The following is a 54,537-nucleotide window of genomic DNA, read 5'->3' as shown; positions in this document are numbered from 1 at the left end:
CGATATCGCGCGGTTCGCCGACAGCGTCACGCGCGATCACCCCGCACTCAACGTCGTGCTCCACAATGCCGGGATCATGAAGGCGGAGGACATTGCCGCGGATCGCTATGACCTGCACGATGCCGAGGCGATGGTCGCGACCAACCTGCTCGGCCCGATCCGCCTGACCGCCGCGCTGCTGCCGCATCTGCGCCAGCAGTCGGGTGCGGCGATCCTGACGGTGTCGTCGGGCCTGGCGTTCGTGCCACTGGTCGCGACGCCGACCTATTCGGCGACCAAGGCGGCGATCCACAGCTGGTCGCAATCGCTGCGTTCGCAGCTTGCCGCCACGGGGATCGACGTGATCGAGATCGCCCCGCCCGCGGTCGCGACCGACCTGATGCCGGGTCATGCCGAGAACCCCAATTCGATGCCGCTCGACGCGTATATCGCAGAGACGATGGCGCTGCTGGAAGCGAACCCACAGGGGCCAGAGAATACCGTCGATCGCGTCAAGTTCCTGCGCAATGCCGAGCGCGAGGGACGGTATGATGCGGTGTATGGCGTACTCAACGGGGGATGACGGTAGCGTTCGTGGGGCGGCGCAATTGTCTTTCCTGCCCCACGAGTTCTTCACCGATATACAGCATGACCCTCAGTTATTATGGAGCATTCCCAATTATAATGGTGGCGTAACTCTTTCTTTGAGATAGCGTGACGGGATCATATCATTCGGAGCAATGATGCCAGCTCTCCATACGTCCGCGCTTGCTCAATATGTTGAAGATGCCGTCAATGCCCCGGGGGGATATCAGGATCCCGCCATCGTAGCGAAGTATGAACCGATCGATCTGGTCTTCGATACATCGGTCGACCAGAGCCTATCGCCTTATTCTGACGCGTATTTCGCGCAGCAGATGGCGCTGTACAGCGAAATTGCCGGTCGTGATCTGGACCAGGAACAGGGCGAACTCCATTCGGGTGATCACACGGCGTTGCGGCATGCCCCGAACCCTACCGGGATTCAGGATGCTGCCGTGCTGGCGGAATATGTTCGTTGCGTTGCTTCAATGCAGGCGCTTGCGTGTCTCGATGGGCGACCGACCGTGCTCGACATGGGGGCGGGCCACGGGCTCGGGTCCGAAGTCATCGCCTATACCGGCTGCGTGGTGCACGCGGTCGATATCGATCCCGGCCTCGGTGCGCTCAGTCGACACCGCAGTGCCGAACGCAACCTCGACGTTACTCGCCTCGATCTCAATTTTGACGATCTCGGGACACTGGCAGACGCGCATTATGACGCGGCCTTCTTCTTCCAGGCGCTGCACCACAGCCTTCGCCCGTGGAAGCTGATTGCCGACCTCGCTACCAAACTGAAGCCCGATGGCGTCATCGCGTTCGTCGGCGAGCCGATCCAGAATATGTGGTGGCGGAACTGGGGCATACGCCTCGATCCGGTTTCCCTGTTTGTTGCGCGCCGGGATGGCTGGTTCGAATCCGGCTGGTCGCACGACTTCATTCGGGACTGTTTCGCCAGAAGCGGCTTCCATCTGACGTTCCTTGCGGGCGGTTACGGCGGAGACGAGATCGGGATCGCAACCCGGAATGAAGGGAAGCGCCAGGCGGTTCTTGCGCAGGCGCGGAAACTGGGGTTCGGCGAGGTTCAGAAAGCCGGGACGGTGGGGTCCGACCAGCAGTATCGCAGCGGCTTGGGCGAAGCTGCGGCGCTCTGCGGCCGACCGGCGTTTCGTCAGGTGCGCAAGGGCAACGATGCCCTCGTTTATGGCCCTTACGCCGCCGCATGCGCCGGAACATATGAAGTGTCGCTGCTCGTACAGGATGACGGACCGGGCTGGCGCTTTGGCACGTCCGGGTATCTCACGGTGGACATCATCCATGGCGCGGGCTCGGAGCAACTGTTCCGGACGCGAGAACGGGCCACGGGCGGCAACAAGGTGCGCCTGCTTCGCTATCAGGTCGAACTGACTCGAGATGTCGAAAGACTAGAGATCCGGGCGTTTTCGTCCGGGGCGTCCGACTGGACCGTCAGTGTCCCGGCGATTCAGCGCCTCGCGGACTAGCGACTTCGCTCGACGAACGGCGTTCGCACCATTGCCCTTGGAGCCGGCGGTGTTCCGAACGACATGACGCGCGCCGGAATCTTCGCTACCCAGCGGCGATGCCATCCGCTTCTCCCGCCCCTGCCCCGACTGCCGCCGCGCCCACCCCGATGATGGCGCAGTATCTCGCGCTCAAGGCGGAGGCCGCGGATTGCCTGTTGTTCTACCGGATGGGCGATTTCTTCGAACTGTTTTTCGATGATGCGAAGATCGCCGCCGCCTGCCTCGACATCGCGCTGACCGCACGCGGCGAGCATCACGGTGTGCCGATCCCGATGTGCGGCGTGCCGGTCCATGCCGCGGACGGCTATCTCGCACGGCTGATCAAGGCGGGGCACCGCGTCGCGATCGCCGAGCAGACCGAGAGCCCCGCCGAGGCCAAGAAGCGCAGCGGCAAGACGCTCGTCTCGCGCGCGATCGTGCGGGTCGTGACCGCGGGCACGCTGACCGAGGAAGCGTTGCTCGATGCGCGCAGCGCCAATTGGTGCGTCGCGATCGGCGAGGCGGGCGGCGCGGTGGCGATCGCTGCCGCGGACATTTCGACCGGGCGGTTCGAACTGATCGCTTGCGATGCAGCGGGTCTGACCGCTGAACTGGCGCGGCTCGCGCCTGCGGAGACGATCGCGTGCGATGCCAGCGACTTCGCTGAGCTCGCGACGATGCTGCGCCCGCGCGCGGAATTCGACAGTGCGCGTGGCGAGGCGCGGTTGAAGGCGCTGTACGCAGTCGCGACGCTCGACGGGTTCGGGCAGTTCGACCGGGCGGCGCTGTCCGCGGCGGGCGGGCTGGTCGCCTATCTCGACCATACCGCCAAAGGCGCGATGCCGTTCCTGCGCCCGCCTCGGCTCGGGCAGAGCACGCAGCATATGGCGATCGACGCGGCGACGCGCGAAAGCCTGGAACTCACCCAGACCACGACCGGTGCGCGCAAGGGCAGTTTGCTGGACTCGGTCGATCGCACCGTCACCGCGGCAGGGGCACGACTGCTCGGCGCGGATCTCGGTGCGCCACTGATGGAGCGCGCGCCGATCGAGGCGCGGCTCGACCTCGTCGCGTTGTTGTCCGACGACAGCGGGTTGCGCGAAAGTCTGCGCGGAACGCTGCGCAGCATGGCCGATATCGGGCGGGCGCTCGGGCGGCTCGCGGCTGGGCGCGGCTCCCCGCGCGATCTCGGACAATTGCGCGACGGGCTCGACGGCGCGTGGCGACTGGGGGAACGGCTCGGCGGGATCGCTTCGCCGCCTACGCTGCTCGCCGATCTCGCCCCACGCCTGCGCGGGCATGGCGCGCTGATCGACCTGCTGACCCGCGCGCTGGTCCCGTCGCCGCCGATCGATGCATCGGACGGCGGCTATATCGCGGCGGGCTATGACGCGGCGCTCGACGACCTGCGCGATGCGGGCGCGGGCGGACGGCGTGCGATCGCCGCGCTCGAGGCGGACTTCCGCAGCCGCACCGGGGTGGTGCAGCTCAAGATCCGGCACAACGGCGTACTGGGCTATCATATCGAAGTGCCGGCGCGCTCGGCGGATGCGCTGATGAAGGCGGACAGCGGCTTCACCCACCGCCAGACGATGGCGGGCGCGGTGCGCTTCAACGCGCCCGAACTCCACGAGGTCGCGCAGAAGGTGACGCAGGCGGGTGCGCATGCGCTCGCGGCGGAAGCGGCGCATCTCGAGGATTTGATCGCCGCTGCGCTCGACCGGCGCGAGGCGGTCGCCGCCACCGCTGATGCGCTCGCGCGGCTAGATGTCGCAGGCAGCCATGCCGAACGTGGCTGCGAAGGCGGCTGGACGCGCCCGGAGCTGGTCGATCACGCCTGTTTCGACATCACCGGCGGGCGGCACCCGGTGGTCGAGGATGCGCTGGCGAAACGCGGCGAACGCTTCGTCGCCAATGACTGCCGGTTGTCCGAGGATTCGCGGCTGTGGCTCGTCACCGGGCCGAATATGGGCGGCAAATCGACCTTCCTGCGCCAGAACGCGGCGATGGCGGTGCTCGCGCAGGCGGGGAGCTTCGTCCCCGCGACCGCGGCGACGCTCGGCCTCGTCGACCGGTTGTTCAGCCGGGTCGGCGCGTCGGACAATCTGGCGCGCGGACGCTCGACCTTCATGGTCGAGATGGTCGAGACCGCCGCGATCCTTGCGCAAGCGACGCCGCGCAGCTTCGTGATCCTCGATGAAGTCGGGCGCGGGACCTCCACCTATGACGGGCTTGCGATCGCCTGGGCGGTGGTCGAGGCGATCCACGACGACAATCGCTGCCGCTGCCTGTTCGCGACGCATTATCACGAGCTGACGCGGCTGGCGGAACGCTGCGACGCGTTGACGCTCCACCATGTCCGCGCGCGCGAGTGGAAGGGCGAGCTCGTGCTGTTGCACGAAGTGTCCGAGGGGCCGGCGGATCGCAGCTACGGGCTGGCGGTCGCACGACTGGCGGGGTTGCCGCCGGTGACGATCGCGCGCGCCAAGGCGGTGCTGGCGAAGCTCGAGGCGGGGCGCGCCAAGACCGGCGGGCTGGCGGCGGGGCTGGATGACTTGCCGCTGTTCGCCGCCGCGATCGAGGCGGAAGAGGAGGAATGCGACGCGATCCGTGCCGAGGTCGAGGCGCTGGACGTCGATGCACTGACCCCGCGCGAGGCTTTGGAGACGCTGTACCGGTTGAAGGCGTTGGCGCGGGGGTAACGTCCTGCCGTGGGCGCTTCCCCGGCGGAGGCCGGGGCAAAGGTGCGAGCGTTTTGCCAACGGGGCGCAGCGATCGATCGACCAGCCTTGCGCTCCTGGGCCCCGGCCTTCGCCGGGGAAGAATAGTTTAGAAAAGGTCGCGGCCTTCCCAAGCCGATCGTAAGCGGCTGGCGCACACATAGCTTTCTTCCCCGGCGGAGGCCGGGGCCCAGTTGCGGGCGTCTTGGCAACGAAGCGCAGCGATCGATCAACCGGCCTTGCGCTCCTGGGCCCCGGCCTTCGCCGGGGAAGGATAGTTTAAAAAAGGTCGCGGGCTTTCCAAGCCGATCGTAAGCGGCTGGCGCACTCATAGCTTTCTTCCCCGGCGGAGGCCGGGGCCCAGTTGCGGGCGTTTTGATAACGGAGCGCAGCGATCGATCAACCGGCCTTGCGCTCCTGGGCCCCGGCCTTCGCCGGGGAAGGATAGTTCAGAAACGCCGCCGCCTTTTCCTGCCGTTCGTAAGCGGCTGGCGCACACTCAGCCTTTCTTACCCGGCGTAGGCCGGGGCCCAGGTGCGGGCGTTTTGCCAACGAGGCGCAGCGATCGATCGACCAGCCTTGCGCTCCTGGGCCCCGGCCTTCGCCGGGGAAGCATGGTTTAGACGATCACTCCCGCCGCACTACCGTATAGGTCATCTCCCGCCGCGGCTCGAACCCCAGCGCGCGATAGAGCGTCACCGCGGGATTGTCGGGGAAGGTGTGGAGGATCACCCCCTCCCCGCGCGACAAGAATCGCGCCATTACTGTTTCCATCAACGCCCGCGCGAACCCGTGTCCGCGAAAGTCGGGATGCGTGCAGACCGCGCTGATTTCGCTGAACCCCGGCAGTTTGAGCCGCTCGCCTGCCATCGCGACCAGCCGTCCGCCGCGCCGCACGCCGACATATCCGCCCTGCAGATGCGTCGCGGCGAAGAACGGCCCCGGTGCGGTGAGCGTCGCGAGCGCCAGCATCTCGGGCGCATCCGAATCCCCCAGCGTGACGATGTCGAGCGCCCGCGCGGTACGATGCAACCGCGTCGCGACCATCTGGAGCAAAGCGCGCTCCTGCTCCACGACCGTCTCCGGCAGCATCGCGGCGCGACCGACCGAGAACCGTCCGAGCGTCGTGCCGACGGGGACCAGCGCAGCGAGCGCCGCCAGTGCCTCGAACGAATCATCCGCGGCATCGCCGAGCGCGTTGACGTCGGCGCGAAAGCGCAGCGCGCGCGGATCGCCGATCGCAAGCGCCGCATGGCGTCCGATCAGGCTGTGCCAGATCGGGCGGTCGAGCATCATCGTGTCGGTTTCGATCATCGCGGTGTCCTTGCCCCGAAGCGTTACGCGACGCTTCCCATCGGTTGCGACCAAAGCGGAACACCCCGCCGGCACGTCCCCCGCGTCAACACGCGTGACGCGCCCGCGCGCGCACCCTATCTACCGGAAATGCCCTCCCGTTTCGAATCCCTTCCGCAGCGCCGTGCGATCATCGACCGGCGGACCCTCGCCGATGCCATTGCCGCGCTGGAAGGGGACGCCAATACCCTCCGCGGCGGGGCGTTCGGCTTGCTCAAGCAAGCACTCGATGCCGGGCGCGCCGAAATCGGGCGACGGCTGATCGAACATCCGTCGCGCGGGCTGGAAGCGGCGGCGGCGCAGGCGTTCCTGGTCGATCAGCTGCTGCGATTGCTCTACGACTTCATGGTCCAGCGGATCTATCCCAATCCCAACCCGACCACTGCGGAACGCATCACGATCATCGCGGTCGGCGGCTATGGGCGCGGCGAGATGGCGCCCTATTCGGACATCGACGTCGGCTTTCTGACGCCCGGCAAACAGCCGCCCTGGGCGGAGCAGGTGATCGAGGGCATGCTCTACACGCTGTGGGACATGGGCCTGAAGATTGGCCACAGCAGCCGCTCGCTCGACGAGATGGTGCGGCAGGCAAAGAACGACGTGACGATCCGCACCGCTTTGCTCGAGGCGCGCTATGTCTGGGGCGACCAGGCGCTGTATGAGGAAGCCGCGCAACGCTTCAAGGTCGAGGTGCAGGCGGATACCGCGCGCCAGTTCATCGCGGACAAGCTCGCCGAGCGCGACGTGCGGCACAAGAAGATGGGCGACACGCGCTATGTCGTCGAGCCCAACGTCAAGGAAGCCAAGGGCGGCCTGCGCGACCTGCACACGCTCTTCTGGATCGGGAAGTACGCGTATAACGTCACCGAGCCGGGCGAACTGGTCGAGGCGGGGCTGCTCAGCCGCGACGAATATCGCCAGTTCCACCGCGCCGAGAACTTTCTGTGGGCAGTGCGCTGCCACCTCCACGCGATCGCGAACCGTGCCGAGGACCGGCTGACCTTCGACCTGCAACGCGAGATCGCCGAGCGGATGCGCTTCGCCGACCGGCCCGGCAAATCCAAGGTCGAGCGGTTCATGCATTTCTACTTCCTCCAGGCGCGCACTGCGGGCGATCTGACGGGGGTGTTCCTCGCGCATCTCGACGAGAAATTCGCGGCGCGCGGGCGGCGCTTCGGGTTCCCGGTGCTGCGCCGGTCGCCGCGCAAGCTCAACGGGTTTACGCTGGTGCGCGGGCGGCTTGCGCTACCGGCCGATGACTTCCTTGCGGAGAAGCCCGTGCGGCTGATCGAGCTGTTCGCGCTGGCCGACAAACATGGGCTGGAAATCCACCCCCTTGCGATGCGCGCGGCGTCGCGGGATGCGAAACTGGCGGACGAGATCCGGCAGGACCCGACCGCCAACGCGCTGTTTCTCGACGTGCTGACGTCCCCGCGCGATCCCGAGGCGGTGCTGCGGTGGATGAACGAGACGGGTGTTTTCGGGCGCTTCGTTCCCGACTTCGGCCGCGTCGTCGCGCAGATGCAGTTCGACATGTACCATCACTATACCGTCGACGAGCATACGATCCGCGCAATCGGGTTGCTGGCGCGGATCGAGCGCGGTGAACTCGACGCGGACCATCCGCTGTGCGCGGGCGTGTTCCCGCAGATCGTGTCGCGCCGGGTGCTGTATGTCGCGGTTCTGCTCCACGATATCGCCAAGGGGCGCGGCGGGGATCATTCGGTGCTGGGGGCGGAAGTCGCCGAGCGGCTCGCGCCGCGCTTCGGGCTCAACCCCGCGGAGACCGAGACGGTCGCGTGGCTGGTGCGCTGGCATCTGCTGATGTCGGCGACCGCGTTCAAGCGCGACCTGTCCGACTTCAAGACGATCCTCGATTTCACCGACGTGGTGCAAAGCCCCGAGCGGCTCCGGCTGCTGCTGGTGCTGACCGTGGTCGACATTCGCGCGGTCGGGCCGGGGGTGTGGAACGGGTGGAAGCGGCAGTTGCTCGCCGACCTGTACGATGCCGGCGAGGAAGTGCTGCGGCTCGGGCACAAGCAGAAGGGGCGGACCGAACGGATCAAGGCCAAGCAGGCTGCGCTGTGCGGCACGTTGCAATGGGACGATGCGACGTTCGACGCACTCGTCGCCAAGCTACCCGAACCTTACTGGGTCGCGGAGCCCGAGGATGTCATCGCAGACAATGCCGCGCTGATCGTCGAGGCGGGCGACGCGCCCTTGTCGATTGCGGCGCGAGTCTATCCCGAACGCGGCGCGACGCTGGTGACGGTCTATGCCGCGGATCACCCCGGGCTGTTCTACCGGATTGCGGGGGCGATCAACTTCGCGGGTGGCAACATCATCGATGCGCGAATCCACACGACGCGCGACGGCATGGCGCTCGACAATTTCCTGGTGCAGGATCCGGTCGGACGGCCGTTCGACGAAGCGGCGCAGCTTGCCCGGCTCAAGATCACGATCGAGGATGCGTTGGCGAATCGCGTCAAACTGGTCGACCGGCTGATGGCCAAGCCGCTGCCGCGGACTCGCGCGGAAGCTTTCCCGATCGCGCCCAACGTGTTGATCGACAACAAGGCGTCGAACCGGTTCACGGTGATCGAAGTCAATGCGCGCGACCGGCCGGCGTTATTGCATCAGCTGGCGCACGCCTTGTTCCAGTCGAAGGTGACGATCCACTCTGCGCATGTCGCCACCTATGGCGAGCGCGCGGTGGATACGTTCTATCTGACCGACCTGACCGGCGAGAAGATCGGCGCGAGCGGGCGGCTGCGCACGATCGAACGCCGCCTGCTGGGCGCGGCGGCGGGGGAACGGATGGTCGAGGCGGCCTGATTGTAACGCTGCGCTTCCCCGGCGAAGGCCGGGGCCCAGTTGCGCAGGGTTTGGTAATGCGCGCTGCGCTCCCCACACCTGCCTGTCCTGCTGGGCCCCGGCCTTCGCCGGGGAAGCAAGTCTGCTGACTTCGGCGCGAGGATGATCGGTGGCTCGTTTAGGCGGCTTACCGCACATCTTCGCTTCCCCCGGCGAAGGCCAAGGCCCGGTCGCGCAGGTTTTGGTAATGCGCGCCGCGCCACCAACACCCGCCTGTCCCGCTGGGCCCCGCCCTTCGCCGAGGAAGCAGGTCGGTCGTTACTTCGGCGCGAGGACCATCAGCATCTGACGGCCTTCCATGCGCGGATAGGCCTCGACCTTGGCGGTCTCGGTCACGTCAGCCTGGACGCGCTGGAGCAGCGCCATGCCGAGCTGGCCGTGGCTGAGCTCGCGGCCGCGGAAGCGGAGCGTGATCTTGACCTTGTCACCTTCGTCGATGAACTCGAGCACCTTCTTCATCTTGGTGTCGTAATCGTGGTCATCGATGTTCGGACGCATCTTGATCTCCTTGATCTCCTGCGTCTTCTGCGACTTGCGTGCGAGGTTCGCCTTTTTCTGCGCCTCGTACTTGAACTTGCCGACATCGAGGAACTTGGCGACGGGCGGATCGGCGTTGGGCGACACCTCGACCAGGTCGAGACCGACCTCGCGCGCCTGCTCCATCGCCTCGCGCGTGTACATCACGCCAAGGTTCTCGCCGTCCTGGTCGATCACGCGGACCTTGGCGGACTGGATGAATTCATTGAAGCGAGGGCCATTCATCGGCGGCGCCTGGCGGTTCATCGGGGGTCGGATAGGTGTAGCTCCTCTGGTCGTTGACAGGTGTATATAGGGGTTTTTCGAGCAAAACGAAAGATGCGCTCGTGCAGGATGTGACGATCCGGGAAGGCGCGTCTCTTGTTGGAAGACTCCCCTCCCCTTCAGGGGAGGGCTGGGGGTGGGGAAGTGTCTCACCGAGCGTGGCGCTTGTGACTGCCCCACCCCAACCCCTCCCCTAAAGGGGAGGGGCTAAGAAGAAGCGCCCCCCCTTATCGAGCAGGCGTTACAGGTCCGGGGCCTTGGCGGCTTCGGTCAGCATCGCGATCGCGTCGTCCAGCGTCAGGAACTGCTGCCGGTCGCTGCCCAATTGCCGCAGCGCGACCTTGCCTTCCTCGGCCTCGCGCTTGCCGACGACGAGCAGGTTCGGGACCTTCGCCAGCGAATGCTCGCGCACCTTGTAGTTGATCTTCTCGTTGCGCAGATCGGTCTCTACGCGGATCCCCGCCGCCTTGAGCTTCTCGGCAACCTCGCGCGCATAATCGTCCGCATCCGACACGATCGTCGCGACCACCGCCTGCACCGGCGACAACCACAGCGGGAAGCGCCCGGCGTGGTGCTCGATCAGGATGCCGATGAAGCGCTCGAACGTCCCCAGGATCGCGCGGTGGAGCATGATCGGGCGATGGCGTTCGCCGTCGGCGCCGACATACGAAGCGTCGAGTCGCTCGGGCAGCACGCGGTCCGACTGGATCGTGCCGACCTGCCACGTCCGGCCGATCGCGTCGGTCAGGTGGAATTCGAGCTTGGGCGCATAGAAGGCCCCCTCGCCCGGCAGTTCCTCGAACTTCGCCTTGATCGAGTCGCTGAGCTTGGACCCGAGCACTGCCTTGCGCAGCTCGTCCTCGGACTGGTCCCACATTTCCTCGGTGCCGAACCGCTTCTCAGGGCGCAGCGCGAGCTTGACCGCATAGTCCTCGAACCCGAGGTCGCGGTACACGCTGTCGAGCAGCTCGCAGAACTGCTGCACCTCGGTAACGAGCTGATCCTCGCGCACGAAGATATGCGCGTCGTCCTGCGTGAACTGGCGGACGCGCATGATGCCATGGAGCGCGCCGTGCGGCTCGTTGCGGTGGCAGCAGCCGAATTCGGCCATGCGGATCGGCAGGTCGCGATACGATTTGATCCCCTGGCGGAAGATCAGCACGTGCGCCGGGCAGTTCATCGGCTTCAGCGCCATCATGTCGGCATTGTTGCTGACGATCGCGGCGTCATCGTCGGTGTTGGGGATCTCGTCGGGCACCACGAACATGTTCTCGCGATACTTGCCCCAATGGCCCGACTGTTCCCACTGGCGCGCGTCCATCAGCTGCGGGGTCTTGACCTCGGCATAGCCCGCCGCGTCGAGCCGGCGGCGCATATACGCCTCGAGCTGCCGCCACAGGATGAAGCCCTTGGGGTGCCAGAACACCGAACCCTGCGCCTCGGACTGCAAGTGGAACAGGTCCATTTCCTGCCCGATCTTGCGATGGTCGCGCTTGCCCGCTTCCTCGAGCATCGTCAGATGCGCGTCGAGCTGCTTCTTGTTGAGCCAGCCGGTGCCGTAGATGCGGCTGAGCATCGCGTTCTTCTGGTCGCCGCGCCAGTAAGCGCCCGACACGCGCGTCAGCTTGAACGCGTTGGGATCGAGCTTGCCGGTCGAGACCATGTGCGGTCCGCGGCACATGTCGAGCCACTTGCCCTGACGATAGATCGTCAGTTCCTCGCCATCGGGCAGCTCGGCGGCCCATTCGGCCTTGAACGTCTCGCCCTGCTGCTGCCACGTCTCGATCAGCTGCTCGCGGCTCCACACTTCGCGGACGAACGGCTCGTTGCGGCCGATGATGGCGCGCATCTCGGCCTCGATCGCGGGGAGATCGTCGTCGGTGAACGGGCGGTCCTTCGGCGCGAAATCGTAATAGAAACCGTCGTCGGTCGCCGGGCCGAAGGTGATCTGCGTGCCGGGGAACAGGTGCTGGACCGCTTCCGCCATGACGTGCGCGAGATCGTGGCGCGCCAACTCCAGCGCATCCGCCTCGTCGCGCGCGGTCACGAGCGCGAGCGCGCTGTCGCCGTCGAACGGGCGCATGATGTCGCGCAGCTCGCCATCGACCCGCGCGGCGATCGCCGCCTTGGCGAGCCCCGGACCGATCGCCGCGGCGATGTCCGCAGGCGTAGTCCCCGGGGCTACCTCGCGGACGGAACCGTCGGGTAGCGAGATGCGGAACAGCGCGGACATGAGGACAAGGTCTTTCCGTGATGGATGGGAGCCGCGGCTTAAGCCGGGTGCGCCGATATAGGCAAGCGCGCGCGATCCGTCACCCTGTCGCGCACCCTGCGCCCGTGTCGAACGAAAAAGGGGCGGACCAACGGCCCGCCCCATGATGTTCAGCAAGTCTGACGGATCAGCAATGCCCGGCAACCGCAGCGGTCCGATGCGTCCGATCGACCCGGAAACGATCCGCCTGCGCAGCAAGCTGGACCACTTCGTTGGTCAGGTTGCGCGCTGCCGCCGACGTCTGTTCGACCATCGCGGCATTCTGCTGCGTGGACTGATCCATTGCATGGACCGCGGTGCTGACCTCGGTGATCGCACTCGCCTGCGCGGCATTGTCGGTGGCGATCTGCTCGGCGAGCTGTGCGGCCTGTTCGCCCGAACTCAGGATCACGCCGAACGCGTCGTCGACTTCCTGCACCGCATCGACCGCGGCGCCGATATCGATCCGCGTTGCGCTCAACTGGTCGCGCGCGCGTTTCGATTCCTCCTCGGCGCGCATTGCGAGCGCGCTGACAAGATCCGCGACGACCGCGAACCCGCGTCCCGCATCGCCTGCGCGTCCGGCCTCGACCGCAGCGTTCATCGCCAGCACGCGCGTCTGAAACGCGATCTTGTCGAGCCCCTCGATCACGTCGTCGATGCCCTTCGCGCTGGCCATCACGCGAGTCATCGCCTGCACCGCAACGTCAGTACGGCTGCGGCCTTCCAGCACCGCGGTCTTGGCCTTCTCGCTCGTCTCGACCGACTGCGTCGCGGCGCGCGCGGTCGCCTTCAATCGGGAATCGACCTGCTGGATCGCCGCGGCGGTCTGTTCCAGGCTTGCCGCGTTGCTTTCGGTGCGCCGCGCAAGGTCGTCGGACGCCTGCGCGATCTCGCTCGATCCGGTGTGAATGTTGCCGGTGCTCGCCATCACCGAGCCGAGCAGCGCGCGCAGGTTGCTCAGTGCCTCGTTGAAGCTCGCCTTCAGCGGTGCGTAGATCGCCGGATATTCCTCGACGATGTCGGCGGTCAGGTCGCAATTCGACAGGCGACCGAAATTGTCCGCCATGCGCCGGATGATCTGGGAATTGACCTCTGTCTGTTCGGCCAGCGCATGTTGTTCCTGCGCGGCAGCGCGGAACGTATACATCGCCTTGGTCATCCGCCCGACGCAGTCCTTATAGTCGGTGAACTCGATCGGACTGTCGAGATCGCCCGCGGCGAGCCCCTCCATCCGCACGACCGTGGTGACATACGGGACCGAGATCGCTTCGCGGAACAGATACGCTGCCGCCACCCCCACGCCCGTGCTGACGATGCCGACCCAGCGAAACAGGGTCGGGCTGAGGACGAGGCTGGCGATGTTGGTCGCGAGCAGCAAGCCGACGAATGTACCGAATGCGACCAGCAGCTTCAAACGGATGGGAGCGTCGGCCTTGAACCAGTTCATTTCCACGATCCCTGTATGGCAGGGACGACGCCCGCGGTCGTCCTCGGGCCATTCTAGGATGCCGCGGACATCTCCGGGCGCGCAGTGGCGTATTTGCGTCAGGCGACCCCGAACGGCACCACACGGTTGCCGCGGTAATGGCCGATCTCGGCGCGCCCCAGATACGGCACGCGCATCTCTCCACACCAGCGCTGGATCATCGTCTCGATCGTCTCGCCCCATTCAGGTTCGTTTGCCTGGACCGCGGTGACCTGCCCCAGCCGCACCCCGGCAATCCCCTTGAGCTGGGTGGCGTGCGCCATGGTGAACAGCATCCGGTCGATCCGGTAGAGCGGCTCGGACACTTCCTCGACGATCAGCACATGATCGGTCAGGTCGGGGAGCCATGGCGACCCGATCAGCGCGGTCAGGATCGCGAGGTTGAACGCCGCCGCCGGTCGCCCGTCGAGCCCGGGTTCGAGCACGGTGCGGTCCTTTTTCGTCAGCCACAGCAGCGCGCGGCTGAAGCCGACACCGCCGTCGCCGCTGCCCGCGGTCGACACCATCGGCCCATGCACTGGCCGCCCGATCCGGGCTGCGTAGAGCGCGCCGAGCACGAACCCCATATCGGAGAAGCCCATATAGGTCTTGCGCCGCGCCGCCTCGCCCAGCGCCGGAATCGCCGCCTGCAGGATCCGGTTCGACCCATAGCCGCCGCGCGCGAACCACAGCGCGTCGATCGTCGGATCGTTCGCCATGTCGACGAAGGCGGCGGTGCGCTCGGCATCGGTGCCCGCGAAATGCCCGTTGGACAGGAAACATTGCGGATGGACGACCAGATCCACCTCGGGCGCGATGATCGCCGCCAGCCCCTGCGCGCGTGCCGCCAGTGCTTCGTCGATCCCGCGCGCGGGGGCCACCACTCCGATCTTCATACCATTTCCTGTGGCGATTTATGCTGCCCCGCGATAGCGCCGCATCATGACCAACGGCAAACCCTACTTCCCGCCACGCTATTTCTTCGTCGGCATCGGTGGCAGCGGCATGATGCCGCTTGCGATGATCCTCGCCGGGCGCGGCGCGACCGTGGCGGGATCGGACCGGACGCTCGATGCCGGGCGGCTGCCCGCCAAGTTCGACGACCTCGCCGCCAAGGGCGTGACCCTGTTCGCGCAGGATGGCTCGGGCGTGACGTCGTCGGAGCAGATCGTCGTCGCCTCGGCGGCAGTCGAAGCAAGCGTTGCGGATATCGTCGCCGCCGAACGCGTTGGTGCGGCGCGGCTGAGCCGGCCCGAACTGCTCGCCTCACTGTTTAACGCGAGCGCGCTGCCGATCGGCGTTGCGGGGACGAGCGGCAAGTCGACCGTCACGGGCATGATCGGCTGGATCCTCCACGCCTGCGACCGCGACCCGACGGTGATGAACGGCGCGGTGATGAAGAATTTCGTCGCCGACGACACGCCCTTCGCCAGCGCGCTGGTCGGCGATGGCGAGGCGTTCGTCAGCGAGGTCGACGAAAGCGACGGCTCGATCGCCTTGTACCAGCCGCGGATCGCGGTGCTCAACAACGTCAGCCTCGACCACAAGTCGCTCGCGGAATTGCGCGCGTTGTTCGGCGCGTTCGCGGGGAAGGCGGAGACGACGATCCTCAACGTTGGCGATGCCGAGTCGGCGGCTTTGGCGCGAACGCTCGATCCCGCGCGGCTGGTGACCTTCGCGATCGACCAGAGCGCGGACCTGCGCGCAACCAACCTCGTCCCCGCACCCTCCGCGATCACCTTCGACCTAGTGGCGAAGGGCGAGACGCAGCGCGTCCGCCTGTCTGTGCCGGGCGCGCACAACGTTTCCAACGCGCTCGCGGCGCTCGGCGCGGCGCGCGCGGCGGGGGTGCCGCTCAAGGCGGCGATCAAGGCGATTGCGGGGTTCACCGGGCTCAAGCGCCGGTTCGAGCTGGTCGGCGAAGCGGGCGGCGTGACGGTGATCGACGATTTCGGGCATAATCCCGACAAGATCGCGGCGACGCTGGCGACGCTTCACGCCTTCCCGGGCCGGTTGCTCGTGCTGTTCCAGCCGCATGGCTATGGCCCGCTCAAGGTAATGCGGGACGAATTGATCGCGATATTCCGCGAGCAATTGCACGACGACGACCGGCTGGTGCTGCCCGATCCGGTCTATCAGGGCGGCACCGTCTCGCGCGAGGTGACCAGCGCGGACATCGTGGCCGGGATCGGCGCGCGCGCGCTGCATATCCCCGATCGCGCCGAGGCGGCGACATGGCTGGTCGAGCAGGCGTGCCCCGGCGACCGGATTGTGATAATGGGGGCCCGCGACGATACGCTAAGCCAGCTCGCTGCCGACGTGCTGACCCGGATCGCGCAGCGCGGTTGACGCCGCTTTGAAGGAGACGCCCATGTTTCGACGCCTGTTCCTCGATCATCCCGCCACCGTCGGCGAAAGCTATACCGAGCATTTCGGCGTCGCGTCGCGGTTCGGGGTGACGATGATCGTCGGCGGTCTGGGCGCGGTGGTGCATGCGTTCGTGCCGGCGTGGTGCAAGACCAGCGGGAGCAGCACGGTTGCCAAGCTCCACCGCCAGATGGTGGTGAAACGCGGCGAGGTCGCACAAGTGCGCAGCGTCGATTACGTGATCTGACGGCCCCTACCCGACAACACTTCGTTCCCCCGCGCAGGCGGGGGCCCAGAGTTGCCGAGCGCAGCCCCCCGTAACCCTGGACTCCCGCCTGCGCGGGAGAACAGCGGTTAGCGCAAACACACCTTCCCCCATCCGTGAGTACCCCAATGACCACCACCAAAGCCGAACGCCCCCGGCTCGCGTTCCACCGTACCAAGGGGACCGGCCCGACGGTCGTGTTCCTGCCCGGCTACGCGTCCGACATGACCGGCAGCAAGGCGCTCGCGCTCGAAGCATGGGCGGTCGCGCAGGGCCGCGGGTTCGTGCGGTTCGATTATGGCGGGTGCGGCAAGAGCGAGGGCGCATTCGCGGACCAGACGCTCGCCGACTGGCGCGACGACGTGCTGACCGTGCTGGACCAGCTTGTCACCGGCCCGGCGATCCTCGTCGGGTCGTCGCTTGGCGGCTGGCTGATGCTGCTGGTCGCGCGCGACCATCCAACGAAGGTCGCGGCGCTCGTCGGCGTCGCGCCCGCGCCCGATTTCACCGACTGGGGCTTCACCACCGAGGAAAAACTGGCGTTGCTCTCCGAAGGGCGGATGGAACGCCCCTCGCCTTATGGCCCCGAACCGACGCTCTACACCCGCGCCTTCTGGCAATCGGGCGAGGCCAACCGGCTGATGTCGGGCGGAATCGCGGTCGATTGCCCGGTGCGCTTCGTGCAGGGGATGAAGGACGCCGACGTCCCCTACAACCGCACCGTCCGGCTCGCCGAGCTGGTTCGTTCAGCCGATGTGCAGGTGCATCTGATCAAGGACGGCGATCACCGCCTGTCGCGCGATTCCGATATCGCGCTGCTGATCCAGGCGATCGAGGATGTGACGCCCGCCTTATGATTCTGCTGCTCCTCGCCCAAGCCGTTACGCCCGCGCCGATGGGACCTGCGCCAGTCGGGCCCGCCTCGACCGAGCGCACGCGCTACGAGCATTGCGTCGCGCGGGCGAATAGCGACCCGGCGGGTGCGGAAGCCGAAGCAGGTGCATGGCGCGTCGCCGGGGGCGGATTCCTCGCGAGCCAGTGTCTTGGCATGGCGTATAGCCGCGAGCAGCGCTGGTCCGCCGCGTCGGTCGCGTTCGAGACCGCCGCGACGGCTGCGGAAAAGGCCAAGGACGCGCGCAGTTCGGGCTATTGGGCACAGGCGGGCAACGCCTTTCTCGCTGCGGGTGACGCGAGCAAGGCGCGCGCGGCGCTCGATGCGGCGATCGCGAGCGGGACGCTGACCGGCATGGATTTGGGCGAAGCGCATCTCGACCGTGCGCGTGCGCTGGTCAGCGCGGACGACATGGAGGGCGCGCGCGACGACCTGGACCGTGCGCTCGGGGAAGTTCCCGCGGATCCGCTCGCCTGGCTGCTGTCGGCGACGCTTGCGCGGCGCACCGGCGACATGCCCCGCGCGCAGAAGGACATCGCCGAGGCGCTTCGCTTGGGCGGCGACGACAGCGACGTGCAGCTGGAAGCGGGTAACATCGCGGCCAAGGCGGGGGATGCCGAGGCCGCGAAGACCGCGTGGCAACAGGCGGTCGACCTGCGGCCTGACAGCGTGTCTGGCAAGGCTGCGGCGGCGGCATTGCAGCAGTTCAGCGGTGCGCGGTAGGCTTTTGATTGTTTTCTCTTCCCCGGCGAAGGCGGGGGCCCAGTCGAAATGGCCGAGGTAACCGAGCGCAGTCCTTCGTTAACGCCCGTTTCGCTCCTGGGCCCCGGCCTTCGCCGGGGAAGCGAATGGGATGGAATTGAACGCGTTCCCGGGGTGGCAGACCAACCGGCGCACCCCTATCTCACGGGGCAACCGCATGGGAGCCAACGATGAAGTACCTCCACACGATGATCCGCGTCACCGACCCGGTCGCGACGATCGATTTCTTCAAGGTCCTCGGCCTCGAGGAAGTCCGCCGGATCGACAATGAGAAGGGCCGCTTCTCGCTGATCTTCCTCGCCGCCCCCGGCGACCACGACGCACAGGTCGAGTTGACCCACAATTGGGATCCGGAACCCTATGAGGGCGGCCGGAACTTCGGTCACCTCGCGTACCGCGTCGAGAATGTCTACGAGAGCTGCCAGCGCCTGATGGACTCGGGTGTGACGATCAACCGCCCGCCGCGCGACGGCAACATGGCGTTCGTCCGCACCCCCGACAACATCTCGATCGAACTGCTCCAGGAAGGCGACCCGCTCCCGCCCGCCGAGCCGTGGTCGTCGATGCCCAACACCGGCGTCTGGTAATGGCCACCGATCTCGAGATCGTCTGCGTCCCAGCGCTCAGCGACAATTATGTGTGGCTGATCCACGACCCCGTCTCGAACGAGACGGTCGTGGTCGACCCGAGCGAGGCCGCGCCGGTCCTCGCTGCGGCCGATGAGCGCGGCTGGACGATCTCGCAGATCTGGAACACCCACTGGCACGGCGATCACACCGGCGGCAACGCCGCGATCAAGGCGCTCGGCGCGAAGGTCAGCGGACCTTTGGCCGAGGCCGACCGGATACCGACACTCGACACCGGCCTGCGCGAGGGCGACAGCGTGCAGATCGGCGCGCATGTAGCGCGCGTGATGGAGACGCCGGGGCATACCGCCGGGCATATCGTGTTCCACATGGCGGACGATGCGCTGCTGTTCAGCGGTGACACGCTGTTCGCGATGGGCTGCGGGCGGTTGTTCGAAGGCACTGCGGCCCAGATGTTCACCAACATGCAGCGGTTGGCGGATCTACCCGGTGACACGGCGGTCTATTGCGCGCACGAATATACCGCCTCCAACGGTCGCTATGCGGCGGTCGCCGAGCCTGACAATGCCGCAGTCGCCGAACGGATGCGCGATGTCGACGCCAGCCGCGCGGCGGGGCGGCCGACCGTCCCCACGACGATCGCGCTGGAACAGGCAACCAACCCCTTCCTTCGTGCGTCGTCCACGGAGCAACTCGCCGAACGACGCGCGGCGAAGGATGCTTTCCGGGGGTGAACGGTGTACGATCATCCCTGGCAGGGGATACGCCAGCCGGAGGATGATCGTGATGATTCGCCTGTTCTTACCCGTCTTGCTGCTGTCCGTAGGCAGCGCGGCCTTGTCCGCCGACACCCGTACTACCAGTCAGGAGCGTCAGGCCGCGAAGGACAAGGCTGAGCTCGACAAGCGTCTCGCCGGGCTCGTGCCGGGCAAGCCCGAGCAATGCATGCAACAGACGCGGTATCGCGACTCGACGCGGGTCGGCGATACGATTCTGTACAGCGCGACGAGGAACGATGTGTACCGCACCGACACCAACGGCGGCTGCTTCGGGCTACGCCGTGGCGACGCGATCATCACCCGTTCCTATACCGGGCAATTGTGCCGCGGTGACATCCTCCAGACGGTCGATCTCGTCTCGCAAATCCCGAGCGGGAGCTGCACGTTCGGGGCGTTCACGCGCTATCGCAAGCCATGATCCGCCCGACCCTTGTCGCGCTCGCCGCGCTGGCACTCGGGGCGGCCACGACCTCCGACACGCGCGATCTCGACGCCGCGCTAAAGGACCGGACGCCGGGTACGCCGCAACAATGCCTCCGCGGTTTCGGCAGCCAGACGCAGAACCCGCAGATCATCAGCGACCGTATCCTGCTGTATCCCGACGGCAGCCGGATCTGGCGCAACGATCTGCCCGCCGCCTGCCCGGGGCTGGAGCCCAATGCGATCCTGGTGACCGAGGTGCGGAGCGGGCAGCTATGCCGTAATGATCAGGTCTATACGCTGCAGCGCGGTGGGATCGGGATACCGGGGCCGCGGTGCCGGCTCGGCATGTTCACGCCGTACAGCAAGGTGAAGCGGGAGCGGTAACCCTACGCTCCGTTCGCCCTGAGCGAAGTCGAAGGGTCCCTTGCACCAGGAACACCGCCCGGGTTGAGCGCGGCTTCGACTTCGCCCAGCCCGAACGGGTGTGGGGCGGGAGGCCCCTTACAGCACGAACCGGCTGAGGTCGGTATTGCGCGCAATCCCCGCGAGATGCGTCTCGACATAGGCCGCGTCGATCGCGATCGTCTCCCCGCCGCGGTCCTCGGCGTTGAAGCTGATGTCCTCGAGCAGCTTCTCCATCACCGTCTGCAACCGCCGCGCGCCGATGTTCTCGACGTCGCCGTTGACCAGCGCCGCCATCTTGGCGATCGCGCGAATGCCGTCCTCGGTGAAGGTGATCGTCACGCCCTCGGTCGCGATCAGCGCGACATATTGCTGCGTCAGCGACGCCTTGGTGTCGCTCAGGATCGCGACGAAATCGTCCTCGGTCAGCGCCTTCAGTTCGACCCGGATCGGCAGGCGACCCTGCAGTTCGGGGAGCAGATCGGACGGCTTGGCGACATGGAACGCACCGCTCGCGATGAAGAGGACGTGGTCGGTCTTCATCGGTCCGTATTTGGTCGCGACCGTGGTGCCCTCGATCAGCGGGAGCAGATCGCGCTGAACGCCCTCGCGGCTGACCGAGCCGCCACGCACGTCGCTCACCGCGATCTTGTCGATCTCGTCCAGAAAGACGATCCCGTTCGCCTCGGCATCAGCCAGCGCGACGCGGCTGACCTCGTCCTGGTCGAGCCGCTTGTCCGCCTCTTCCTCGACCAATTTGTCCCACGCCTGCGGCACGGTTAGCTTGCGGCGCTTCATCTGGCCGCCGCCGAACGCCTTGCCCATCATCTCGGACAGGTTGATCATCTGCGCGCCGCCGCCGGGCATTTCGAACGGCATGTTGGGCGCGGCTTCCAGCTCGATCTCGATCTCGGTGTCGCGGAGATGGCCGTCGTGGAGGCGCTGCCGGAACGCCTCGCGCGTCGCCTCGCTCGCGCCCTTGCCGGTCAGCGCGTCGAGCAGGCGTGCGAGCGCGGCTTCCTCGGCCTTGTCCTTGACCGCGCTGCGGCGGCGTTCCTTCTCGAGGCGTACCGCTTCCTCGACCAAGTCGCGCGCGATCTGCTCGACGTCGCGGCCGACATAGCCGACCTCGGTGAACTTGGTCGCTTCGATCTTGATGAACGGCGCGTCGGCGAGCTTGGCGAGACGGCGGCTGATCTCGGTCTTGCCGCAACCGGTCGGCCCGATCATCAGAATGTTCTTCGGGGACACCTCGTCGCGCAGATCATCACCGAGCCGCTGCCGCCGCCAGCGGTTGCGCATTGCAACCGCAACCGCGCGCTTGGCGTCCGCCTGCCCGATGATGTGCGCGTCGAGCGCGCGGACGATGGCCTTGGGGGTAAGGGAGTCGTTCATTTGTCTCTCTCAAGCCCCTTCCCTTCAGGGGAAGGGGTCGGGGGTCTTTCTCAAGCCCCTCCCCTTCAGGGGAGGGGTTGGGGTGGGGCAGTTCCGGGTGATCAGGCGGGGGGGCATGTTTCACACGTCCCCACCCCAACCCCTCCCCTGAAGGGGAGGGGCTTTATGGCTCAGGGCGTTTCGATGGTTTCGACCGTCAAGCGGTCGTTGGTGTAGACGCAGACCTCCGCTGCGATCGCCATCGCCTTGCGGCAAATCGTCTCGGCATCCGCTTCGTAATCGACCAGCGCGCGCGCGGCCGCGAGCGCGTAATTGCCACCCGACCCGATCGCCGCGACGCCCGCCTCGGGCTCGAGCACGTCACCGTTGCCGGTCAGGATCAGCGTCACTTCCTTATCGGCGACGATCATCATCGCTTCCAGATTGCGGAGATATTTGTCGGTCCGCCAGTCCTTGGCGAGTTCGACCGCCGAGCGGAGCAGCTGTCCATGATGCTGCTCGAGCTTGCGCTCCAGCCGCTCGAACAGCGTGAAGGCATCCGCGGTCGCGCCCGCGAACCCGGCGATGACCGAGCCGTCGCCGAGCCGCCGCACCTTCTTGGCATTGGGTTTCATGACCGTCTGGCCCTGAGTCACCTGACCGTCTCCGGCGATGACGACTCGACCATTGCGACGCACGGACAGGATCGTGGTGCCGTGCCACACCGTTTCGTTTCCACTCATGGAGCGCGATATGGGGCGGCGGTGTGCGCGGTGCAATCGGTCCGCCGCAGCGGCGGAACATCTCGCGGGGATACCGCGTCTTTATCGACAGAGGAGACGATCATGCCCGACGCTATCAAACCGACCGAGACGCAGCCTGCCCCCAACATCTCGACCAAACATCAAAAGGAAGGCGATGCGCGCCGCCCGAGCGACACGCTCGACCGCGGTCAGGAAGACGCAGCCGACGATGGTGGGCGGAAGAGTTCGTTCACGAAAAACGCCTGAGAAACAGGTCCCCGGCCAGGCCGGGGACCTAACTTTCGGTCAGTTGGCTGCACCCGTCTGCGCATTCATCGTCCCGCGGTCCGACACGAGCGATGGCGCCGGGCCGGTCGCCGGACGCAGCGCTTCGCGTTCCGCCGGAGTCATCTTGGCGGACATGTCGGGGCGAAAGTCGGCGACCGCGCGGTCATCGGCGTTGCGGTTGGGATCGAGCAAGTCGGTCGGGACATGGCCTTCGCTCTGCGAGCCCGAGAGCAGCGCCGCGATCCGTCCGCGCGAAAGGAACGCCGCGATGCCCGCGCCTGCTGCCAGCGCAACCGCCCCGATCGACCAGGCGGTACCACTGCTCATCGGCTTCGCCTTGGGCTTTGGTGCCGGCTTGGCCTTCGGCTGCGGGGGCGTTTTCGGATGATGCTTGTGGGTCTTGCTCATGATGAACCTCTGTAAACTGTGAGGCCGGTCAACGGTTCATCGCCGGGAGCGTTCCGATCCGGTGGAACGCGACCCCAGGTGCGGGGTCGCGTTCCTCCAGTGGCTTAGCGGCAGCGCGTGTCGCCGCGATCCTTGTCGATCGCCTTGCCCGCGAGCGCACCACCGACGCCGCCGATCAGCGCGCCGAGCAGGCCCGAACCGCCGGGGGCAATCGCCGCGCCCAACGCACCGCCAGCTACGCCGCCGACGACAAGACCGGTCGTGCCGTCGTTACGGCGGCAATAATAGCGGCCGTCGCTGCCACGATAGACGCGATCGTTGTTCGCCAGACGCCGCTCCTGATACCGGCGGCGATCATCGCGGTAGTAACGCGACGCGTCATAGCCGTTGTACGCCGGATCGGGCCGGTCGTAATCATATTGGGCGTAGCGATTGTCGCTGTAGCCGCGCGGACGACCGCCGCCATATTCGTCGCAGCCCGCAACCAGCGTGGACGCCGCCAGCAACCCCAGAGTCAGTGCGCGCATCGGAATTCTCCTGTTCGTTACGCAGAGGGAATGCATGGCCCGCGGATTGGTTGCCGCTCGTCCTTTTGCACGATCCGGCAATGGCGCTCGGCGACCGTCGCCCCCACATGGTCTTCATGGCAAAGCTCGGCGACTGGATCGATCCGCAACCCCATGGCATTCACGTCAAACCCGCCGACGTGTGGGTCGACCCGTCGCGCCCGACGCCGCGCGCGCTGGTGACGCACGGCCATGCTGACCACGCGCGCGGCGGACACGGTGCGGTGTGGGCGACCCCCGAGACGCTCGCGATCATGGACGCGCGTTATGGTGAGCAAGCTGGGCACCCGGTCGCTTACGGCGAGACCCACGATTTCGGCGAGGTGCGCGCGACCTTCGTCCCCGCGGGACATGTGCTCGGCTCGGCGCAGATTCTGCTTGAATATCGCGGCGAGCGGATCGTCGTTTCGGGGGACTACAAACGTCGCCCCGATCCGACCTGCGCGCCGTTCGAGCCGGTGAAGTGCGACGTGTTCATCACCGAGGCGACCTTCGGGTTGCCAGTGTTCCGGCACCCCGATACGGGCGACGAGATCGACAAACTGATCGCCGCGCTGCACGCCAATCCAGATCGCTGCGTACTGGTCGGGGCGTATGCGCTGGGGAAGGCGCAACGTGTGATCGCCGAACTGCGACTGCGCGGTCACGCCGCGCCGATCTACATCCACGGCGCGCTCGAACGGTTATGCGCTTTGTATCAGGCGCATGGCGTCGATCTGGGCGAGCTGCGCCCCGCGACGACCGCCGCCAAGGCCGAGATGATGGGGCATGTCGTGATCGCGCCGCCGGGCGCGATGGCGGACCGCTGGTCGCGCCGCCTGCCCGATCCGATTACCGCAATGGCCTCGGGCTGGATGCGCGTGCGGCAACGCGCAGTCCAGCGCGGGGTCGAGCTGCCGCTGATCCTCAGCGATCACGCCGATTGGGACGAGCTGACCGACACGCTGACCGAGATCGCGCCCAAGGAAGTATGGGTCACGCATGGCCGCGAGGACGCGTTGGTCCACTGGTGCGCGACCCGGCAGATGAAGGCGCGCGCGCTGGCGCTGGTCGGCTATGAGGACGAGGACGAATAGCCTGACGCCACCCGGTCGGCGCTAGCGTGCGCCGTCCATCCATGCCAACCGTGCCCGGTGCATTGCGGACACGGTATAGGTCCGCGCCAGCTCGGCGATGCTCTCCGACAGTGCGACGCGCAGGTCCGGATCCGCGAGCGCGCGCAACCGTTCTGCCAACGCCTCGGCAGAACCTTGTGCGTACAGGATGCGGGGATCGAGCCCGAGCGAGCGGTACGGCGGCGTATCGGGGCATAGCGGGATGCACCCGCGACTGATCGCATCGAAGATCAATCGCGGCTGTTCGTCATTGAGGTTGGTCATCAGCACGATGTCCTGCGCGTCGAGAAACGCGAAGAAGCCTTCGGGATAGGGCACGCCCCCCATCATGCGGAACGCGCCCAGCCCGGCGTCCGCCGCCTGCGTCGCCAGGCGATCGCGCTCGGCCCCCTCGCCAATGATCGTCAATCCGGCGAACCGCTCCGGCCCGGCCTGGACGAACGCGGCGATGCCGATGTGGAACCCCTTCATTGCCTCGAGCCGCCCCGCCATGCAGACCCGCGCTGGTTCGCCCCGCCGCGGGCGCGGCGGGGCGATATCGGCTTGTTCGATCCAGCTCGCGACGCCGACATGGATCGTCCGCGCGACCGGTGCGATCAGCTTGCGCAGCCCCTCACCCACCACGAACACCCCCGCCGAGCGCCGCGCGAGCCAGCGCTGGGTCATCGACACGTCAAGCGAGCGCGCGCGCGCGCGAAGGCGATGCTGCAGCGACTTGCCCTGGGCGTTGATGATGTTGGTACGCGCCCGGTTGCTTGATATGCCGAGAAAGACGGGCTTCCCCTGCCGCTTCGCCAGCCGCAGGATTTGCCGCGACAGCGCCGCCGCGCGCCACCCGGCCTGGCCGGTGATCTGGGTAAAATCGGCGGCGGCGATCTGTTCACTCAACGTCGCGTCGGAAATCGCACCCGATACCGCAGGCACGACCGCGATCCGCGGATCGAGCGGCATCATCGTGCCCGGCATCGTCTCGACGCTGTCGCACACGATGGTCACATCGGCGACCTGCGCCTGCGCGTTGACGTCGCGCGCCCACAGGTCGAGCGTAAGCCACTGCGACCCCTGCCTGATCGCGGGGATCGGCGCGCTGACGAGAACGCGGAAGCGCCGGGTGCCGGAGGGATCGTCGACCAGATTCATCGTGTCATCGTCATGGATTGGTAACTTTCCTCGGCTAGTGATTGCGACAGACAAGAGATTGGCATCGCATGTTCGGTTCGTTGCAAGCTGTCTTCGCTCAGGCGAAGCACCGTCGGGAAATCGCAAAACTGCGGTCATGGGCGAACGCGCCCACCGACAGCGCTACCGAAGTGCGTCGCTCAACCGTGCGGACGCCCGCTTAACCCCGAATTGAGAAGCGCATAACAGTCCGCCGCCAGCGTGACGAAGCGTTCGCGGGGAAACTCGCCGAGCCGATCGGCATAATGGCCGAGCGCCCCAAGCAGATGCGCCATGACGGCATCCTCCCCACCCATCAGTTCCGCATACCAGCGCAGTTCGCTTCGGTATCGCGCGTCGGCGATGTTGAACGATTGCTTGAAGCGAACGAGATCGTAGATCCCGTAGCCATCGACTTCGCTGCCTGCCCAGTCGATGACGGCCAGACTGCCGTCGTCGCGCCGCATGACGTTGTTCCGCCACAGGTCGCCGTGCATTGGGACGTGCCACGGTCGGATCGCCCCGTCGCGCAACTGCCGCTCGATCCGTTGCGCCGTTTCGCGCACGGCAACGGGCAGATCGTCCATCCGGATCAGCGCATTCAGCGACGCGATGAACCGCCCGGGGTCATCCGGCGCGTGTGCCTTCCAGGCGGCAAGGTCGCGCAGCCACGGTAATATGTCGTCGGCGACCCGCTTCTTGTCGAGGAAGCGCCCCAGACGCCCGGCAGACAATGGCGTGCATCGCGGCAGCACGAGGAAGGACCGCTCCTCGAAATGGCCACTGCCGATGATCGGCAACAGTGTTCGGCTCAGCGATGCGGGAAGCGATTCCGCGATCCGCAGCATGGCGGTGCGTTGCACATCGGCTGCATCCGGATGCTCGAAGGGCGCGACGAACAGCACGAATTGCCGATCGATCAGGAAGATCGCGGCACCGTCCGCAACGCCGGACTCGGTGCGAATCACATCGACGTGGTCGACGGTTCGATCGCGGGCCGGATAGATCGCCTTGGCGATGATATCGAGGGTGGCGGCGTCGCCTCCCTGCCCTCCGGCGGGCGATGTTCGGGCTAGATACGCAGCAACAGACATCGGGTTTGCTAACCATAACGTACCCGGCGCACAACCGTAGCCGTATAAAAACACGTCTCCGACAGCGATCTGCAAGCCGATCTTAAGAGGGTGACGGTCGCTTTGCAATCCGGATCCGGACCGCGCGGACCCATTTCGTGGATGATTGCGCTACGACACGGGCGGGTTCGATCCCGGCGTCGTCCCTGGCGATACCGCGACGATGTGGATGCCGATTCGCGCGCGTGGAAGCGCGGTTGTTACGCAGCCAAGGTCGCTACCCCGCCCCCAGCGCCCGCGCTCGTCGACGCTGGACCGAACTGCCAATCCCCAGCGCCTCGCGATATTTGGCGACGGTGCGCCGCGCGATGTCGAACCCTTTCGCCTTGAGTTGCTCGACCAACGTGTCGTCCGACAGGATCGCGTCGCCCTCCCCCGCAATCAACGCCTTGATCGCGGATTTCACCGCCTGCGCCGAGACCGCATCTCCCCCGTCGGAGGACTGGATCGCGGACGTGAAGAAGTATTTCAGCTCGTACAGCCCACGCGCACAGGACAGATATTTGTTGCTCGTCACGCGGCTGACGGTTGATTCGTGCATCTCGATCGCTTCGGCGACCTGACGCAGCGTCATCGGTTTAAGATGCGCGACGCCGTTGAGGAAGAATGCTTCCTGCTGCTTCACGATCTCGGTCGCGACCTTGATGATCGTGCGCTGACGCTGGTCGAGCGCCTTGACCAGCCAGTTCGCGCTCGCGAGCATGTCGCCTAGCCACGCCTTGGATGCCTTGTCGTTCTTGCCCGCGGAGAGCTCGACGTAATAGGTCCGGTTGACCAGCACGCGCGGCAAGGTCGCCGCGTTGATCTCGATCCCCCAGCCATCCTTGCGCCGTGCGACGTACAGGTCGGGCACGACCGGCTGCGACGGTTCGCCCCCGAAGCGCAGCCCGGGCTTGGGATCATAACCGCGCAACTCGCGGATCATGTCGGCAAGGTCTTCCTCATCGACCTGGCAGATCCGCCGCAGCCGCGAAAGATCACCGCGCGCCAGCAGATCGAGGTGATCGAGCAGCTTCTCCATGCACGGATCGTAGCGATCGGCTTCGCGCGCCTGGAGTGCGAGGCATTCGGCCAGATCGCGCGCGCCGACGCCGGTCGGATCGAAGGTCTGGATCGTCGCGAGCACCGCCTCGACCTGCGCCACTGACACGCCGAGCCGCATCGCGATCTCACTCAGGGGTGCGGTGACATAACCCGATTCGTCGATCTGATCGATCAGATGCGCCGCGATGAACAGGTCGGGTCCGTCCACCGCGGTCCCCGCCTGCGCGAGCAGATGGTCCGACAGGCTGAGCGCGGTGGTTGCGAAGGCGTCGAGATCGGGGCCGTCCTCGCTGCCGGCACCACCGCTGGCCGAACCGTTGAGCCCAAGTGTACCGTCCATCCCTGCGCTGCCCGGCTGATCCGCGACGCTGTCGTGATGGAAGCTTTCCGCAGTGAAATCGACGTCGAGCGACGCCTCCCCCGTGTCGCCACCCTGCATCAGCAATTCGTCCGCGGGCGCAGGCTCGTCGCGCGGGGCGACGTCGGCCTCGCGTTCCTGCGTCGGGCCATCGTCGGGCGAATCGCCGGTTTCGAGCAACGGATTGCGCTCGATCTCCTCGGCGAGAAACCCCTCGATCTCGAGGTTGGACAGCGCGAGCAGGCGAATCGCCTGCTGCAACTGCGGCGTCATCACCAGCGATTGCGACTGGCGCAGGTCGAGGCGTGGCGCGAGTGACATTGCTAGCGAGCAACCCTCGTGCAGATCACAGCGAGAAGCCCTCGCCGAGATACAGACGCCGCACATTGGCGTCGGCCACCAGTTCGGCGGGCGACCCGGTGAACAACACACGACCATCGTAAATGATATAGGCGCGATCGACGATCTCGAGCGTTTCGCGGACGTTGTGGTCGGTGATCAGCACGCCGATCCCGCGCTGCTTGAGCTGGATGATCAGGTCGCGAATGTCGGCGATCGACAGCGGATCAATGCCTGCGAACGGTTCGTCGAGCAGCATGATCGACGGATTGGCGGCGAGTGCACGCGCGATCTCGGCGCGGCGGCGTTCGCCGCCCGACAGCGCCATCGCCGGCGACTCGCGCAACCGCGTCAGTCCGAATTCTTCGAGCAGCGTGTCGAGCCGGACCTTGCGTTCGGCCGGATCAGGCACGGCGAGCTCGAGCACGCTCAGGATGTTCTGTTCGATCGTCATCCCGCGGAAGATCGAGGTTTCCTGCGGGAGATATCCCAGCCCCAGGATCGCGCGGCGGTACATCGGGAGGCCGGTGATATCTTGCGAATCGAGCATGATGCGGCCTGAGTCAGGCTTCACCAACCCCATCACCGAGTAGAAGCAGGTCGTCTTGCCCGCGCCGTTGGGGCCGAGCAGACCGACCACTTCACCCTTGCCGACCGAGACCGACACATCGGTAAGAACCGGACGCTTGTCATAGGATTTGGCGATCGAAACGACCGACAGGCCGTTCATCACCGGCGCCTCTGCGATCGGTGGCGTGCTTTCCAGCGTAAGGCCCGGCGTGGAAGTCAGCGTATCGGTCATTGCCCGTCCCTGCTCGCATTTCGGTCTTACCGAAGCATTACCACGCGGCAACTGGCAAGCTTCGTGCATATCTTGGCATGCCCCGCCGCCCTACGCCATTCGCGCGCAACAAAAAAGCGGGACACGGCGGGACGCTTCGGACGTCCGCCCGAAGCCGGGACTAGTTGCGCTTGGGCACCGAGAAGGTGCCGGACACACGACCGTTGCTGGAGGTGGTTGTGCCGGGAGCGCTTGCGGACCCGCCGCCGCCAACCGACGAACCGTCGATGATCGCACGGCCGGTATCGAGGTTGATCGTCAGCCGGCCGCCATTGACGGTATTCCCCGCCTGAATCAGTGTCACCCCGCCGAGCATCGTGATGACACCCTTCTTAAGGTCATAGACCGCGAAGTTGCTGCGCGCTGTCTGCGTCGGTCGCGTGACGGTGACGCCGCCCGACGCATCGATCCGCTGTGCCTCGGGGGAGGCGCCCGTGCTGATCTGCCCGGCGTAGCTGACGGTCATGCGCTGTGCATTGAGCGTCATTTCCGCCTGCTTGACCACGACGTTGCCCGAGAACAGCGCGCGATTGGCCTTGTCCTGAAGTTCGATGTGATCAGCGTTGAGGTTGATCGGCGCCTGCGAATTGCGCCCCTGCGCGAAGGCCGGTGCCGCACAGGCGAGCGAAAGGGTCAGCAGGATCGTGGTGCGGCGCATGCGGCTTACTTCGTCCTTCGCGGCACGATCCGCAAGCGTGCATTACCGTCTAGCTTGACGATATGGCTTTCAAGATCCGCTTTCATCTGATTGGCGCTGAACGTTCCCTGCGGAACCATCCCCGAGACCGCCCCGCCGCTCTGGATCGTCTTGCTCTTGAGATCGAGCGTCGCGTCGCGCGTGGTGAGGTGATAGCCGCCGCTGCTGTCAACCTTGAGCGGGCCGTCGATCATCACTTGCTGCGTATCCATGTCGTAATGTCCACGGTCCGCGACGATATTGGCGGGGCCGTCGGTCAGTCCGATTTCGGCCGACAACGTCTGGAGGCGCAGGATCGGCTCGGCCGAACTCTTCTGCACCGCCGATCCGGCGTTGACCGCGAACGGCTGGCCCTTGTCGTCCTGCCCACGATAGGTGGCGGACTGGATCCGGATCCGCTCCTGCGCGACCGCGACCTTCTTCTTGTCGAGCAGGAAACTGACGTCGCCGCCCGCGTAGAGCGGGAGCACGACGACGAACGCCGCCATGATCCCGATCGCGACGGGCAGCACGACGCGCAACACCGCGACCGTCCGGTCGTGGCTGCTCCCGGGCGCGGCCCAGCGCTGACGCGCGCTGCGGATCGCGCCGGCGTCAGGCATGCGCGAAGATGTCGGTCTCGGGCCAGCCTGCCAGGTCGAGTTCGGCGCGGGCGGGCAGGAAGTCGAAACAGGCCTGCGCCAGTTCCATCCGCCCCTCGCGCGTCAGGCGGCGATCGAGTTCCTCACGCATCGCGTGGAGATAGCGCACGTCGGACGCGGCATATTCCTTCTGTGCCTCGCTCAGCACCGGGCCACCCCAGTCGGACGATTGCTGCGCCTTGGAAATGTCCTGCCCGAGCAATTCGCGGACGAGCTCCTTGAGGCCGTGCCGGTCGGTATAGGTGCGGATCAGCCGCGACGCGATCTTGGTGCAATAGACCGGCGCTGCGGTGACATCGAGGTAATGGCTGATCGCCGCCAGATCGAAGCGGGCGAAGTGGAACAGCTTGGTCCGCGCCGGGTCTGCCAGCAACGCGCGCAAATTGGGCGCCGCATAGTCACTGTCCGGGCCGAAGCGGACGAGATGCTCGTCGGGGCCGCCGTCGGACAATTGCACCAGGCAGAGCCGGTCGCGCGGAGTGATGAGACCCATCGTCTCGGTATCCACCGCAATGTCGACGCCGGGCGCGAACAGGTCAGCGGGAATGTCTTCTTCGTGGAGAGTTACGCTCATCGCCCGGCCCTAGCGGCGAATCGCCCGCCGCTCAATGGCCGGTCTTGTGCCCGCGGCCACGGCGTGCCGCGATGTTGAGCCCTTCGACCACGCCGGAAAACGCCATCGCCGCATAGATATACCCCTTGGGTACATGCACGCCGAAGCCATCCGCGATCAGCACCGCGCCGATCATCAGCAGGAACCCGAGCGCGAGCATCACCACGGTCGGGTTGCGCTCGATAAAATTGGCAAGCGGGGTGGACGCGAGCATCATCGCGCCGACCGCGACGACCACCGCGACGATCATGATCGGCAGTTGATCGGTCATGCCGATCGCGGTCAGGATCGAATCGAACGAAAAGACGATGTCGAGCAGCAGAATCTGGACGATCGCATAGCCGAACGAAAGCGTTGCGGGTGCCTTCTGGTCGATCACATCCGTCTGCGACTCGTCGGAGTCGTCCGGGTCAATCGTCTGGTGTATCTCGGTGGTCGCCTTCCACAACAGGAAGACTCCGCCCGCGATCAGGATAAGATCACGCACTGAAAAGGCGGTTTCGAACGACGGCTGGCCATGATCGTTGACCGCACCGGCCAGCCCGAGGTCGAACAGCGGATCGGTCAAACCGGCGATCCACGCGATCGTCGACAGCAGGACGAGTCGCAGAACCAGCGCGAGACTGATCCCGACACGCCGCACCCGCACCCGCTGGTCTTCCGGCAACTTGTTTGAAAGCAGCGAGATGAACACGAGATTGTCGATTCCGAGCACGACTTCCATCACGATCAGCGTGGCGAGAGCGGCCCAGGCGGCGGGGTCTGACAGGAGCGATAGGATCGACATATGCGGGCAGCGTGTGCCGCGCTTGCAACGCTGACGCAAGATCGCTGCGAGCCGTGCCCCAATTTGGACGAATTTGTTCGCAGCAGTTGTATTTTTAGGCTAACACGGATCTGTGTCACGAGCGGTTTGGTGCACAAAGCCTTGCGTCTTTCGTCCGGTGCAATGGTTGTTATAATGATGTCGGACGAAGCGGGAAGACGAACAGGGCATGAGTTTCGATAAAGGACGCCGCGGCGATCGTGGCGGGCGCGGGCGCGACAAGCGCGACGGTTTCGGCGACAGCGGCGGCTTTGACAGCGGCTTCGGTGGCGGCGGCGATCGCTTCGGCGGTGGCGGCGACCGCTTCGGTGGCGGCGGTGATCGCTTCGGCGGCGGCGGTGGCGGTGGCGGCGATCGCTTCGGCGGCGGCGGCGGCGGCGGCGGCGGCGGCGGCGGTTTCCGCAGCGGCGGCGGTGGCGGCTTCGGCGGTGGTGCCGGCGGCGGCGGTGGCCGCGGGATGCCCCCGCAGGTTGTCGGCGAAGGCACGGGCGTCGTTAAGTTCTTTAACGGCCAGAAGGGTTTCGGCTTCGTCGTACGCGATGACGGCGGCGAAGACGTGTTCGTCCATATCTCGGCAGTCGAGCAGGCTGGCCTGACCGGTCTGGCCGAGGGTCAGCCGCTTGGCTTCACCCTGGTCGATCGCGGTGGTCGTATCTCGGCGACCGATCTCAAGATCGACGGCGAGCCGATGGCCGTCACCGATCGCGGTCCGCCGCGTGAGCGTGATGCAGCCGCCCCCGGTGGTCGCCCCGCTCCCGGTGGCGCTCCGCAGCGCTCGCTGACCGGCGAGAAGGCAACCGGCACGGTCAAGTTCTTCAACGCGATGAAGGGCTTCGGCTTCATTCAGCGCGACGACGGACAGCCCGATGCGTTCGTGCACATCTCGGCCGTTGAGCGTGGTGGCATGACCTCGCTCAACGAGGGCGACCGGCTCGAGTTCGAACTCGAAGTCGATCGTCGCGGCAAGATGGCTGCGGTCAACCTGACGTCGATCGCGTAAGCTCTACGCATCGATCACGGTAAGAAAACCCGGTGGGCTCCGCGCCCGCCGGGTTTTTCTTTGTCGGCGGTGGGTGCGGGCTTTGCGCTTGCCGCTGTGGTCTACTTAACGCTTGGCCGTTCGGCAGAGACTGACGCAAGGCAGTCCTGCACATAATCGCTTCCCCGGCGAAGGCCGGGGCCCAGTCGAGGAACGGTCGAAAAGGGAGGCCAGCGCTTCGTTACCACGGCCACTTCTACTGGGCCCCGGCCTTCGCCGGGGAGGCGCCATATTTTCGAACCGCTGCGCATTGCGCGAATGGCGGCAGCGGACGGACCATCCCCGTCAACCGCCCGCGAAGCGATCGGTCGCGCGGATCAACTGATTGAGGATGCCGGGTTCGCTATAGGCATGGCCCGCCCCTTCGATCAGGTGGAACTCCGCGCGTGGCCAAGCCTTGTGCAGCGCGTACGCATAGCGTGCCGGACATGGCATGTCGTAGCGGCCGTGGACGATCACGCCAGGAATGTCCGCAAGCCTTCCGGCATCGCGGAGCAATTGCCCATCCTCGAGCCACGCATCGTGGACGAAATAGTGATTTTCGATCCGCGCGAACGCCAGCGCGAAATGGCCGTCGCTGAACGCGTCCGACATCGCCGGATCGGGCAGCAGCGTGATCGTCTCGCCCTCCCAGATCGTCCACGCCTTCGCCGCCTCCAGTTGCCGCGCGGGATCGTCCCCGGTGAGCAGGCGATGATAGGCGCGCAGCATGTCACCCCGCTCCGCGGGCGAGATTGGCGCGACGAAGCCTTCCCATTTGTCGGGGAACATCTCGGACACGCCGAACTGATAATACCAGGCGATCTCCGCCGGGGTCGCGGTGTAGATTCCGCGCAGGACCAACGCACTGACATGCTCGGGATGGGTCTGCGCATAGGCCAGCGACAGCGTCGATCCCCACGAGCCCCCGAACACCAGCCAGCGCTCGACCCCGATCATCGCGCGCAACCGTTCGATATCGGCGACCAGATGCCAGGTGGTGTTTGCCTCCAGCGCGGCATGCGGCGTCGATCGACCGCAGCCGCGCTGATCGAACAGCAACACGTCATAACGCGCAGGATCGAACAGCCGCCGATGGCTCGGCGAAATGCCGCCGCCAGGGCCGCCATGCAGGAACACCGCCGGAGTCGCGCCGGGCGTGCCGCAGCGTTCATAATAGACGCGATGCCCGTCACCAACGTCGAGCATCCCCGTCGCATAGGGTTCGATCTCGGGGTAGAGTTGGCGCAGGTTGGTCATGCGCGGACGGTAACGATCGGCCCGTACGCTGTCACGCGGTGCCAGGCAGCCCTACCGCATCGGGACGGCCCGCCCCTCGACCATCACATAGGCCACGTGCGTCACCGCCGCCGGATCGGTCAGTGGGTCGCCCGTCACCGCGATCAGATCGGCCGATTTTCCGGGTTCCAGCGTCCCCGTCTTCTGCGCGATGCCGAGCAGATCCGCCCCGCCCTTGGTTGCGGCGATCAGCGCATCGCGCGGCGTCATTCCGCCTTTGCTGACCATCAGCCCGACTTCCTCGCCATTGCGTCCGTGCGGGAACACCGCGGCATCGGTGCCAAGCGCGATCGGGACGCCGGCCTTGTACGCGCGGTTGAGCGCCTTGCCCCAGACGAGCAGCGTCTGCCGCGCCTTCACTTCGGTGTTGGGGGTGTAGATGCCCTTGCCGAGGTACAGTTGCAGCCCGCTGTAGGCCATCAGCGTCCCGACATAATAGGTGCCGCGCGCCTTCATCAGTGCGACGTCGGCGTCATCGGCATAGGTGCCATGCTCGATCGAGTCGACGCCTGCGCGCACCGCCGCGCCGATCCCCTTTGCGCCATGTGCGTGCGCCGCTGCCTTGAGCCCGAGCTGATGCGCGGTGTCGCAGATCGCCTTCATTTCCTCGTCGGTGAAATGCTGTTCCAGCCCGATCTTGCCGTCGTCGAGCACCCCGCCGGTCGCATGGAACTTGATAGCGTCCACCCCGTAGGAAGCGATCTTGCGCACCGCTTTCTCGCATTCGAGCGGGCCGGTGCAGACCCAGAACTGCTCCCCCGTCGCGTCGATCGCGGCGCGCAGGTCGGGCGAAAGCCCCACGGTCGAATCGCCATGCCCGCCGATGATCGACAGAGCAGGACCGGCGACCTGAATCCGCGGCCCCGGGAAGCCGCCTTCCTTGATCGCGTCGCGCATCGCGATGCTCGCGAGCGGCGGCCCACCCAGGTCCCGCACTGTGGTGAACCCCGCCCGCGCCGTGATCAGCGCGTTGCGCAGGCCGACGGTGGCCGCATAGGGTTCGGAATATTTCGGGGTGAGCCCCTGATACCACGGCTCGCCCGAATTGCTGGTGAGGTGGACGTGGACGTCAATCATCCCCGGCATCACGGTCTTGTCGCGCAGGTCGACAACGGTCGCCCCGGCCGGCGTCGTCGCGCCATCCTCGATCCGCACGATCTTGCCGTCGGTCACAACCACGGTGGACGCGCCGCGCGCGGGCTTTGACGCATCGACGATGACATGGCCCGCCTGGATCGCAAAGGTTTCGGCACTTGCCGTCGTACTCGCCAGCAACGCGGCCACCGTCGCAATCATCACCCTGCGCATCGTCGTCTCCCCCTTGTTGCGGGGCAGAGTATCAGCGCGAACCGGCGTGTCGAGCGGTCACGTGATCAGGCGCTTGAGCCCCACCACGGTATCGGCCTCGGCGGCGGGTTTGTCGGTCCGGATTCGCGCGATCCGCGGGAAGCGCATCGCGACCCCCGACTTGTGCCGCTTCGATTCATGAATCGAATCGAACGCGATCTCCAGCACCAGCGTCTTGTCGACTTCCCGCACGGGGCCGAACCGCCCAACCGTATGATTGCGCACGAAGCTGTCGAGCTTCTTGAGTTCCTCGTCGGTGATGCCCGAATACGCCTTGCCGACGGGCAACAGCGTGCCGTCCTCGGTCCAGCAACCGAAGGTATAATCGCTGTAGAAGGACGAGCGCCGCCCGCTGCCGCGCTGTGCATACATCATCACGCAATCCGCGGTCAGCGGATCGCGCTTCCATTTGTACCACAGCCCGGTCTTGCGGCCGCCGAGGTAGGGCGAATCGCGGCGCTTGAGCATCACCCCTTCGATCGCACCATCGCGTGCGCCCGCGCGTATGCCCTCGAGCGCGGTGAAATCGTCTGCGACGATCACGGTGGAGAGATCGAACCGTTCGGGATCGAGCCGCGCCGAGAAAGTTTCCAGCCGCGCGCGACGTTCGGTCCATCCGAGCGGACGAAGGTCCTCGTCGCCGTCGAACAGAATATCGTACAGCCGGACGAACGCGGGTGCCTCGGCCAGCATCTTGGCGGACACGACCTTGCGACCCAACCGCTGCTGCAAGGCGTTGAAGCTTGCGGCGCCGCCTTCCTCCGTCGCGTGCCCCTGCGCATCGCCCTTGACCATCAACTCGCCGTCGACCGCGCCGATCGTCTGGAAATCGCGCGCGACTTCGGGGAAACTGGCGGTGATGTCGTCGCCGGTTCGGCTGTACAGCCGCGTCTCGCCTGCCACATGGACGATCTGGACGCGGATCCCGTCCCATTTCCATTCCGCGGCATAGTCCTTCAGATCGACGCGACCGTCCTCAAGCGGGTGTGCGAGCATGAACGGGCGGAACACCGGTATGTCCGCCGCGGTCGGTTGCGCTCCGCGCCCCTCGGCCCAGTCGAACAGCGCGGTGTAGGGTGGGTCGATCCCGTGCCACACTTCCTCGACCGCTTCGACGTCGAGATCGAACGCCTGCGCCAGCGCGGTCTTGGCAAGCCGCGACGACACGCCGATCCGCAACGCGCCGGTCGCCATCTTGAGCAGCGCGAAGCGTTCGTCCGAATCGAGTTGGTCGAGCATCTTGCCGAGAACGGCCGGCGTATCCGAGCGCGACAGTTTCGCCAGCCGATCGACCGCGTCCGCCATCCCGAGCGGCGCCTCGACGACGGTTCCCGGCGGGGTGGGCCACAGTAACGCAACGGTTTCCGCGGTATCGCCGACATAATCGCGGCTCATCCGAAACAGCACCGGATCGACGCGTGTCTCGATCAGTGCGCGGATCATCGCGGGCTTCACGCCCGGCAGGTCGAGCTCTCCGGTCAATGCCGCCATCGCCCAGCCTCGATCGGGATCGGGCGTCATACGGAGATAATCGACGATCAGCCGAAGCTTGGCGTTGCGCGACCGCGTGTAGATCAATCGATCGAGAAGGTCCGCAAAGGCGCGCATCGTGCCACAACATGGCCGCCGCCGGGTTGTTCCGCCAGCGGTATCATTGCTGGCGATGGTAGCGTCACCACGCTAGGGGGCCGGAATGGCCATCGTTCGATCCTTCATCCTGCTTGGAATGATCATCGTGGTCGCGGTGTTTGCCTGGGCGCATCACAATGCGCGGATCGATCCGATCGTCCGCACGGCGCGCATCGGGTTTCGCGACTGGCCCACGACCGCCCGCCCGGTGCGCGTCGCGCTGTTGAGCGACATTCACATCGGCAACGAATCGATGGATGCCGCGCGGCTTGCGCGGATCGTGCGGCAGGTGAATGCGCTCGAGCCTGACCTGGTCTTGCTGGCGGGGGATTATATTGCCGGGCACCGCGCAAAAGTCGCACGGAAGTTCGCGCCGCAACTGACGGCACCGCTGGCGGCGCTTCGCGCACCGCGTGGGGTCGTCGCGGTGATGGGAAACCACGATTACGATACGGACCCCGTGGTCATTCGCCGCGCGCTGGAAGCTGCCGGGGTCCGCATTCTGGACAATGCGGCGGTCGCTCGCGGCGCATTGACGATCGCTGGGATCGACGATCGGCTTCACGGGCGCGACGACCTTCCCAAGACACTGGCTGCGGCGCGCCGATTGCGCGGCATTCCGATCGCGGTGAGCCATGACGGCGTCAACCGGTATCAGCTTCGCGACATCACGCTCGAACTGGTCGGGCACACGCATTGCGGGCAGGTCGAACTCGAAGCGTTCGGGATCAAGAACCCGGTAACTCATACGAATTATTCCTGCGGCATATCGCGAACGGGCCGATTGATCACGTTGACCACCGCAGGGGTTGGCACAAGTCTCGTGCCGTTCCGCGTCAATGCGCCGCCAGACCTCTGGCTGTTGACCATCGGCCCGGCGGTGCGCTGACAGGCGGGAAAATCAGCCCTCGCGGCCGGCCTCGAACAGGAACCAAGCGCGGCGTTCTGCCTGATCGGTCCAGTCGTCGATCATCGCGCTGGTGGCATTGTCCTTCGCGGCATCGGCGATGTCCTTGGCTTCGCGCAGTGCCTCGACCAGCGCGAGATTGTCGTCGCGCAATTCGCTCAGCATCGCCTTGGGACCAACGAACTCAGCGTCATTGTCGACGATCGTCTGGTGGCGCGCGATGTCGCCGATCGAGCGCAGCGTGGTGTTCCCGGTCTTGCGGACCCGCTCGGCAATGTCGTCAGTGCCCGCGAAGATTTCGGCGGCCTGCTCGTCGAGCATGAGATGATAGTCGCGAAAGTGCGGGCCGGACACGTGCCAGTGGAAATTCTTGGTCTTCATGTACAGCGCGAACGAATCCGCGAGAATGCCGTTGAGCGATTCGGCCACGGTGCGAGTCGCGTTGGTCTTGAGGTCGGTTGGCGTGTTCAGCGCGTCGGTTACCATGATCGGGCTCCTTTGGGTTCGTTGCGGCAACGGTCCAATACTCGAATGGCTCCCCTTCCCGCGACGCTTAATTTCGCTCGGCGCGATCGACCGATTAGATCAGCGTGGCCACCGCCGCCGCGATGCCGCCCCCGAATCAGCCGATGCGCCGAACCGGAAAGGCAGATGCGGTCGAGTCGCGTGCATCCGCATCGCGCTGGTCGCGCAATACCGTTGCGCGCAACATTTCCACCCATGCAGTGATCAACGGGCCCTGCTCGCCCCGCTCCAGCGCAGCCGATATCGCGCGGGACACCGCGACGGCGGGGAAGAGGCCGCACGCGAGCGCGACACCACGAACGGCTTCCACTTCCTCCGCCAACCCGGCAATCGGTACGTCTTGCGCGGGGAGCGGCAGTATTTGCGTGTGGTCGTTCACGGCGGGCTGGCCGGTCGGATCGATTGACATTAGTGACGTCATTGCAAGCCCTTCGTTATCGCGACCTCTTGCAGTCGACGCGGTAAAGGGTGTGTTAAATCCGGGTTCGCCACGGTTGATCCGTCACGTTCCGGTTGACATTCCCCAGTGCTTCCGCCATCGGACAGCGCTTGAGAGCGGCGACCGGTTCGCCGCTTTTGCATTTTTCAGATCACAGGAATTCAGGTCATGGCAAAGCCGACCACGGTCAAGATCAAGCTCGTCAGCACGGCGGACACTGGCTTCTTCTACACGACGAAGAAGAACCCGCGTACCAAGACCGAGAAGCTGAGCTTCAGCAAGTATGATCCCGTCGTGCGCAAGCATGTCGAGTTCAAGGAAGCCAAGATCAAGTAAACCGCGTTCGCGGTTTACATCCTCCCGGGTGATTCCGGGCCAGAAGCCGCGGGCGAAAGCCTTGCGGCTTTTTTGCGTGGTCGAACGCCCGTGCGCGAGGCGTCACAGCAGGGCGGCAACCGCATCCACGAAACGCACCAGCGAGATCGGTTTTGAGACATAGGCGTCCGCGCCCGCCGTGCGGATCCGTTCCTCATCCTCACGCCCGGAATAAGCGGTGACCGCCATCACCGGTATCTCGCGCAGCGCCGAATCGGCCTTCAATTGCAGGATGAGATCATAGCCGCTGACATGCGGCAGCTGGATGTCCATCACGATCAGGTCGGGCTGGAACGCCCGCGCACTGACCACTGCCTCGCGGCCGTCGCGCACCCCCTCAGTGACATATTCATGCGCCTCCAGAAGGTCGCAGAAAAGTTTGAGGTTGAGTTCGTTGTCCTCGACAACGAGCACCCTTTTTGCCACGCCAGCGCTTTCCTCATTCATGGGCACACGACTACGTAATGCGCGCCTCGCTGACAAACAACGATCCAGCACAGCTTGCGCTCCGTGCGCTGGTATGGACGCTGGGCGAGCCAGACCGCGCGACGCGCTTGCTCGACGTGACCGGCCTGACGCCGACGGACCTGCGCGCGCGTGCCGATGACCCCGCGGTGCTTGCAGCGACGCTCGCCTTCCTGGAGGCACACGAGCCCGATCTGATTGCCTGCGCCGAAGCCCTGGAGGTTCGCCCCGAGGATCTGGCATCGGCGCATCGAGAGCTCGAATGCTCAGACGACATTGGAGATTTTGCTTGAAGGGCCTGTTGATTTGCGATTGCGACGAGGTGCTGTTGCACATGGTGCGGCACTTCGGCGTATGGTTGCGCGAAGCACACGACATCACGTTCGCGCTGGACGGCGGCGACTTCGCCAACAGCATGACGCGCAGCAACGGTGCCCCGGCCCCGACGCGCGAGGAAATGTGGGGGTTGCTCGACCAGTTCTTCCCGCATGAGATGGGCCGCCAGACGCTCGTTCCGCACGCGCGCGAGGCACTCGCCGCGCTGTCCAAGGTGGCGGACGTGGTGATCCTCACCAATTTGGGGGATCACAACCGCGAACCGCGGATCGCGCAGTTGCTCGGCCATGACATGGATTACCGCGTAGAGACCAACCAGGGTGGCAAAGGCGATCCCGTCGCACGGCTGGTCGCGGAATTCGGCAATCCCGTGACGGTGTTCGTTGACGATCTTCCGGTCCACCACGCCTCGGTCGCCAAGCACGCGCCGGAGGTCCACCGGGTCCATATGGTTTCCGAGCCCGACCTTGCGGTGCATATGCCCCCCGCCCCCGATGCGCATGTCCGCATCGATGATTGGCAGGCCGCGCACGTCTGGATTGCCGAGCGCTTTGCCGCCGGTCGTCCCGCCTGAAAAACCCCTTATTGCCAGGAGCAATGTTCATGACCGACCGTATCGATCACAAGCTCGCCGAACTCGGCCTTAGCCTTCCCGCCGCAGCCGCGCCCGTGGCTGCCTATGTGCCGACCGTCGAGGTCAACGGGCTGCTTCACATCTCGGGCCAGCTGCCGTTCAAGGATGGCGCGGTCATCACCGGCCGGCTTGGCGAAGACGTCAGCCTGGAAGACGGCGCCGCAGCGGCACAGGCGTGCGCGCTGATGCTGGTCGCGCAGATCAAGGCGGCGCTGGGCGGGTTGCACCGCGTCGAGCGGATCGTGAAGCTCGGCGTGTTCGTCAATTCGACCGCCGACTTCACCGACCAGCCCAAGGTCGCCAATGGCGCGTCCAACCTGATGGTCGAGCTGTTCGGGGAAGCCGGCAAGCATGCCCGCAGCGCGGTCGGCGTCACCGCCTTGCCGCTGGGCGCAGCGGTCGAAGTCGACGCGATCGTTCAGATCTCGATGCCGTAAGCTACCCGAGGCCGGACGTTCCTTAGCGGAACGGTCCGGCCTCCATCGGTCAGGCGACCACCGGCTTGCGCGTGAACAGGCCGTAGCCTGCGATCACAAGGTAACAGAGCGCCGGGATGATCAGCGCGAACTGCAGCGTCGACTGATCCGCGAGAACCCCCGTCAGCGGCGGCACGATCGCCCCGCCGACGATCGCGGTGGCGATGATCCCCGATCCTTCCGCCGCCCGCGCGCCCAGACCTTCGCTCGCGAGGCTGAAGATCGTCGGGAACATGATCGAGTTCATCAGCCCGATCGCCAGCAGCGACCAGCCCGCGATCGCCCCGGTGCTGTGCGTCGACACCGCGATCAGCACGACCGCACCGGTCGCGACCGCCGCGAGCACCTTGCCCGGCGACACGACCCGCAGCACGAACGCGCCGATGAACCGGCCGACCATCGCGCCCCCCCAATAATAAGCGACGTGCTTACCCGCGGTGACCGCGTCGAACCCCATCGTGTTGGACTGTTCGAGATAGCTGACGATCAGCGACCCGATCGCGACTTCGGCCCCGACATACAGGAAGATGCATGCCGTCCCGAAGGCGAAGCGCGGGCGCTTGAGCAGGTCGAACGCCTGGAAGATGCTGCCATGCTGCTCCACCGTATGCGGCAAGCGCTTGCGCCGCGACCACACGACCACCGCGACCAGCACCAGCGCGATCGCGAGGCCGAGATAGGTGTGGACGACGACTTGCGTCTCCGCGGTGCGGTGCGCGTCGAGCGCCGCCCCCGTCAGCGTGGCGGGATCGACCTTTGCAAGATTACCGAGGATCAGGATCGACCCGACGATCGGGAAGATCGTGGTGCCGAGCGAGTTGAAGAATTGCGCGAAGGTGAGGCGGCTTGACGCGGTCTTGGGCGCGCCGAGCAGGCTGATCAACGGGTTGGCGACGACCTGCACCGTGGTAATACCGATCGCGAGCACGAACAGCGCCATCAGGAAGACGGCGAAGGTCCCTGACGAAGACGCCGGAATGAACAGCACGCAGCCGACCGTCATCAGCAACAGCCCGACCGAGGCGGTCTGCATGTACCCAAGCCGGCGCACGATCGCCGCGGCGGGGAGCGAGAAAACGAAATAGGCCGCGAAAAACGCCGACTGGACCAGCAACGCCTGCCCGTAATTGAGCGTGAACAGGTCCTTCAGCTTGGGGATGATCACGTCGTTGAGACTGGTGATCCCGCCGAAGATGAAAAACAGCGCGAAGACGAAGACCTGCAGATCGGGCGCATGAACGCCCTTGTCGGCATCCCCCGCGGCGGGTGCATGGGCGGGCGATCCGCCGGGATTCAAGGCCATCAGCTACTCCTGGTGCGAACCGATGCGCAGCCGCACCGATCGAAAGATGCGGCGCCGTCTGCCATCGCTTGGTGCGCGGGTACAGCCGGTTTGCGATGGGGGGATGGTGGTGCGGTGACTCGCGAACTGCTGATAGCGGGAGTTGGTGGAGAGCTGCCGTTCGCATTGATCGTCACCCCGGGCTTGACCCGGGGTCCCGCTTCCAATTTTCTGCCGCGATGAGGCATCGTGGCGGCTGGGTATACATCATGGCCGATCGTTATCGCGGCGCGATATATGTCGGCGTCACCGCCGACCTACCCGCCCGTATTCAGCAGCACCGAAGCGGCGACGGATCCGACTTCTGCCGCCGCTATGGCCTGCGTCGTCTGGTTTGGGTCGATCACACACCGTCGATCACCGATGCCATCGCGCACGAGAAGCGCCTCAAACACTGGCGGCGTGCGTGGAAGTTCGCGCTGATCGAACGTGGCAATCCCGAGTGGCGGGATCTGTTCGAAACGATAAGTTAGGCCGAGAAGCGGGACCCCGGGTCAAGCCCGGGGTGCCGAAGGTCGGGTAGCACCACGTCTGGCATTGGAGCGATAACGATCATCCGCGCTTACGACGCCACCGGTCCTACTCCGGCTCGCGCACCCGCTCATGATGCCGGATCACTTCGTCGATGATGAAGCGCAGGAACTTCTCGCTGAAATCCGCATCGAGCTGGGCATCGTTCGCCAGCCCGCGCAGCCGCGCAATCTGCGCTTCCTCGCGGCCCGGGTCGGCGGGGGGGAGCCCGGTCTGCGCCTTGTAGCGCCCGACCGCCTTGGTCACCTTGAAGCGTTCGGCCAGCATGAACACCAACGCGGCATCGATATTGTCGATACTCTGGCGGTATCCGTTCAGCGTTTCGTCGGACACCAGCATACTCCCATCCCGTGATCCGTCTTTTTGAGGGACCCAAGCGTGCTGTGCAACCCGCAAAGGGTTGCGTTTGCAACGCCGCGCGGCCACATCGCACTCCACATGACCGCCACGATCCACCGCCTGGGCGATACACGGCCCGCCCCGTCGCTCGAACCCATGGTTCAGCTTGTCACTGGTGACATGAACATGGTGAACGCGGTGATCCTGTCGCGCATGCAATCGCAGATCCCGCTGATCCCCGAACTCGCCGGTCACCTGATCGCCGGCGGCGGCAAGCGGATGCGTCCGATGCTGACGCTGGCGAGCGCGCGGTTGCTTGGCTATTCGGGGACGCGGCACCACCGGCTCGCCGCTGCGGTCGAGTTCATTCATACCGCGACGCTGCTCCACGACGATGTCGTCGACGGCTCGGACCTGCGGCGCGGCAAGCGTACAGCCAACCTCATCTGGGGCAATCCGGCGAGCGTGCTCGTCGGCGATTTCCTGTTCAGCCGGTCGTTCGAGCTGATGGTCGAGGACGGGTCACTCAAGGTGCTCGGCATTCTCGCGGGTGCCAGCGCGATCATCGCGGAAGGCGAGGTCAATCAGCTGACCGCCGCCCGCCGCGTCGATACGCCCGAGGAACGCTATCTCGACATCATCGGCGCGAAGACCGCCGCCTTGTTCGCCGCCGCCTGCCGCGTATCGGCAGTGGTCGCCGAACGTCCCGAGAGCGAGGAACTCGCGCTCGACTCCTACGGCCGCAACCTCGGCATCGCGTTCCAGCTGGTCGACGATGCGATCGATTACGTGTCCGACGCCGGAACGATGGGCAAGGATGCGGGCGACGACTTCCGCGAGGGCAAGGCGACGCTTCCCGTCATTCTCGCGTATGCGCGCGGCAACCCCGAAGACCGGGTCTTCTGGAAAGCGGCGATCGAGGGCCACCGCAATCGCGACGAGGACTTTGCGCGCGCGATTGCGCTGGTGCGCTCGACTCGCGCGGTCGAGGATACGCTGGCGCGCGCACGGCATTATGGCCAGCGCGCGATCGATGCGCTCGGCGTGTTCGCCAACGGACAGGCGAAGAATGCGATGATCGAAGCGGTCGAGTTCGCGGTAGCACGCGCCTACTGAGGCTGCCGCCAGCAGTAGTCATCGATCCCGTTGCTTATCCGATCACCGTACATCCGGGCGGCTAATGGCCGGTCAGGGGACTCTGCAATCGGGGTCGTGAAGCGGCGCATTGGTTTCGAGCTCCACCTGCAATGTCGCATGACCGATCCCGAAGTGATCCTTCAACATCGCGCGGGCGTCATTCAGGAACGCATCGCCGGGGTGGCCTTGCGGCATGACCAGATGCGCGGTGAGCACCGTTTCTGTCGTGCTCATCGGCCAGATATGGACATGATGAACCTGCGCGACTCCGGGTAGCTGGCGCAGTTCCTCCCGTACCGCATCCGAATCGATCCCGCGGGGAACCGCTGCCAGCGACATCTCCACCGATTCGCGGAGCAGTCCCCAGGTCTGCAGGAAGATCAGCACGGCGATCACGATGCTCACCACCGGATCGAGCCACATCGCCCCGGTCCACCAGATGAGCAATCCCGACACGACCACCCCCGCCGAAACCAGCGCGTCGCTCGCCATGTGCAGATAGGCGCCGCGGATATTGAGATCGCTTGCACTGCCGCGCAGGAACATCAGCGCGGTCGCGCCATTCACCAGGATACCGACACCCGCGACCCAGGCGACCAGCGGACCGTCGACCGGCGCCGGAACCGCCAACCGCTGGACTGCCTCGAGCATGATCGCGCCAAGCGCGACGAGCAGCAAGAGCGCGTTGAGCAACGCGGCAAGGATCGTCGATCCCTTCAGACCGTAAGTAAAACGCTTGGACGGCGAGCGCCGCCCGAGCGCGATTGCCGCCCACGCCGCGCCGAGTCCGAGCACGTCCGACAAGTTATGCCCTGCGTCAGCCAGCAGCGACACCGAATGCGCCATCAGCCCGAACACGACCTCGCCCACGATGAAGCTGAGGTTGAGCGCAATTCCTACCGCAAAGGCGCGGTCGTGACCGCTGGCGGGCGCATGGCTGTGGCCATGGCCGCCGTGACCGTGCCCGTGCCCGCTGTGATCATGCCCGTGGTGCGAGTGGCTGTGCCCGGCCATCAGAGTCTCCGCTTTCGATTTCAGGCGCGTAGCATTGGGCTATCGTGAGATACTAGGACGTGCGCGATGACAAAGCCGTCATTTCGACGGTCCTTAAGGGGCGATGCAATGCGGGCAGAACGCGACGGCGCGCTTCCATCCGCGCAATCCTGCGGTAGGGATGCCGGGTGACATCCGTCCTGCCCATCCACGCCGTCCTGCCTGCTTTGCTCGACGCGCTGCGCACCACGGCGAACGCGGTGCTGGTCGCACCGCCGGGGGCCGGCAAGACCACCGCGGTCGCGCCCGCGCTGCTGGGCGAAGCCTGGTGCTCCGGCGAGATCCTGCTGCTCTCCCCCCGCCGCCTTGCCGCCCGCGCGGCTGCCGAGCGGATGGCAGCACAAGCGGGCGAACCGGTCGGCAAGACGTTCGGCTATGCCACGCGGATGGATTCCAAACGGTCCGGCGCAACCCGGGTTACGGTCGTGACCGAGGGGATTTTCGTCGCGCGGATCCAGGATGATCCCGAACTCACGGGCATTTCGGCGGTGCTGTTCGACGAAGTCCATGAACGCAGCCTCGACAGCGATTTCGGACTCGCCTTGGCATTGGATGCGCAAGCCGGGCTGCGTCCCGACCTGCGCCTGCTGGCGATGTCGGCGACGCTGGATGGGGCGCGTTTTTCGGGGCTGATGGGGGATGCGCCGATCCTGGAAAGCGAAGGGCGGATGTATCCGCTGACGCTGCGCCATCTCGGGCGTGCAAGCGAGGCGCGGATCGAGGATTCGGTCGCGGCTGCCATCAAGCTTGCTTTGCGGGAGGAAACCGGCGGTGTGCTGGCATTCTTGCCGGGGGTGGCGGAAATCGAGCGCACCGCCGAACGGCTCGACGGGCTCGGCGCAGGAATCGTGCTGCACAGGCTCCACGGCAGCCTCGACCCCGCCGCCCAGCGCGCTGCCATCGCGCCCGATCCGTCGGGCGCGCGCAAGGTCGTGCTCGCCACCTCGATCGCGGAAACCAGCCTCACGCTCGACGGCATCCGAGTGGTTGTCGATTCAGGGCTCGCGCGGCGCCCGCGCTATGATCGGGCTGCGGGCATGACGCGGCTCGTCACCGAACGCGCGAGCCAAGCCGCGGTCACGCAACGCGCGGGCCGCGCTGCACGCCAGGCACCCGGCGTCGCCTATCGCTTGTGGGAAGAAGCCGCCACCGCCGGACTCCCGCGCTTCGACCCGCCCGAGATCCTCGAGGCGGACCTGTCCGCGCTGACGCTCGACTGCGCTTTATGGGGGGTTGCCGATCCACGATCGCTGGCATGGCTCGATCCGCCGACCGAGGCGGCGGTGCGGGAAGCGCGCGCACGGCTGATGGCCCTCGATGCGATCGACTCGGACGGCCGACCGACCGCGCACGGCAAGGCGATCGCGCGGCTGCCGCTTGCGCCGCGGCTCGGGCACATGCTGGTCCGGGCGGGTGCCTTCGGGATGGCGAACGCTGCGGCGGAGGTCGCGGTCCTGCTTGGCGAGCGGGGGCTTGGCGGCAACGACGTCGATCTGGACGCACGGCGGCGGCGGTGGCGCGGCGAACGTGGCCAGCGCGCCGAGGGCGGACGCAAGCTGGCACGGCGATGGACGACGCTTGTTCCCGCCGCTCCGGGCTCCACACCAACACCGACACCGACACCGGGCGAGGGAGAAACCGCGATCGCCATCGCACTCGCCTTCCCCGACCGGATCGCACGCCGCCGTGACGCATCGGGCGAGACATGGGCTTCGGTCGGCGGGCGCGGATTCAAGCTCGACGCGACAAGCAGCCTCGCGCGCACGGAATGGCTTGCCGTCGCCGAGACGCAGGGCCTCGCATCGGGCGCGCGGATCCTGTCCGCCGCCGCGATCGATCCGACGACGATCGAGACCTTGTTCGGCGACCGGATCGAGACCCACAGCACCGTGGCGTTCGATCCCGCGACCGGCGGCGTGACCGCGAAACGTGAACGCAGGCTCGGCGCGCTGCGCCTGTCGAGCGGCCCCGACGCGAACGCCGACCCCGCGGCGATTGCCGGCGCGCTGCTCGACGGGCTCCGGGCGCACGGGCTTGCGCGCTTGCCGTGGAGCGACGCCGCGCAGGCGCTGCGCCACCGTGCGGCCTTCGCTGCGGCGCATGGCGGTGCGGATCTGGCGCTTGATGACGATGCGCTGCTGGCGCGGGCGGACGAATGGCTCCTGCCCCTGCTCGACGGCAAGCGTCGGCTCGATGCGATCGACTCAGCAGCGCTGACCGATGCACTGCGCGGGGTGATCGGCTGGGATGCGTTGAGCGCGATCGACCGGTTGGCACCGACGCATTTCCACAGTCCCGCGGGCAGCGGCCATGCGATCGACTACGCTGCCGAGGGCGGCCCGCGAGTCGACTTGCGACCGCAGGCGTTGTTCGGACTGGCGGTGCATCCGATGGTGGGTGGCGGGCGCGTGCCGCTGGTGCTGAGCCTCACCTCCCCCGCCGGACGCCCGATCCAGACAACGCGTGACTTGGCTGGCTTCTGGGCGGGAAGCTGGGCGGATGTCGCGCGCGAAATGCGTGGTCGCTATCCTCGTCATCCGTGGCCGGACGACCCTGCATCCGCCGCCGCGACACTTCGGACGAAAAACGCAGATGCGCGCGCGCGCGAAGCACGATAAGGAACCCTTATGTCGATCGCCCGAATCTATCAGCGCCCCAAGAACGCCATGTCCTCCGGACGGGCTCGCACCTCGACCTGGGTGCTCGATTTCGCCCCTGCGGAAGCCAAGCAACCCGATCCGCTGACCGGCTGGGCGGGATCGGGCGACACGCGCGACCAGGTGCGCCTGGACTTTCCGACGCAGGAAGCGGCAGTGGCCTATGCTGAGCGCGAGGGCCTCGCCTTCACGATCGTCCCCGCCCCCCAGCGCACACTGAAGCTGCAGAGCTACGCCGACAATTTCCGGTAATCGGGGCGACCCGGCGTTTACCAGGGGCCCTGCCCGTTCGTTTCGAGCGTGGTCGAGAAACCTGCGCTGCGTGGCGTTCTCGACTCTGCGCCGGGCAAACGGATCAGGGTGAAAGCGCCGCGCTTTAATCGCTGAGCATTCCAGCGCCGAGCAGCAGCAAAAGCTTGACGTCCATCGCCAGCCCCTCCGCCCGTTTAGCGGCCACGAATGCGGCGATCTCGGGAACCGGTACGCGGTGGACGGTGATACCTTCGCCCTCAATCCCGCCACCGTCGCTTACCTTGCGCAAGCCGCGCGCGCGAACGAGCGTGAACCCTTCCGACACCATACCCGGCGATGAATGGAAGAAGCCGAGCGATTCGATCGAATCGGCCTGGTAACCGGTTTCTTCCTCAAGCTCGCGCCCGGCAGAGTCGACCACGCTCTCGCCCGCATCCTCATCACCGACCAGACCCGCTGGCAGTTCGAGGCACGCCCGGCCCAACGGCACGCGAAACTGCTCGACCAGCAGGACATGGCCGTCGTCGATCGCAAGGATCACCGCCGCCTGAATGCCGTGCGCGCGGCCGACATATTCCCAGGTGCCGTCCTTGATGACCTTGATGTACTTGCCGCTCCAGACGGTCTCTGCGGTCATAACTCGATCAGCCTGTCGGGAAGTTCGTTGCGGTCGGTTTCGGTCTTGGGGAAGCTTTCGGACAGGATCGCGCCAATCCGCTCGACCGCGGCGGCCATCCCGGCCCCGGGATTGCCCGAGCGAGTCTCGTGGACGAGCGCGGCCATCGCATCGCCCCAGCGTTCGGCAGGCACCGCGCGGTGAATTGCCTCGTCCGCAACGATTTCGGCCATGCGCTCGTCGCGCGAGAGATACAGCAGGATGCCGACACGCGTCGCGGTACGGCGTTCAGCACCGACCTTGAAATAGCGGATCGCCCGTCGCCGGACCCGCCGCCGCCGGATCGTCTTGGGCACGAGCGCAAGCCGCAGCGGCATGTGCGACAACGCGAGGCGCACGACCAGGAACACCAACGTCTGCGCAACGAGGATCAGCCCGACCAGCAGGCGTGGATCAGGCTCGGCGTCCCAGCCCTGCGTGAAACCACTCAACCACCGTTCGATCCACGCCGGATCAACCGTCGCCAAGGCGACGACCAGCAGCATTGCCAGTATGGCAACCAATAGCGCCGTGTCGTCATAGTTATCCGAACGATCGGTTACGATCGTAACGATCTCGCCGTCGGTGCCCTCCTCGGCGCTTTTTACCGCGGCAAGCACAAGGGCATGGTCATCGGCGCCGAGCCGGGGTGTCCGTGTCATCACCAATCCCCCGATGCGCCGCCGCCGCCGAACGATCCGCCGCCACCGCCGGTGAACCCACCGCCGCCCCAGCTGCCGTCCGACCCGCCGTCGGAGCCGCCACCACCACCGCCCCAGCCGCCGCCGGAACCTGCACCCGTGCCGCCGCCCCAGCCGCCCATGGTCGCGCCCCACAGGATCGCTGGTGCGATGCCGCTGCGATACTCACGACCGCCGCCGCCACCGCCGCCGCCCCCACCACCGCCGCCACCGCCGCCACCGCGACGGAGCACGGACAACAGGACAAAGCCGATCACCATGCCCCAGAAAATGAGGCCGAAGGGAATCCCGCCGCCATTGCCTGAACGCCGGTGTGTCTTGTCGAATTCCTTTGCCGCCGCGTCGACTTCCGCCTTCGCTTCCTCGGGCGATGCGCGCAATTGCGCGATCAGCGCGTCGGTGCCTGCCTCCATCGCACCGGGGATATCCCCCGATTGCGAGAGTTTGGGGATCATCTGTTCCCGGATCACGCGGCCCGTGAACGCGTCGGTCAGGAGCGGCTCGAGCCCATAGCCGACCTCGATCCGCGGCCCGCGATGCCCTTTGGGTTCGTTGGGCGCGATGAACAGGATCGCGCCGTTATTGACGTCCTTCAGGCCGACGCCCCAGGCGCGCCCGAGCCCGACGCCATATTCCTCAAGCTCGCGTCCCTCCAGATTTGGGATCGTCGCGACCACCAGTTGGCGCTTGGTGTCCTTCTGCAACGCCTCGAGCTTTGCGGTCAGATCCGCCTCGGTCGCGGGCGGGAGGACATTCGCCGCATCGACCACCAGCCCGGTGAACTTGGGATAGGCCTGCGCGTCCGCGGTAGCTGTGCCGAGAAGCACCGCTACCGCGACCAGGATCGATTTCAGGATGTGCATGGAACGGGCCTGAGCCCCCCGATCAGTTGGTGTTGCCGAAATTCACCGTCGGCGCCTGGTCCGAACCCGGGGTCGTCGCCTTGAACGGGACGAGCGGCTTCGCGCCGTAGATGACCTTCGCGCCGATCGCGTCGGGGAAGGTACGGATCGTCGTGTTGTAGCTCTGCACCGCGCCGTTGTAATCGTGCCGTGCGGTCGAGATGCGGTTCTCGGTGCCCTCGAGCTGATCCATCAACGTGGCGTAATTCCCTTGGCTCTTGAGCTCAGGGTACGCTTCCTGGAGCCGCTGGAGCGATAGCGTCACGTTCGACTGCGCCTTCTCATACGCCGCGACCTTGGCCGGATCGTTGAGCTGATCGGCCGATAGCTTGACCGAGTTTGCGCTGGCGCGTGCCTGCGTCACTTCAACAAGGATGCTCTTTTCCTGCGCGCCGGCGGCCTTCACTGTCGCGACGAGATTGGGGATCAGGTCGGCACGACGCTGATAGTAATTTTCGACATCGGCCCATTTGGCCTTGGCGTTTTCCTCCTGCGTCGGGACGCTATTGAGGCCGCAGCCCGACAACGACGTCGTCAGCGCGAGACCAGCCGAGGCGACGAACAACGTGCGGTACTTCATTTTTGGGATCCCTCCAGACCTTGCACCGGCATGATAGCCGGGTACGATAGCGACACGAAACAAAATCGGTTGGGGTTAGCGTATGTTCAAGGAGTTCAAGGCGTTCATCGCACGAGGGAACGTGCTGGATCTCGCCGTGGCGGTCATCATCGGCGCGGCGTTCGGCAAGATCGTCTCGTCCCTGACCGACGACGTGATCATGCCGGTGATCGGTCGGATCCTCGGTGGCCTGGACTTTTCGAGCTATTTCCTGGTGCTTGGCAAGGTGCCAGCGGCGTTGGCGGGGTCATCGGACTATGCCGCGCTCAAGAAGGCGGGCGTCCCGCTGTTCGGCTATGGCGCGTTCCTGACGGCGGCGGTCAATTTCCTGATCGTTGCGTTCATCATCTTCCTGATCGTGCGCGGGGTCCATCGCCTGATGCCCAAGCCGCCCGAGACCCCGAGCGAGCCGGTCGAGCCCGCCGACGTCACGCTGCTGCGCGAAATTCGCGACGAGCTGAAGCGGCGGCCGATCTCGTCCGACGTCCTCGACCGCAGCTGAGCGTTCGGCGGCCCCTCAGGCGGCGACCAGGTCTTCCGATACCGAATCGGCAAGGCTGGTCCCGTCGAGGATCCGCGCAGTCTCGTCGCGAACGCGCATCATCGCATGGCGGATCGCGCAACTCGCCTCGTCCTTGCAATCCTTGCACGAACGATAGGCGGTCCGGCTGACGCACGGGACCAGCGCAAGGGGCCCCTCGATCACGCGGATGATTTCGCCCAGCGAGATCAGGTGGGTCGGACGCGCAAGGCAATAGCCGCCCATCTTGCCGCGAAAGCTGTGGAGGAACCCCGCCTCGCGCAAGTCCGCGAGAATGAGTTCGAGGAACTTGCGGGGAACGTTGGCCTCCAACGCAATCCGGTTCATCGGGATCGGGGGGCTGTCCTTGGGGGCTTCGGCAAGGAACATCATCGCGCGCAGCGCATAGCGGGAACGTTGGGTCAGCATGATACTATACCCCATGCACCGCTTTTGTGGCGAGTCAAAGGCGCTGTCCCATTTTATCCCGCAAATTGCAGGCTTCCCATTCCCGACCGAGCACCTATATCGGTTTTGCCGGGTTCGCCCGGCTATGGCGATAAAGTGCGGCGTGCAATAGATACAACGGACCCGGGGGCAGTACCCGGCGGCTCCACCACAACCGGCCACGGCTTTCAGCCAGACCGGTCATGACGGGGCCGAAGCAGGATCGACGTGTTTCGAAAAGCGCTGTTTTTTCCCGGGCTGAGTAACCTGTAAAAGGCTCAAAACCACAAGTGCAAACGATAACGAAGCACTCGCGATTGCAGCGTAACTCAAGGCCTAACGGTCTAGGTTACTAAGCTAAGCGCGGTTCGGGCCGCACCGGGCAACAGAAGCGGACACCGGCGGTACGGGGAGCACCGAGCAACAGAAGCTCCCCACCTTTCCCCATCTTTCGAAAGTCATCTTCGCGCCCAGCCGATGCCGGGCTGCAACGTGACCCGACTCCGATGTCCGTTGGGGAGACGTCAGGCGGCAAACCTCGCCACACCCGCCCCCGCCATCCGCAGATCCTCCACGAACCGACCGAACTCCACTTCCGCCGCCGCCGGATCAGGCAGGCGCAGAAGATAGCTCGGATGTACCGTGATCCAGCACGTGCTGCCATCGGCGAGCGCAATCGGGCGCCCCCGCTCCTTGCCGATCGTCACCACCCGCCCGAGCAAGCTCCGCGCCGCGGTCGCCCCCAGCGCGACCGTCACCTGCGGCTTGATCAGCATTCGCTCCTGCTCGACCCACCAGCGGCATGCATCGATCTCGCCCGCCCCCGGCTTGGAATGGATGCGCCGCTTGCCGCGCTGCTCGAATTTGAAGTGCTTGACCGCGTTGGTGACGTACGTCCGCGTCCGATCCACCCCCGCCGCCGCCAGCGCACGGTCGAACAGCTGCCCCGCTGGCCCCACGAACGGCCGCCCGGCAAGATCCTCCTGATCGCCCGGCTGCTCGCCCACGAACATCAACGGCGCGTCGACCGGCCCTTCGCCGAACACCGTCTGCGTTGCCGGACCATATAAGGGGCAACGCGTGCAGGCCGATGCCTCGTCGCGCAGTGCGTCCCACGCGATCGTGCTGTTGCCCCCGACTTCGTCCCGCGCGCGTGCGATCATTCCCGACTCCCGTGCCTGTGCCGATGCGATCAACCCCGGGACCAGCGCGGTCTCGGGCATGTTCTTCCAGTATTTCTTGGGCATTTCCTTGAGCATCGCGCCGATCTTGACCCGCGCAGGGTTGAAGATGGAGGCGTAATAGGTCTTCCACACGTCCTCGATCGGGTCGCCCGCGGGCGCATCGCTTTTGCCCGCGCCTGGCCCCTCGGCAAGCGTCTCGCCGTCCCAGTGGATCGACAGATCGGGCGTCAGGATCGACCAGTGCATGCTGGCGAAGCGATCGAGGAAAAAGCCCGCATTGTACCGAAGGATATGATGCTCGGGCTCGAACCACGCTACGAAGCGCGCCTGGCCATCGACCTCGACCTCGCGGAAGCGCAGGAACGCGCGCATCTTGTGGATGTCCTTGCGCACCTCGCGCGCAAACCCTTCGAGCTTGCGCACCAGCGGATCGGCCTTGTCCTCGACGGCGCCGGGCCGGTCGCGCAACCGCACCAGCAAAGTGTAGAGTAAGGCGAAGCGTTCGGAGTCCCTGTGCAGCACCGCCTTGCGCGCGAGATCCACGAAAGCGCGCGACACCGAGAAGGCGGGCGCATCGCT

At 66.0% G+C, this 54,537-nt stretch carries 57 protein-coding genes and 1 other RNA gene (2 of these 58 running past the window's edge); 26 read left to right on the top strand and 32 right to left on the bottom strand.

Features of this window, described 5'->3' with window-relative positions; all coding sequences use genetic code 11:
- The 3 genes from ABIC17_RS17960 to mutS form a co-directional block, all read left to right on the top strand.
- Positions 1-562, top strand: partial view of an SDR family oxidoreductase gene (locus tag ABIC17_RS17960; protein WP_354284169.1) — the 3' portion only. The gene continues 188 nt to the left of window position 1, outside the view; 562 of the gene's 750 nt are visible here — the last part of the coding sequence; its start codon lies beyond the left edge, outside the window; it ends in the stop codon at positions 560-562.
- A gap of 157 nt (positions 563-719) precedes the next feature.
- A complete protein-coding gene (locus tag ABIC17_RS17955; RefSeq protein ID WP_354284167.1) occupies positions 720-2,060 on the top strand; it encodes a class I SAM-dependent methyltransferase in 1,341 nt (446 codons plus the stop codon).
- A gap of 149 nt (positions 2,061-2,209) precedes the next feature.
- A complete protein-coding gene (gene mutS / locus ABIC17_RS17950; RefSeq protein ID WP_354284250.1) occupies positions 2,210-4,783 on the top strand; it encodes a DNA mismatch repair protein MutS in 2,574 nt (857 codons plus the stop codon).
- 645 nt (positions 4,784-5,428) lie between these two features.
- On the opposite strand, the gene ABIC17_RS17945 is transcribed toward mutS, so the two are convergent.
- Positions 5,429-6,115 carry a GNAT family N-acetyltransferase gene (locus tag ABIC17_RS17945; RefSeq protein ID WP_354284165.1) on the bottom strand — a complete coding sequence of 229 codons (687 nt, stop codon included), beginning with the start codon at positions 6,113-6,115 and terminating at the stop codon, positions 5,429-5,431.
- Between the two features lie 129 nt (positions 6,116-6,244).
- On the opposite strand from ABIC17_RS17945, the gene ABIC17_RS17940 reads away from it, so the two are divergent.
- Positions 6,245-8,989: a [protein-PII] uridylyltransferase gene (locus ABIC17_RS17940; protein WP_354284163.1), complete on the top strand. Its 2,745-nt coding sequence runs from the start codon at positions 6,245-6,247 to the stop codon at positions 8,987-8,989.
- 297 nt (positions 8,990-9,286) lie between these two features.
- Here ABIC17_RS17940 and infC read toward each other — a convergent pair whose 3' ends face one another.
- The 4 genes from infC to ABIC17_RS17920 form a co-directional block, all read right to left on the bottom strand.
- Positions 9,287-9,790 carry a translation initiation factor IF-3 gene (gene infC, locus ABIC17_RS17935; protein ID WP_232283442.1) on the bottom strand — a complete coding sequence of 168 codons (504 nt, stop codon included), beginning with the start codon at positions 9,788-9,790 and terminating at the stop codon, positions 9,287-9,289.
- Positions 9,791-10,070: 280 nt separating this feature from the next.
- On the bottom strand, positions 10,071-12,062 hold the full coding sequence (thrS, locus tag ABIC17_RS17930; protein WP_354284161.1) for a threonine--tRNA ligase: 1,992 nt from the start codon (positions 12,060-12,062) through the stop codon (positions 10,071-10,073).
- 166 nt (positions 12,063-12,228) lie between these two features.
- The gene (locus tag ABIC17_RS17925; protein WP_354284159.1) at positions 12,229-13,530 is read right to left on the bottom strand and encodes a methyl-accepting chemotaxis protein; all 1,302 of its coding nucleotides are present in this window, start codon (positions 13,528-13,530) and stop codon (positions 12,229-12,231) included.
- A 98-nt stretch (positions 13,531-13,628) separates the two neighbouring features.
- Complete coding sequence (locus tag ABIC17_RS17920; RefSeq protein ID WP_354284157.1) at positions 13,629-14,444, bottom strand: LD-carboxypeptidase; 816 nt, start codon at positions 14,442-14,444, stop codon at positions 13,629-13,631.
- 46 nt (positions 14,445-14,490) lie between these two features.
- On the opposite strand from ABIC17_RS17920, the gene ABIC17_RS17915 reads away from it, so the two are divergent.
- The 8 genes from ABIC17_RS17915 to ABIC17_RS17880 all read left to right on the top strand — a co-directional run bounded on the left by ABIC17_RS17915 (position 14,491) and on the right by ABIC17_RS17880 (position 20,007).
- A complete protein-coding gene (locus ABIC17_RS17915; RefSeq protein WP_354284155.1) occupies positions 14,491-15,897 on the top strand; it encodes a glutamate ligase domain-containing protein in 1,407 nt (468 codons plus the stop codon).
- Positions 15,898-15,919: 22 nt separating this feature from the next.
- Positions 15,920-16,162 (top strand): DUF6356 family protein, encoded by a 243-nt coding sequence (locus ABIC17_RS17910; protein WP_131532120.1) that lies wholly within the window; start codon positions 15,920-15,922, stop codon positions 16,160-16,162.
- Positions 16,163-16,308: 146 nt separating this feature from the next.
- Complete coding sequence (locus ABIC17_RS17905) at positions 16,309-17,037, top strand: alpha/beta fold hydrolase (RefSeq protein ID WP_354284152.1); 729 nt, start codon at positions 16,309-16,311, stop codon at positions 17,035-17,037.
- Entirely contained in the window at positions 17,034-17,795 is a 762-nt protein-coding gene (locus tag ABIC17_RS17900) for a tetratricopeptide repeat protein (RefSeq protein WP_354284150.1), read from the top strand. The genes ABIC17_RS17905 and ABIC17_RS17900 overlap by 4 nt, the downstream gene beginning before the upstream one ends.
- A gap of 209 nt (positions 17,796-18,004) precedes the next feature.
- Entirely contained in the window at positions 18,005-18,421 is a 417-nt protein-coding gene (locus ABIC17_RS17895; RefSeq protein ID WP_354284148.1) for a VOC family protein, read from the top strand.
- On the top strand, positions 18,421-19,155 hold the full coding sequence (gene gloB / locus ABIC17_RS17890; RefSeq protein ID WP_354284146.1) for a hydroxyacylglutathione hydrolase: 735 nt from the start codon (positions 18,421-18,423) through the stop codon (positions 19,153-19,155). Before ABIC17_RS17895 ends, gloB begins: the two co-directional genes overlap by 1 nt.
- Positions 19,156-19,207: 52 nt before the next feature.
- Positions 19,208-19,618, top strand: a complete 411-nt coding sequence (locus tag ABIC17_RS17885) for a hypothetical protein (RefSeq protein WP_354284144.1) — start codon at positions 19,208-19,210, stop codon at positions 19,616-19,618.
- Positions 19,615-20,007, top strand: coding sequence for a DUF6491 family protein (locus ABIC17_RS17880; protein ID WP_354284142.1), 393 nt, complete (start codon positions 19,615-19,617; stop codon positions 20,005-20,007). Before ABIC17_RS17885 ends, ABIC17_RS17880 begins: the two co-directional genes overlap by 4 nt.
- A 117-nt stretch (positions 20,008-20,124) precedes the next feature.
- Here ABIC17_RS17880 and hslU read toward each other — a convergent pair whose 3' ends face one another.
- Complete coding sequence (gene hslU / locus ABIC17_RS17875; protein ID WP_354284140.1) at positions 20,125-21,420, bottom strand: ATP-dependent protease ATPase subunit HslU; 1,296 nt, start codon at positions 21,418-21,420, stop codon at positions 20,125-20,127.
- Positions 21,421-21,590: 170 nt separating this feature from the next.
- Positions 21,591-22,142: an ATP-dependent protease subunit HslV gene (gene hslV, locus ABIC17_RS17870; RefSeq protein ID WP_354284138.1), complete on the bottom strand. Its 552-nt coding sequence runs from the start codon at positions 22,140-22,142 to the stop codon at positions 21,591-21,593.
- Positions 22,143-22,244: 102 nt separating this feature from the next.
- On the opposite strand from hslV, the gene ABIC17_RS17865 reads away from it, so the two are divergent.
- Complete coding sequence (locus tag ABIC17_RS17865; RefSeq protein WP_354284136.1) at positions 22,245-22,409, top strand: hypothetical protein; 165 nt, start codon at positions 22,245-22,247, stop codon at positions 22,407-22,409.
- Between the two features lie 39 nt (positions 22,410-22,448).
- On the opposite strand, the gene ABIC17_RS17860 is transcribed toward ABIC17_RS17865, so the two are convergent.
- Positions 22,449-22,838, bottom strand: a complete 390-nt coding sequence (locus ABIC17_RS17860; protein ID WP_354284134.1) for a hypothetical protein — start codon at positions 22,836-22,838, stop codon at positions 22,449-22,451.
- A 104-nt stretch (positions 22,839-22,942) separates the two neighbouring features.
- Positions 22,943-23,365: a hypothetical protein gene (locus ABIC17_RS17855; RefSeq protein ID WP_354284132.1), complete on the bottom strand. Its 423-nt coding sequence runs from the start codon at positions 23,363-23,365 to the stop codon at positions 22,943-22,945.
- Between the two features lie 116 nt (positions 23,366-23,481).
- Here ABIC17_RS17855 and ABIC17_RS17850 point away from each other — a divergent pair, with 116 nt between their 5' ends.
- Positions 23,482-24,480, top strand: coding sequence for a ligase-associated DNA damage response exonuclease (locus ABIC17_RS17850; RefSeq protein WP_354284248.1), 999 nt, complete (start codon positions 23,482-23,484; stop codon positions 24,478-24,480).
- A gap of 21 nt (positions 24,481-24,501) precedes the next feature.
- Here the strand turns inward: ABIC17_RS17850 and ABIC17_RS17845 are convergent, their stop codons facing one another.
- The 8 genes from ABIC17_RS17845 to ABIC17_RS17810 all read right to left on the bottom strand — a co-directional run bounded on the left by ABIC17_RS17845 (position 24,502) and on the right by ABIC17_RS17810 (position 32,130).
- Complete coding sequence (locus ABIC17_RS17845) at positions 24,502-25,659, bottom strand: glycosyltransferase (protein WP_354284130.1); 1,158 nt, start codon at positions 25,657-25,659, stop codon at positions 24,502-24,504.
- Positions 25,660-25,838: 179 nt separating this feature from the next.
- A complete protein-coding gene (locus ABIC17_RS17840; RefSeq protein ID WP_354284128.1) occupies positions 25,839-26,771 on the bottom strand; it encodes a phosphotransferase in 933 nt (310 codons plus the stop codon).
- A 256-nt stretch (positions 26,772-27,027) separates the two neighbouring features.
- Positions 27,028-28,533: an RNA polymerase factor sigma-54 gene (gene rpoN / locus ABIC17_RS17835; RefSeq protein ID WP_354284126.1), complete on the bottom strand. Its 1,506-nt coding sequence runs from the start codon at positions 28,531-28,533 to the stop codon at positions 27,028-27,030.
- Between the two features lie 25 nt (positions 28,534-28,558).
- Positions 28,559-29,281 (bottom strand): LPS export ABC transporter ATP-binding protein, encoded by a 723-nt coding sequence (gene lptB / locus ABIC17_RS17830; protein WP_354284246.1) that lies wholly within the window; start codon positions 29,279-29,281, stop codon positions 28,559-28,561.
- A gap of 232 nt (positions 29,282-29,513) precedes the next feature.
- Positions 29,514-30,050 carry an LptA/OstA family protein gene (locus tag ABIC17_RS17825; protein ID WP_354284124.1) on the bottom strand — a complete coding sequence of 179 codons (537 nt, stop codon included), beginning with the start codon at positions 30,048-30,050 and terminating at the stop codon, positions 29,514-29,516.
- 5 nt (positions 30,051-30,055) lie between these two features.
- On the bottom strand, positions 30,056-30,691 hold the full coding sequence (lptC, locus tag ABIC17_RS17820; protein ID WP_354284122.1) for an LPS export ABC transporter periplasmic protein LptC: 636 nt from the start codon (positions 30,689-30,691) through the stop codon (positions 30,056-30,058).
- Positions 30,684-31,304 (bottom strand): ribonuclease D, encoded by a 621-nt coding sequence (locus ABIC17_RS17815; RefSeq protein ID WP_354284120.1) that lies wholly within the window; start codon positions 31,302-31,304, stop codon positions 30,684-30,686. The genes lptC and ABIC17_RS17815 overlap by 8 nt, the downstream gene beginning before the upstream one ends.
- 31 nt (positions 31,305-31,335) lie before the next feature.
- The gene (locus ABIC17_RS17810; RefSeq protein WP_354284118.1) at positions 31,336-32,130 is read right to left on the bottom strand and encodes a TerC family protein; all 795 of its coding nucleotides are present in this window, start codon (positions 32,128-32,130) and stop codon (positions 31,336-31,338) included.
- A 208-nt stretch (positions 32,131-32,338) separates the two neighbouring features.
- On the opposite strand from ABIC17_RS17810, the gene ABIC17_RS17805 reads away from it, so the two are divergent.
- Positions 32,339-33,169 (top strand): cold-shock protein, encoded by an 831-nt coding sequence (locus ABIC17_RS17805; RefSeq protein WP_354284116.1) that lies wholly within the window; start codon positions 32,339-32,341, stop codon positions 33,167-33,169.
- A gap of 324 nt (positions 33,170-33,493) precedes the next feature.
- On the opposite strand, the gene pip is transcribed toward ABIC17_RS17805, so the two are convergent.
- Genes pip through ABIC17_RS17790 form a run of 3 tightly spaced genes read right to left on the bottom strand, consistent with a single transcriptional unit; the run spans position 33,494 to position 37,441 of the window.
- A complete protein-coding gene (gene pip / locus ABIC17_RS17800; RefSeq protein WP_354284114.1) occupies positions 33,494-34,447 on the bottom strand; it encodes a prolyl aminopeptidase in 954 nt (317 codons plus the stop codon).
- 51 nt (positions 34,448-34,498) lie between these two features.
- Positions 34,499-35,794, bottom strand: a complete 1,296-nt coding sequence (locus ABIC17_RS17795; protein ID WP_354284112.1) for a metal-dependent hydrolase family protein — start codon at positions 35,792-35,794, stop codon at positions 34,499-34,501.
- 57 nt (positions 35,795-35,851) lie between these two features.
- Positions 35,852-37,441, bottom strand: a complete 1,590-nt coding sequence (locus tag ABIC17_RS17790) for a cisplatin damage response ATP-dependent DNA ligase (protein ID WP_354284110.1) — start codon at positions 37,439-37,441, stop codon at positions 35,852-35,854.
- 85 nt (positions 37,442-37,526) lie between these two features.
- Between ABIC17_RS17790 and ABIC17_RS17785 the strand changes: the two genes are divergently transcribed.
- Positions 37,527-38,351 (top strand): metallophosphoesterase, encoded by an 825-nt coding sequence (locus ABIC17_RS17785; protein WP_354284108.1) that lies wholly within the window; start codon positions 37,527-37,529, stop codon positions 38,349-38,351.
- Positions 38,352-38,363: 12 nt separating this feature from the next.
- Here the strand turns inward: ABIC17_RS17785 and ABIC17_RS17780 are convergent, their stop codons facing one another.
- Both ABIC17_RS17780 and ABIC17_RS17775 read right to left on the bottom strand, forming a co-directional pair.
- Positions 38,364-38,855 (bottom strand): Dps family protein, encoded by a 492-nt coding sequence (locus ABIC17_RS17780; protein ID WP_354284106.1) that lies wholly within the window; start codon positions 38,853-38,855, stop codon positions 38,364-38,366.
- A 136-nt stretch (positions 38,856-38,991) separates the two neighbouring features.
- On the bottom strand, positions 38,992-39,303 hold the full coding sequence (locus ABIC17_RS17775; RefSeq protein ID WP_354284104.1) for a hypothetical protein: 312 nt from the start codon (positions 39,301-39,303) through the stop codon (positions 38,992-38,994).
- A gap of 198 nt (positions 39,304-39,501) precedes the next feature.
- Between ABIC17_RS17775 and rpmG the strand changes: the two genes are divergently transcribed.
- Entirely contained in the window at positions 39,502-39,669 is a 168-nt protein-coding gene (gene rpmG / locus ABIC17_RS17770) for a 50S ribosomal protein L33 (RefSeq protein WP_010162189.1), read from the top strand.
- Between the two features lie 102 nt (positions 39,670-39,771).
- On the opposite strand, the gene ABIC17_RS17765 is transcribed toward rpmG, so the two are convergent.
- Positions 39,772-40,134: a response regulator gene (locus ABIC17_RS17765; protein WP_354284244.1), complete on the bottom strand. Its 363-nt coding sequence runs from the start codon at positions 40,132-40,134 to the stop codon at positions 39,772-39,774.
- A gap of 38 nt (positions 40,135-40,172) precedes the next feature.
- Here ABIC17_RS17765 and ABIC17_RS17760 point away from each other — a divergent pair, with 38 nt between their 5' ends.
- From ABIC17_RS17760 to ABIC17_RS17750, 3 genes are read left to right on the top strand one after another with little or no spacing between them, the layout of a single operon-like run.
- Positions 40,173-40,466 carry a DUF3572 domain-containing protein gene (locus ABIC17_RS17760; protein ID WP_354284103.1) on the top strand — a complete coding sequence of 98 codons (294 nt, stop codon included), beginning with the start codon at positions 40,173-40,175 and terminating at the stop codon, positions 40,464-40,466.
- Positions 40,463-41,083, top strand: a complete 621-nt coding sequence (locus ABIC17_RS17755; RefSeq protein WP_354284101.1) for an HAD family hydrolase — start codon at positions 40,463-40,465, stop codon at positions 41,081-41,083. The genes ABIC17_RS17760 and ABIC17_RS17755 overlap by 4 nt, the downstream gene beginning before the upstream one ends.
- 29 nt (positions 41,084-41,112) lie before the next feature.
- Positions 41,113-41,580, top strand: coding sequence for a RidA family protein (locus ABIC17_RS17750; RefSeq protein ID WP_354284099.1), 468 nt, complete (start codon positions 41,113-41,115; stop codon positions 41,578-41,580).
- 49 nt (positions 41,581-41,629) lie between these two features.
- Here the strand turns inward: ABIC17_RS17750 and ABIC17_RS17745 are convergent, their stop codons facing one another.
- The gene (locus tag ABIC17_RS17745) at positions 41,630-42,922 is read right to left on the bottom strand and encodes a sugar MFS transporter (RefSeq protein WP_354284097.1); all 1,293 of its coding nucleotides are present in this window, start codon (positions 42,920-42,922) and stop codon (positions 41,630-41,632) included.
- A 218-nt stretch (positions 42,923-43,140) separates the two neighbouring features.
- Here ABIC17_RS17745 and ABIC17_RS17740 point away from each other — a divergent pair, with 218 nt between their 5' ends.
- A complete protein-coding gene (locus ABIC17_RS17740; protein WP_354284095.1) occupies positions 43,141-43,434 on the top strand; it encodes a GIY-YIG nuclease family protein in 294 nt (97 codons plus the stop codon).
- A 106-nt stretch (positions 43,435-43,540) separates the two neighbouring features.
- On the opposite strand, the gene ABIC17_RS17735 is transcribed toward ABIC17_RS17740, so the two are convergent.
- The gene (locus tag ABIC17_RS17735) at positions 43,541-43,825 is read right to left on the bottom strand and encodes a chorismate mutase (protein ID WP_354284093.1); all 285 of its coding nucleotides are present in this window, start codon (positions 43,823-43,825) and stop codon (positions 43,541-43,543) included.
- A gap of 105 nt (positions 43,826-43,930) precedes the next feature.
- Here ABIC17_RS17735 and ABIC17_RS17730 point away from each other — a divergent pair, with 105 nt between their 5' ends.
- Positions 43,931-44,947, top strand: a complete 1,017-nt coding sequence (locus ABIC17_RS17730; RefSeq protein WP_354284091.1) for a polyprenyl synthetase family protein — start codon at positions 43,931-43,933, stop codon at positions 44,945-44,947.
- A 72-nt stretch (positions 44,948-45,019) separates the two neighbouring features.
- Here the strand turns inward: ABIC17_RS17730 and ABIC17_RS17725 are convergent, their stop codons facing one another.
- Positions 45,020-45,982, bottom strand: coding sequence for a cation diffusion facilitator family transporter (locus ABIC17_RS17725; RefSeq protein WP_354284089.1), 963 nt, complete (start codon positions 45,980-45,982; stop codon positions 45,020-45,022).
- 167 nt (positions 45,983-46,149) lie between these two features.
- Between ABIC17_RS17725 and hrpB the strand changes: the two genes are divergently transcribed.
- Both hrpB and ABIC17_RS17715 read left to right on the top strand, forming a co-directional pair.
- Positions 46,150-48,639, top strand: coding sequence for an ATP-dependent helicase HrpB (gene hrpB, locus ABIC17_RS17720; protein ID WP_354284087.1), 2,490 nt, complete (start codon positions 46,150-46,152; stop codon positions 48,637-48,639).
- 9 nt (positions 48,640-48,648) lie between these two features.
- Positions 48,649-48,930, top strand: a complete 282-nt coding sequence (locus tag ABIC17_RS17715) for an ETC complex I subunit (RefSeq protein ID WP_354284085.1) — start codon at positions 48,649-48,651, stop codon at positions 48,928-48,930.
- Positions 48,931-49,054: 124 nt separating this feature from the next.
- On the opposite strand, the gene ABIC17_RS17710 is transcribed toward ABIC17_RS17715, so the two are convergent.
- Genes ABIC17_RS17710 through ABIC17_RS17695 form a run of 4 tightly spaced genes read right to left on the bottom strand, consistent with a single transcriptional unit; the run spans position 49,055 to position 51,768 of the window.
- Complete coding sequence (locus ABIC17_RS17710) at positions 49,055-49,567, bottom strand: NUDIX hydrolase (protein ID WP_354284083.1); 513 nt, start codon at positions 49,565-49,567, stop codon at positions 49,055-49,057.
- On the bottom strand, positions 49,564-50,247 hold the full coding sequence (locus ABIC17_RS17705; protein ID WP_354284082.1) for a TPM domain-containing protein: 684 nt from the start codon (positions 50,245-50,247) through the stop codon (positions 49,564-49,566). Before ABIC17_RS17705 ends, ABIC17_RS17710 begins: the two co-directional genes overlap by 4 nt.
- Positions 50,247-51,149, bottom strand: a complete 903-nt coding sequence (locus ABIC17_RS17700; protein WP_354284080.1) for a TPM domain-containing protein — start codon at positions 51,147-51,149, stop codon at positions 50,247-50,249. The genes ABIC17_RS17705 and ABIC17_RS17700 overlap by 1 nt, the downstream gene beginning before the upstream one ends.
- A 22-nt stretch (positions 51,150-51,171) precedes the next feature.
- Complete coding sequence (locus tag ABIC17_RS17695) at positions 51,172-51,768, bottom strand: LemA family protein (protein WP_354284078.1); 597 nt, start codon at positions 51,766-51,768, stop codon at positions 51,172-51,174.
- 82 nt (positions 51,769-51,850) lie between these two features.
- Between ABIC17_RS17695 and mscL the strand changes: the two genes are divergently transcribed.
- Positions 51,851-52,309 (top strand): large conductance mechanosensitive channel protein MscL, encoded by a 459-nt coding sequence (gene mscL / locus ABIC17_RS17690; protein ID WP_354284076.1) that lies wholly within the window; start codon positions 51,851-51,853, stop codon positions 52,307-52,309.
- Between the two features lie 15 nt (positions 52,310-52,324).
- Here mscL and ABIC17_RS17685 read toward each other — a convergent pair whose 3' ends face one another.
- Positions 52,325-52,756, bottom strand: coding sequence for an RrF2 family transcriptional regulator (locus ABIC17_RS17685; RefSeq protein WP_354284075.1), 432 nt, complete (start codon positions 52,754-52,756; stop codon positions 52,325-52,327).
- 69 nt (positions 52,757-52,825) lie between these two features.
- On the opposite strand from ABIC17_RS17685, the gene ssrA reads away from it, so the two are divergent.
- Positions 52,826-53,174: a transfer-messenger RNA gene (gene ssrA, locus ABIC17_RS17680) on the top strand.
- A gap of 124 nt (positions 53,175-53,298) precedes the next feature.
- Here ssrA and ABIC17_RS17675 read toward each other — a convergent pair.
- Positions 53,299-54,537, bottom strand: the 3' portion of a protein-coding gene (locus ABIC17_RS17675; protein WP_354284074.1) for a UdgX family uracil-DNA binding protein. It continues 156 nt past the right edge of the window; only the last 1,239 of its 1,395 coding nucleotides appear in the window; the start codon falls outside the window, past its right edge — the gene reads right to left on this strand; its stop codon occupies positions 53,299-53,301.

It is taken from the genome of Sphingomonas sp. PvP056, from assembly GCF_040549155.1.
Lineage (GTDB): Bacteria > Pseudomonadota > Alphaproteobacteria > Sphingomonadales > Sphingomonadaceae > Sphingomonas.
This window is presented reverse-complemented; position numbering and strand designations above follow the sequence as displayed.

Bases quoted from the DNA above. Each gene is read 5' to 3' on its own strand.
- ABIC17_RS17955 (WP_354284167.1), top strand. From the start codon at position 720: ATGATGCCAGCTCTCCATACGTCCGCGCTTGCTCAATATGTTGAAGAT.
- mutS (WP_354284250.1), top strand. From the start codon at position 2,210: ATGATGGCGCAGTATCTCGCGCTCAAGGCGGAGGCCGCGGATTGCCTG.
- ABIC17_RS17945 (WP_354284165.1), bottom strand. From the start codon at position 6,115: ATGATCGAAACCGACACGATGATGCTCGACCGCCCGATCTGGCACAGC.
- ABIC17_RS17940 (WP_354284163.1), top strand. From the start codon at position 6,245: ATGCCCTCCCGTTTCGAATCCCTTCCGCAGCGCCGTGCGATCATCGAC.
- infC (WP_232283442.1), bottom strand. From the start codon at position 9,790: ATGAATGGCCCTCGCTTCAATGAATTCATCCAGTCCGCCAAGGTCCGC.
- thrS (WP_354284161.1), bottom strand. From the start codon at position 12,062: ATGTCCGCGCTGTTCCGCATCTCGCTACCCGACGGTTCCGTCCGCGAG.
- ABIC17_RS17925 (WP_354284159.1), bottom strand. From the start codon at position 13,530: ATGAACTGGTTCAAGGCCGACGCTCCCATCCGTTTGAAGCTGCTGGTC.
- ABIC17_RS17920 (WP_354284157.1), bottom strand. From the start codon at position 14,444: ATGAAGATCGGAGTGGTGGCCCCCGCGCGCGGGATCGACGAAGCACTG.
- ABIC17_RS17915 (WP_354284155.1), top strand. From the start codon at position 14,491: ATGACCAACGGCAAACCCTACTTCCCGCCACGCTATTTCTTCGTCGGC.
- ABIC17_RS17910 (WP_131532120.1), top strand. From the start codon at position 15,920: ATGTTTCGACGCCTGTTCCTCGATCATCCCGCCACCGTCGGCGAAAGC.
- ABIC17_RS17905 (WP_354284152.1), top strand. From the start codon at position 16,309: ATGACCACCACCAAAGCCGAACGCCCCCGGCTCGCGTTCCACCGTACC.
- ABIC17_RS17900 (WP_354284150.1), top strand. From the start codon at position 17,034: ATGATTCTGCTGCTCCTCGCCCAAGCCGTTACGCCCGCGCCGATGGGA.
- ABIC17_RS17895 (WP_354284148.1), top strand. From the start codon at position 18,005: ATGAAGTACCTCCACACGATGATCCGCGTCACCGACCCGGTCGCGACG.
- gloB (WP_354284146.1), top strand. From the start codon at position 18,421: ATGGCCACCGATCTCGAGATCGTCTGCGTCCCAGCGCTCAGCGACAAT.
- ABIC17_RS17885 (WP_354284144.1), top strand. From the start codon at position 19,208: ATGATTCGCCTGTTCTTACCCGTCTTGCTGCTGTCCGTAGGCAGCGCG.
- ABIC17_RS17880 (WP_354284142.1), top strand. From the start codon at position 19,615: ATGATCCGCCCGACCCTTGTCGCGCTCGCCGCGCTGGCACTCGGGGCG.
- hslU (WP_354284140.1), bottom strand. From the start codon at position 21,420: ATGAACGACTCCCTTACCCCCAAGGCCATCGTCCGCGCGCTCGACGCG.
- hslV (WP_354284138.1), bottom strand. From the start codon at position 22,142: ATGAGTGGAAACGAAACGGTGTGGCACGGCACCACGATCCTGTCCGTG.
- ABIC17_RS17865 (WP_354284136.1), top strand. From the start codon at position 22,245: ATGCCCGACGCTATCAAACCGACCGAGACGCAGCCTGCCCCCAACATC.
- ABIC17_RS17860 (WP_354284134.1), bottom strand. From the start codon at position 22,838: ATGAGCAAGACCCACAAGCATCATCCGAAAACGCCCCCGCAGCCGAAG.
- ABIC17_RS17855 (WP_354284132.1), bottom strand. From the start codon at position 23,365: ATGCGCGCACTGACTCTGGGGTTGCTGGCGGCGTCCACGCTGGTTGCG.
- ABIC17_RS17850 (WP_354284248.1), top strand. From the start codon at position 23,482: ATGGCAAAGCTCGGCGACTGGATCGATCCGCAACCCCATGGCATTCAC.
- ABIC17_RS17845 (WP_354284130.1), bottom strand. From the start codon at position 25,659: ATGAATCTGGTCGACGATCCCTCCGGCACCCGGCGCTTCCGCGTTCTC.
- ABIC17_RS17840 (WP_354284128.1), bottom strand. From the start codon at position 26,771: ATGTCTGTTGCTGCGTATCTAGCCCGAACATCGCCCGCCGGAGGGCAG.
- rpoN (WP_354284126.1), bottom strand. From the start codon at position 28,533: ATGTCACTCGCGCCACGCCTCGACCTGCGCCAGTCGCAATCGCTGGTG.
- lptB (WP_354284246.1), bottom strand. From the start codon at position 29,281: ATGAACGGCCTGTCGGTCGTTTCGATCGCCAAATCCTATGACAAGCGT.
- ABIC17_RS17825 (WP_354284124.1), bottom strand. From the start codon at position 30,050: ATGCGCCGCACCACGATCCTGCTGACCCTTTCGCTCGCCTGTGCGGCA.
- lptC (WP_354284122.1), bottom strand. From the start codon at position 30,691: ATGCCTGACGCCGGCGCGATCCGCAGCGCGCGTCAGCGCTGGGCCGCG.
- ABIC17_RS17815 (WP_354284120.1), bottom strand. From the start codon at position 31,304: ATGAGCGTAACTCTCCACGAAGAAGACATTCCCGCTGACCTGTTCGCG.
- ABIC17_RS17810 (WP_354284118.1), bottom strand. From the start codon at position 32,130: ATGTCGATCCTATCGCTCCTGTCAGACCCCGCCGCCTGGGCCGCTCTC.
- ABIC17_RS17805 (WP_354284116.1), top strand. From the start codon at position 32,339: ATGAGTTTCGATAAAGGACGCCGCGGCGATCGTGGCGGGCGCGGGCGC.
- pip (WP_354284114.1), bottom strand. From the start codon at position 34,447: ATGACCAACCTGCGCCAACTCTACCCCGAGATCGAACCCTATGCGACG.
- ABIC17_RS17795 (WP_354284112.1), bottom strand. From the start codon at position 35,794: ATGCGCAGGGTGATGATTGCGACGGTGGCCGCGTTGCTGGCGAGTACG.
- ABIC17_RS17790 (WP_354284110.1), bottom strand. From the start codon at position 37,441: ATGCGCGCCTTTGCGGACCTTCTCGATCGATTGATCTACACGCGGTCG.
- ABIC17_RS17785 (WP_354284108.1), top strand. From the start codon at position 37,527: ATGGCCATCGTTCGATCCTTCATCCTGCTTGGAATGATCATCGTGGTC.
- ABIC17_RS17780 (WP_354284106.1), bottom strand. From the start codon at position 38,855: ATGGTAACCGACGCGCTGAACACGCCAACCGACCTCAAGACCAACGCG.
- ABIC17_RS17775 (WP_354284104.1), bottom strand. From the start codon at position 39,303: ATGTCAATCGATCCGACCGGCCAGCCCGCCGTGAACGACCACACGCAA.
- rpmG (WP_010162189.1), top strand. From the start codon at position 39,502: ATGGCAAAGCCGACCACGGTCAAGATCAAGCTCGTCAGCACGGCGGAC.
- ABIC17_RS17760 (WP_354284103.1), top strand. From the start codon at position 40,173: ATGCGCGCCTCGCTGACAAACAACGATCCAGCACAGCTTGCGCTCCGT.
- ABIC17_RS17750 (WP_354284099.1), top strand. From the start codon at position 41,113: ATGACCGACCGTATCGATCACAAGCTCGCCGAACTCGGCCTTAGCCTT.
- ABIC17_RS17745 (WP_354284097.1), bottom strand. From the start codon at position 42,922: ATGGCCTTGAATCCCGGCGGATCGCCCGCCCATGCACCCGCCGCGGGG.
- ABIC17_RS17740 (WP_354284095.1), top strand. From the start codon at position 43,141: ATGAGGCATCGTGGCGGCTGGGTATACATCATGGCCGATCGTTATCGC.
- ABIC17_RS17730 (WP_354284091.1), top strand. From the start codon at position 43,931: ATGACCGCCACGATCCACCGCCTGGGCGATACACGGCCCGCCCCGTCG.
- ABIC17_RS17725 (WP_354284089.1), bottom strand. From the start codon at position 45,982: ATGGCCGGGCACAGCCACTCGCACCACGGGCATGATCACAGCGGGCAC.
- ABIC17_RS17715 (WP_354284085.1), top strand. From the start codon at position 48,649: ATGTCGATCGCCCGAATCTATCAGCGCCCCAAGAACGCCATGTCCTCC.
- ABIC17_RS17710 (WP_354284083.1), bottom strand. From the start codon at position 49,567: ATGACCGCAGAGACCGTCTGGAGCGGCAAGTACATCAAGGTCATCAAG.
- ABIC17_RS17705 (WP_354284082.1), bottom strand. From the start codon at position 50,247: ATGACACGGACACCCCGGCTCGGCGCCGATGACCATGCCCTTGTGCTT.
- ABIC17_RS17700 (WP_354284080.1), bottom strand. From the start codon at position 51,149: ATGCACATCCTGAAATCGATCCTGGTCGCGGTAGCGGTGCTTCTCGGC.
- ABIC17_RS17695 (WP_354284078.1), bottom strand. From the start codon at position 51,768: ATGAAGTACCGCACGTTGTTCGTCGCCTCGGCTGGTCTCGCGCTGACG.
- mscL (WP_354284076.1), top strand. From the start codon at position 51,851: ATGTTCAAGGAGTTCAAGGCGTTCATCGCACGAGGGAACGTGCTGGAT.
- ABIC17_RS17685 (WP_354284075.1), bottom strand. From the start codon at position 52,756: ATGCTGACCCAACGTTCCCGCTATGCGCTGCGCGCGATGATGTTCCTT.